Here is a 57,671-nt window from a genome sequence, read left to right as displayed (position 1 = left end):
AGACCCGCTGGCACCGTTTATTGGCGATGATGATTTGCTCTCGCACCTGATGCGTCTGTTTGCCAATGATCAGGGCGATGTGGAAATCCATGTGCTCAAGCCGATTGCCTGCGCCGGGCAGGAACGCGCGGCGCTGGCGTACCAGGCGCAGCAGGCGGTGCAGAAGGCCTTGTTTGGGCCGGTGCCGGAGGTTGAACACGTGGCTGCCAGACCCGCATTCGCCGCCTGATATGAGCTAAACACTGTGGCAAATGTGGGAGGGGGCTTGCTCCCGATAGCGGTGTGTCAGTCACGGCATGTGCTGACTGAAGTACTGCTATCGGGAGCAAGCCCCCTCCCACATTTACCTCTGCGAGCCCAGTTGGAATTGGGCAAATTTTTGTAGCTCTGGATAGAACCGCTGGAAGTCCTCACTCAACGGCTCATACAACACCCGCAACTCCTGCATCGCATGCCCCAGCTCTTCCGGCTGTGTCAGCCGCCGCGAAATCCCCCGCAACACCTGCTCCATCACTGCGAACTCACGGTAAGAACCCAACCAATCATCCGCCGCCATGTACGGCGCAATCTGCGCCAGCCGCCCCGGCAATTGCGGCTCGGCCGCCAGCACGCGGTACACCTGCGAGGTGAAGCGCTCCAACGGCTGGTCGGCATACAGCGCCCAGTCCCGCGCCAGGCAGTGGTCGAAAAACACATCGAGGACGATTCCGGCATAGCGCCGGCGAGTCAGGCTGAAGCGCGACAGTGCCTCCCCCACCAGCGGGTGGCTGTCGGTAAAACGATCAATCGAGCGGTGCAGTTGGATCGCCGCTTCGATTTGCGGGCTGAACTGGCCCTGCAGGCGCCCTTTGACGAAGTCGCCATAGAGACTGCCCAGCAGTTGCGCAGGAAGTTGGCCGCCCAGGTGCAGATGTGCGAGATAATTCATGGCGCGCAGTCTATCACTGCCGACAATGTATCGTTATAACCCGATATACCGATTTGGCCTGTCCTCAGAGCAAAATCATATTGGTATATCGGGATACAACGATTTAAGGTTCGCCTCATCGCGATATAACGCTGCACCACACCGAGCACCTGCCATGTCCATCGACCTCGACGAAATAATAAAAGCGCTGGCGCACCCAGTACGACGAGACATCCTCACCTGGCTCAAAGACCCGAAAGTGCAGTTCCCCGAGCAACTGCACAACCACGAGTACGGCATCTGCGCCGGGCAGATCGACCAGCGCTGCGGCTTGTCCCAGTCAACGGTGTCGGCTCACTTGGCGACGTTGCAACGGGCGGGATTGATCAGCAGCCAGAAGGCCGGGCAGTGGCACTTTTTCAAACGCAACGAGGAAACCATCCAGGCGTTCCTCGCCGCGCTCACCACTGAACTCAGCGCTGACGACAACGCAGCGCTGTAACAAGGAAACGATAATGCCCCTCTCGCTACTCATATTGGCCCTCAGCGCCTTCGCCATCGGCACCACCGAGTTCGTCATCATGGGCCTGCTGCCCGATGTGGCGGCGGACCTCGGCGTGTCGATTCCCGGCGCCGGCTGGCTGGTCACCGGCTACGCCCTGGGCGTGGCCATCGGTGCACCTTTCATGGCACTGGCCACCGCCAAGCTGCCACGCAAGGCTGCCCTGGTAGCGTTGATGGGCATCTTCATTATCGGCAACCTGCTCTGCGCCCTGGCCAGTGACTACAACGTGCTGATGTTTGCCCGTGTGGTCACCGCGCTATGCCACGGTGCGTTCTTTGGTATTGGATCGGTGGTCGCCGCCAACCTGGTACCGGCCAACAAGCGTGCCTCGGCCGTGGCCTTGATGTTCACCGGTTTAACCCTGGCCAACGTGCTCGGTGTACCGCTGGGCACCGCACTCGGCCAGGAAGCCGGCTGGCGCTCGACCTTCTGGGCGGTGACGGTGATTGGTGTGGTGGCGTTGATCGGCCTGATCCGCTTCCTGCCCGCCAAACGTGATGAAGAGAAACTCGACATGCGCGCCGAACTGGCAGCCCTCAAGGGCGCCGGTATCTGGCTGTCGCTGAGCATGACCGCGCTGTTTGCCGCGTCGATGTTCACCCTCTTCACTTACGTCGCGCCGCTGCTGGGCGACGTCACCGGCGTGTCGCCCAAAGGCGTGACCTGGACGCTGCTGTTGATCGGCCTGGGCCTCACCGTCGGCAACATCATCGGCGGCAAGCTGGCGGACAAGCGCCTGGCGGCCACCCTGATCGGCGTGTTCGTCAGCATGGCGGTGGTCTCGACAGCCCTGACCTGGACCAGCGTCGCGGTGATCCCGACCGAAATCACCCTGTTCCTCTGGGCAACCGCCTCGTTCGCCGCCGTACCCGCGCTGCAGATCAACGTGGTGACCTTCGGCAAAGCCGCACCGAACCTGGTGTCCACCCTTAACATCGGCGCCTTCAACATCGGCAATGCCCTCGGCGCCTGGGTCGGCGGCAGTGTGATCGCCCACGGTTTCGGCCTGACCAGCGTGCCGTTGGCCGCAGCGGCCCTGGCGATTCTCGCGCTGCTGGTGACCCTGATTACTTTCCGTCAGAGCGGCGATGCCGACCTGGCCCCTGCGACCCACTGATCAACCACTTAAAGAGAAGGGTGTTATCCCATGACGACTATTTTCGATCCGATCAAACTGGGCGACCTGGAACTGTCGAACCGCATCATCATGGCGCCGCTGACCCGCTGCCGTGCCGACGCCGGTCGCGTGCCCAACGCGCTGATGGCCGAGTACTACGTGCAGCGCGCTTCCGCCGGGCTGATCCTCAGCGAAGCCACCTCGGTGACGCCGCTGGGCGTGGGCTATCCGGACACCCCGGGCATCTGGTCCAACGACCAAGTGCGCGGCTGGGCCAACGTGACCAAGTCGGTGCATGGCGCGGGCGGCAAGATCTTCCTGCAACTGTGGCATGTGGGCCGTATTTCCCATGACTCCTACCTGAACGGCGAAACGCCGGTTGCCCCCAGCGCGATCCAGCCTAAAGGCCACGTCAGCCTAGTGCGCCCTCTGGCCGACTACCCGACCCCACGCGCCCTGGAGACCGCTGAAATCGCCGACATCGTCGACGCCTACCGCACCGGAGCCGAGAACGCCAAGGCCGCCGGCTTCGACGGCGTGGAAATCCACGGCGCCAACGGTTACCTGCTCGACCAGTTCCTGCAGAGCAGCACCAATAAGCGCACTGACCAGTACGGCGGCTCCCTGGAAAACCGTGCACGCCTGCTGCTGGAAGTGACCGATGCGGCCATCGAAGTCTGGGGCGCCGGCCGCGTTGGTGTGCACCTGGCACCCCGCGCCGACTCCCACGACATGGGCGACGACAACCTGGCGGAAACCTTCACCTACGTCGCCAGTGAACTGGGCAAACGTGGCATCGCCTTCATCTGCTCCCGTGAAAAAGAAGGCGCCGACAGCCTCGGCCCACAACTGAAAAAAGCCTTCGGCGGCGCGTACATCGCCAACGAACGTTTCACCAAGGACAGCGCCAACGCTTGGTTGGCCGAAGGTAAAGCCGATGCCGTGGCCTGGGGCGTGCCGTTCATTGCCAACCCGGATTTGCCAGCTCGCCTGAAGGCCGATGCGCCGCTCAACGAAGCACGTCCGGACAGCTTCTACAGCAAAGGCCCGGTCGGCTACATCGACTACCCGACCCTGGCGCTGTAATCGCCTTAGACGCAAAAAAAATGTGGGAGGGGGCTTGCCCCCTCCCACATGTTTGACACTCTGTTGCCCTTGGAAACACTCCTTCACAGCCCTGCAACAAAATCGCTACAAAATACTTAGGCGGCTACCTATCAACCCGCCGCCAGCCCGTATATAAAGTCACCCCACTAATCAGGCGTAAGGACGATTGACGGTCCTTGGGCTTTACTGTTGACACACCCTGATGCAATTACGCATTTTGTCTCAATTGCGCAGGCTGGGGCTCCAGCGCAGCATGTCCAGCCCTGCATCCACCCAGCGTTCCGCCTCCTGATGTAACTGGAAGCTGTCGGGGACCAGCAGCCATTGGCCGATCAGCCCATTGATGTAGGCGTGAATGCACACCGCGCCACGGGTGGTATCGAGGTTTTCCGGAAGTTGCCCGCGATGGACCGCGTTACGCAATGTCAGGCCGATGCGCAGGTTGCATTCCAGGCTGTGGGTCTGGCGTTGGCGGCGCATGTCGCACATTTCATCGGTGAATTCGCACTTATGAAACAAGATCTCATTGATGCGCCGGGTTTTCGGGTCCAGGGCCACTTGATGGAACAGATGAATCAACAGCTTGCGCATGCAGCCCAGCGGGTCGAGTTCATCCTCGCTTTCACTGGCGCGGGCCAGTTCGTCCAGCGGCTCATGCAAGGTATCGAGCAACGCCTGCAACAGATCGGATTTATTGCTGAAATGCCAATAGATGGCGCCCCGCGTCACACCGGCCAGCGCGGCAATGTCCGCCAGCGTGGTGCGCGCAACGCCGCGTTCATAGAAGGCTTGCTCGGCGGCGTCGAGAATTTGGCTGCGCGTTTCCTGAGCTTCCTCTTTGGTGCGACGAACCATGGCAGTAAAACCTCAATCAGGACACTGGGGGCTATCGTTAACGCAACGTTAATAGACGTAAACGATCATCCGAATATTTGTGGGACGACACCGTCATGGGTGCCGAACGTAATGGAATCGAGGCTTCGGGCGTTGCTTTGTCAACACTCCGCGAAGCCTGTCAAGAGTTTACAAACAACCATGAACGTAAGTATATTGCGTAGCAAGCTACTTATCCACTCACAGCTTGTTTTTTACCCTTCCACACTTCTTGTGCGCACCCTGCGCGCCTGACCCGAGGATCTTCATGCAACTTAAGCCAGCTGTTACCGCTCTGGTCACTGCCGTCGCCCTGGCATCGCTGCTCAGCGGATGTAAAAAGGAAGAAGCGGCTCCGCCCGCTCAAACCCCTCAGGTCGGCGTGGTCACTATTCAACCGCAAGCCTTTACCCTGACGTCCGAGTTGCCAGGCCGCACCACGGCCTATCGCATCGCGGAAGTTCGCCCGCAGGTCAACGGCATCATTCTCAAGCGTCTATTCAAGGAAGGCGCGGACGTGAAGGAAGGGCAACAGCTCTACCAGATCGACCCGTCGGTGTATGAAGCCACCCTGAAAAGCGCACAGGCCAGCCTGACCCAGACCAAGTCCATCTCCGACCGCTACAAGCAGTTGGTCGATGAGCAAGCCGTCAGCCGTCAGGAATACGACACCGCCGTCGCCAACCGCATGACCGCAGAAGCAAACGTTCAAACCGCCCAGATCAACGTGCGCTACACCAAAGTGTTCGCGCCGATCTCCGGGCGTATCGGCCGTTCTTCGGTGACCGAGGGCGCGCTGGTCAGCAACGGCCAGGCCGACTCCATGGCCGTCATCCAACAACTGGACCCGATCTACGTCGACGTCACGCAGTCTTCCGCTGAAATGCTGAAGCTGCGCCGCGACCTGGAAAGCGGCCAACTGGAAAAAGCCGGCGCCAATGCCGCCAAGGTCAAGCTGACCCTGGAAGACGGCAGCGACTACGGCCAGGACGGCAAGCTGGAGTTCTCCGAAGTGTCGGTCGACCAGACCACCGGTTCCGTGACCCTGCGCGCAGTGTTCCCCAACCCTGACCACACCCTGCTGCCGGGCATGTTCGTGCACGCCCAGTTGCAAGCCGGCGTGAACAGCAAGGCCATCCTGGCGCCACAGCAGGGCGTGACCCGCGACCTCAAGGGCACCCCGACGGCGCTGATCGTCAATGCCGACAACAAGGTCGAGCAGCGTGAACTGGTGGCCAACCGTACCGCCGGCGCCTACTGGCTGGTGGAAAAAGGCTTGAACGCCGGTGACCGTGTGATCACCGAAGGCTTGCAGTACGTCAAGCCGGGCGCCGAGGTCAAGGTCAAGGAGGCTGACAACGCCAAGCCTGCCGGTACTGCTGCTCCCGCTGCCGCTGCTGGCAAAGGGGAGTAATCCATGTCGAAATTTTTTATCGACCGTCCCATTTTCGCCTGGGTAATTGCCCTGGTGATCATGCTGGTCGGGGCACTGTCGATCCTGAAGTTGCCCATCAACCAGTACCCGGCCATCGCGCCAACCGCCATCGATATCCAGGTGACCTACCCAGGCGCGTCCGCACAAACCGTGCAGGACACCGTGGTGCAGGTGATCGAGCAACAACTCAACGGTATCGACAACCTGCGTTATGTCGCCTCGGACAGTAACTCCGACGGCAGCATGACCATCACCGCGACGTTCAACCAGGGTACCAACCCGGACATCGCCCAGGTTCAGGTGCAGAACAAGCTGAACCTGGCGACGCCGCTGTTGCCGCAAGAGGTGCAGCAGCAGGGTATCCGCGTCACCAAGTCGGTGAAGAACTTCCTGATGGTGATTGGTCTGGTGTCGGAAGACGGCAGCATGACCAAGGACGACCTGTCCAACTACATCGTGTCCAACATCCAGGACCCGATCTCGCGGACCGCGGGTGTGGGTGACTTCCAGGTCTTCGGCTCGCAGTACGCCATGCGTATCTGGCTGGATCCGGCCAAGCTGAACAACTTCCAGCTGACCCCGGTCGACGTCAGCACCGCCATCTCCGCGCAGAACGTCCAGGTCGCCACCGGTCAATTGGGCGGCCTGCCTGCCCTGCCCGGCAACCAGCTGAACGCAACCATCATCGGCAAGACCCGTCTGCAGACGGCCGAGCAATTCGGCAACATCCTGATGAAGGTCAATGCCGACGGTTCCCAGGTTCGCCTGCATGACGTCGCCCGTATCGAACTGGGCGGCCAGAACTACAGCATCAGTGCGCAGTTCAACGGCAAGCCGGCGTCCGGTATGGCGATCAAGCTGGCCTCAGGCGCCAACGCCCTGGACACCGGCAAGGCCATTCGTGCAACCGTTGCGTCGCTCGAACCGTTCTTCCCGCCAGGCATGAAGGCGGTAGTGCCGTATGACACCACACCGGTAGTGACGGAATCGATCTCCGGCGTAGTGGACACCCTGGTCGAAGCGATCGTACTGGTGTTCCTGGTGATGTTCCTGTTCCTGCAGAACTTCCGCGCCACCATCATCACCACCATGACCGTACCGGTGGTATTGCTGGGTACCTTCGGGATCCTGGCGGCGTTCGGTTTCACCATCAACACCTTGACCATGTTCGGCATGATCCTGGCCATCGGCTTGCTGGTGGACGATGCCATCGTCGTGGTGGAAAACGTCGAGCGGGTCATGGCCGAGGAACACCTGTCGCCCAAGGAGGCGACGGTCAAGTCCATGGGCCAGATCCAGGGCGCCCTGGTAGGTATTGCCCTGGTGCTGTCGGCGGTACTGCTGCCCATGGCGTTCTTCGGCGGCTCCACGGGTGTGATCTACAAGCAGTTCTCCATCACCATCGTTTCGGCCATGGCGTTGTCGGTACTGGTTGCACTGATCTTCACCCCGGCCCTGTGCGCCACCATGCTCAAGCCGATTGACCCGGAAAAACACGGCCAGCCCAAGCGTGGGTTCTTCGGCTGGTTCAACCGCACCTTCGACCGTGGCGTACTGAGCTACGAGCGCGGTGTGGGCAACATGATCAAGCACAAGATCCCGGCGTTCCTGGTGTACGCGCTGATCATCGTCGGCATGATCTGGCTGTTCATGCGCATTCCTGCCGCGTTCCTGCCGGACGAAGACCAGGGCGTGATCTTTGCCCAGGTACAGACACCGGTCGGCTCCTCGGCTGAGCGTACGCAAAAAGTCATCGACGACATGCGCGCCTACCTGCTCAATGACAAGGAAGGCGAGCCGGGCGAAGGCAAAGGCGTTAAATCGGTGTTTACCGTAAACGGCTTCAACTTCGCCGGTCGTGGCCAAAGTTCGGGCCTGGCCTTCGTGATGCTCAAGCCGTGGGATGAACGCGATGCGTCCAACTCGGTGTTTGAAATCGCCAAGCGCGCCCAGGGCTACTTCATGCAGACATTCCAGGACGCCATGGTATTTGCCATCGTTCCGCCGTCTGTACTGGAACTGGGCAACGCCACCGGTTTCGACGTGTTCCTGCAAGACCAGGGCGGCGTCGGCCATGAAAAATTGATGGCGGCGCGTAACCAGTTCCTGGGCATGGCGGCCCAGAGCAAGATCCTGGCCGGTGTGCGCCCCAACGGCGTAAACGATGAGCCGCAATACGAGCTCACTGTTGACGACGAGAAGGCCAGCGCCCAAGGCATCACGCTGTCGAACATCAACCAGACCCTGGCGATTGCCTTGGGTGGCAGCTACGTCAACGACTTCATCGACCGTGGTCGGGTGAAGAAGGTGTACGTGCAAGGTGAAGCCGCCAGCCGCATGTCGCCTGAAGACCTGAACAAATGGTACGTGCGCAGCGACTCCGGGAAGATGGTGCCGCTGTCGGCCATCGCCTCGGGCAAGTGGATCTTCGGTTCGCCGAAACTCTCACGCTACAACGGGGTAGCGGCGATGGAAATCCTCGGCACCCCGGCACCGGGCTACAGTACCGGTGACGCCATGGCCGAAGTCGAGCGTATCGCCAAGCAACTGCCTGCGGGTATTGGTTATGCGTGGACCGGCCTGTCGTACGAAGAACGTTTGTCCGGCTCCCAGGCACCTGCGTTGTACGCCTTGTCGCTGCTGGTGGTGTTCCTGTGCCTCGCAGCACTGTACGAAAGCTGGTCGATCCCGATTGCGGTGATTTTGGTAGTGCCGCTAGGGGTTGTCGGTGCGTTGATGGCGACCAGCATGCGCGGGTTGTCCAACGACGTGTTCTTCCAAGTGGGCTTGTTGGTGACGGTGGGTCTGGCGGCGAAAAACGCCATCCTGATCGTGGAGTTCGCCAAAGAACTCCACGAACAAGGCAAAGGCATCGTCGAGGCGGCCATCGAAGCATCCCGCATGCGTCTGCGCCCGATCATCATGACCTCCATGGCGTTCGTCCTCGGCGTACTGCCGCTGGCGATCTCCTCGGGTGCCGGTTCAGGCAGCCAGCACGCAATCGGTACTGGCGTAATTGGCGGTATGATCACGGCTACTGTGTTGGCGATCTTCTGGGTACCGTTGTTCTTCGCAACCGTGTCCGCCATCGGCGACCGTAAACCGAAAGAAACCAAGCAAACTCCTAAAGAGGCTGGCCAATGAGCAAGTCGCTACTTTCCCTAGCCGTCACGGCATTCGTGCTCAGTGGCTGCTCGCTGATACCTGACTACCAGCGCCCTGAAGCGCCGGTAGCGGCACAGTTCCCGCAGGGGCCGGCGTATTCGTCGGCCCAGGCGCCGAGCCAGGCCGCTGCCGAGCAGGGCTGGAAGCAGTTTTTCCATGACCCTGCCCTGCAACAGCTGATCCAGACCGCGCTGGTGAACAACCGTGACCTGCGCGTCGCGGCCCTGAACATCGACGCGTATGCCGCGCAGTACCGCATCCAGCGTGCCGACCTGTTCCCGGCCGTGTCGGCCAATGGCAGCGGCAGCCGCCAGCGTGTGCCGGCACGTGCCTCGCAGACCGGCGAAGCGAACATCACCAGCCAGTATTCGGCCACCCTCGGGATCAGCTCCTATGAGCTGGACCTGTTCGGCCGTGTGCGCAGCCTGAGTGAAGAAGCGCTGCAGAAGTACTTCGCCACTGAAGAAGCACGCCGCAGCACCCAGATCAGCCTGGTGGCCAGCGTGGCCAACGCCTACCTGACCTGGCAGGCCGACAAGGAATTGCTCAAGCTGACCCAGGACACCCTGGGCGCGTTCGAGCAGAGCTTCAAGCTCACCTCGCGCAGCAACGAAGTCGGCGTGGCCTCGGCCCTCGACCTGAGCCAGGCGCGTACCTCGGTAGAAAACGCCCGCGTGCAGCTTGCCCGGTATACCCGCCAGGTCGCCCAGGACGAAAACAGCCTGACCCTGCTGCTGGGCACCGGCCTGCCGGCGAATATCGCCAGCAAGCCGCTGTCGGATGACCTGCTCAGCGAAGTACCGGCTGGGTTGCCGTCGGACCTGCTGCAACGTCGTCCCGACATCCTGCAGGCCGAGTACAACCTCAAGGCCGCCAACGCCAATATCGGCGCGGCCCGTGCCGCGTTCTTCCCGAGCATCAGCTTGACGGCCAACGCCGGCACCCTGAGCCCGGACCTCGGCGGCTTGTTCAAAGGCGGCTCGGGCACCTGGTCGTTCGCCCCGCAGATCAACATCCCGATCTTCAACGCCGGCAGCCTGCGCGCCAGCCTGGACTACTCGAAGATCCAGAAAGAGATCAACGTGGCGAACTACGAGAAGGCGATCCAGACCGGCTTCCAGGAAGTCTCCGACGGCCTCGCCTCGCGTGAAACCTACAAGCAGCAGCTGGAGGCCCAGCGTGGCTTCGTCGCGGCCAACCAGGATTACTACCGCCTGGCCGAGCGTCGCTACCGCATTGGTGTCGACAGCAACCTGACGTTCCTCGATGCCCAGCGCCAACTGTTCAGTGCCCAGCAATCGCTGATCACCGACCGCCTGGCGCAGCTGACCAGCGAGGTCAACCTGTACAAGGCCCTCGGCGGTGGCTGGAACGAGCAGACCGCGAAGAACGAGCCGTTGAAAGAAGAAGCACCGGCACTGAAGTTGTTCTGATGCTGGCGTAAACAAAAAACCGCTTCCTTCACCGGAAGCGGTTTTTTTATGCCCGTTTTTGGCGCGAACGCAGGTTGCCTTGCTTTTCGCCCAACCTTTCAGGATAAAATTGGTTACAGATTCTTACAGACCACAGAGGGAGCTTGTCGTAATGATCGTAGGAATCGACCTGGGGACCACCAACAGTCTCGCGGCCGTCTGGCGCGGTGATGCCGCCGAATTAGTGCCCAATGCCCTTGGCCAGTTGCTGACCCCCAGCGTGGTCGGGCTGGATGATCAAGGCCGTGTCCTGGTAGGCCAGGCAGCCAAAGAGCGCCTGCACACCCACCCGCACCTGACCACTTCGCTGTTCAAGCGCTACATGGGCAGTGCCACCGAAGTGCGCCTGGGCGATCGCTCGTTTCGCCCGGAAGAACTCTCCGCGCTGGTGCTCAAAAGCCTCAAGGAAGACATCGAGCGCACCTACGGCCACACCGTCACCGACGCCGTGATCAGCGTGCCCGCCTATTTCAGCGACGGCCAACGCAAAGCCACACGCATTGCCGGTGAACTGGCGGGGCTCAACGTTGAAAAACTGATCAACGAACCCACCGCTGCCGCCCTCGCCTACGGCCTGCATCAGCGCGATAAAGAAACCTCGTTCCTGGTCTTCGACCTCGGCGGCGGCACCTTCGACGTGTCGATCATCGAGCTGTTCGATGGCGTGATGGAAGTGCGCGCCAGCGCCGGTGACAACTTCCTCGGCGGCGAAGACTTCGACACCCTGTTGCTGGAACACTTCGTCGACAGCCAACGCAATGCCCAAGGCTTCCCGCCCACCAGCAGCGTGCTGCAAGCCCTGCGCCGCGAAGCCGAACGCGTGCGCAAAGCCCTTGGCCAGGATGACAGCGCCGAGTTCGCCCTGCGTGTCGACGGCCAGCAGTGGGTAAAAACCATCACCCAGCAGGAGCTGGCCAAGCTCTACACGCCGCTGCTGGAGCGCCTGCGTGCGCCGATTGAGCGGGCCCTGCGGGATGCGCGGATTCGTGTCAGCGACCTGGATGAAATCCTGCTGGTGGGCGGCACCACGCGCATGCCGTTGGTGCGCAAGCTCGCCGCCGGTCTGTTCGGCCGCTTCCCGTCCATCAGCCTCGACCCGGACCAAGTGGTCGCCCACGGCGCCGCGATCCAAGCGGCACTCAAGGCGCGCTCCGCGGCACTGGAAGAGGTGGTGCTGACCGACGTCTGCCCCTATACCCTCGGCATCGAAACCTCGAACCAGTACGGTGGCCATATCGAAAGCGGCCACTACCTGCCGCTGATCGAACGCAACAGCAGCGTGCCGGTGAGCCGGGTCAAAAGCGTGGTCACCCTGTACGACGACCAGACCCGCGTCCTGCTGAAGATCTACCAGGGCGAAAGTCGCCTGGTCAAAGACAACATCGAGCTCGGCCAACTGGACATCCCAGTGCCCAAGCGCAAGGCCGGTGAAGTGTCGTTGGACGTGCGCTTCACCTACGACAACAACGGTCTGCTGGAAGCCCAGGTGAATATCCCGCTGACCGGCGAGCAGCACTCGCTGGTGATCGAGAACAACCCCGGCGTGCTCAGCCCCGACGAGATCCAGCAGCGCCTGCAAGCGCTGGCGCAGTTGAAGGTTCACCCGCGCGACCAGCAGGTCAACACCGTGCTGACGGCGCGCCTCGAGCGCCTCTACCAGGAAAATCTCGGCGAACTGCGCGAGCAGCTCGGGCACTGGGCCGCACAGTTCCAGCAAGTGCTCGACACCCAGGACGAACGCCGCATCCGCGAAGCCCGCAGCGAACTGACCCGACAACTTGAGCAGCTCGACAACGGGTTCTGGCGCTGAGGGAATACGACATGGAGTGTTGGACCGTACTGCAACTGCCGGAAGACGCCGACGAGCGCACCATCAAGCGCACCTATGCGCGGCTGTTGAAAAACTGCCGCCCGGATGACGATGCGGCCGGCTTCCAGCGACTGCGCGAAGCCTATGAACAAGCGCTGGCCTACGCACGCTGGCGGGCGGACTGTGAAGAAGAGCAAGAGAGCGTCCAGGCGCCCGTGGTTGAAGCAACCTACGGCAACCTGAATGACCTGGCCGAGCTGATGGACATCAGCCCCGTCAGCCCTGCGCCTTTCCAGACGCCTGCACCGGACCCGGCCCAGGCGTTGCTCGACGGCCTTAACGCGCACAACCTCGATGAACGCTGGGCCCAGGCCCGGCAACAAAATTGTGCCGATGCGTTCCAGGCCGGCCTGTTGCGCCATTGTTTCGAAGCGCCAGGCGAACGCAGCGCCATCGCCCGTTGGGCAGCGAACCATCTGGAATGGCTGACGCCCTGGCAACAGGTCGCCATGACGCCGTGGCAGCACGACGCGCTGAGCGGCGAACTGCTGCAGGACTACCGCCGCACCTTGCAGGAACTGCTGGAGCAAAAGGCCGAGCGCGAGTTCATCACCCAACTGACGCAGTACAACAACCAGCCCTGGCTGCGGGTGTTCGACCTGCAACAGCAGTGGCAACGCATCCTCCTGCAGCTGCTGCATGACACACAGTGGAGCGTGCCGCTGTTCGAACGCGTGTGCCAGGCGTTCAGCTGGGACGACCAGAAAGGTGTGTACCCGGAGCCGGCTTGGATGTGGCGCGAATTGGTGTCGCGCTGTGAGCAGGAAAGTTTCTACGTCAACCTGCAAGACACGGCAAACGACACCCGCCGCACCTCTGCCGATGCGTTGGCGGCGCGCTTGTTGCTTACGCCGATGAGCGTGAAGGAACAATACCGCTTGGTCGCAGGCTTTGATGAGAATGCGTGGAATGCCACTCGACACCTGTCTGAAGTGCTGACCTGGCGCTACCCGGACTTGCTCGAACGACTGCCGGATTCGCACGTTTTCTTCTGGCGAAAATTCCTGCCGCGTGGGGTGACCCTAGATAGCTGGATCAGAGTCTGGGCCGGATTAGCCCTGGCCAACGGCCTGGCCTTTCATCAAGTCCTCGACACCTCGCTGCCGGCCAAATTCTTTTTGTTTATCCTGCTGTCGGTCATTCCCGCGCTCTGCGCACTGCGCGGCGCCCAATTATGGGCCGACTTCACCTCACGCCTGATCGTCCAGGACCTGTGGCTCAGCGAGCGCCTGTTGCCCAAGCGGCTCAGCGTCTGCCAGTTCAGACTCGTGCTACGCCATGGTATTCCCCAATTGGTGATGCTACTGGTGTTTGGCTACATTCTCGGGGTCATGGGCATGCTGACCTACCTGGGCATGATCCTGATCAGCTTGTTTCACTCGCGGCGAATCGGCAAGGTCAACGAAAACTTCAATGCCAGGATTCCGTGGATCAAAGGGTTGCACTGGGCTTATTGGAGCCCGCTGCAAGTGGTGTTCTTGATGGCAATGGTGGCCGCAACCCTCGCCTGCCAGAAATTTCTGCCCGCCATCCCGTGGACCAGTTTGAACACCCTGCACTGAGCCCCGAAAACCGGGCCGGACCTCATGAGTCCGGCCCTGCAACTTGCGTTCGATCATCGCCCACAACCCGTCCTCCCCCGATTGAATCAGCCCCGCACCGCCCCGCACCATGGCCGCCACCTGCATAAACCCAATAACAACAGGTCCTTACGCCATGAGTACTTTCCACCCGCGCCGGCTGCTGCTGGCCACCGCTGTCGCCAGTCTTGCCCTGCCCGTCGTCGCCGAAGAACACGGCTTTCTCGAAGACGCCAGCGCCAACCTCAACCTGCGCAATTTCTTCTTCAACCGCAATTTCACCAACCCCACCAAGGCCCAGGGCGGCGCGCAGGAGTGGACGCAGAGTTTTATCCTCGACGCCAAGTCCGGCTTTACCCAAGGCACCGTGGGTTTCGGTGTGGATGTGCTCGGTCTGTACGCGTTGAAGCTGGATGGCGGGCGCGGCACCGGGGGTACCCAACTGTTGCCGCTGGACCGTGACGGCCGCCCCGCCGATGAGTTCGGGCGTCTGGGCGTAGCGTTCAAGGCGCGTATTTCCAAGACCGAAGTGAAGGTTGGCGAATGGATGCCGGTGCTGCCGATCCTGCGTTCGGACGATGGCCGCTCCCTGCCGCAAACCCTGCGCGGCGGCCAGATAACGTCCAAGGAAATAGACGGCCTGACCCTCTACGGCGGCCAGTTCCGCGCCAACAGCCCGCGTGACGACAGCAGCATGACGGACATGTCGATGGTCGGTAAAACCGCCTTCACCTCCGACCGTTTCAACTTCCAGGGCGGCGAATACGCGTTCAACGACAAGCGCACCCAGATCGGCCTATGGAACGCGCAACTCAAGGACATCTACAGCCAACAGTTCGTCAACTTGATCCACAGCCAGCCCATCGGCGACTGGACCCTGGGCGCCAACCTCGGCTTTTTCTACGGCAAGGAAGACGGCAGCGCCCGCGCCGGCGACCTGGACAACAAGACCTGGTCCGGCCTGTTCTCGGCCAAATACGGCGGCAACACCTTCTACGTCGGCCTGCAAAAACTCACCGGCAGCAGTGCCTGGATGCGCGTCAACGGCACCAGCGGCGGCACCCTGGCCAACGACAGCTACAACGCCAGCTACGACAACGCCCAGGAGAAATCCTGGCAAGTGCGCCACGACTACAACTTCGTCGCCCTTGGCGTGCCTGGCCTGACCTTGATGAACCGCTATATCAGCGGCAGCAACGTGCACACAGGTTCAATCACCGACGGTAAGGAGTGGGGCCGCGAAAGCGAACTGGGCTATACCGTGCAAAGCGGCAGCCTGAAAAACCTAAACGTGCGCTGGCGCAATTCCAGCATGCGTCGCGACTACAGCAACAACGAGTTCGATGAGAACCGGTTGATCGTCAGTTACCCGATCAGTCTGTTGTAAAGCCGACTGACAGCTTGGAGGGAACGTTTTGGCGCGGGCGGCCACTGTCCATGGGCATGAATAACACCGGTCTCTCAACGTAGGATCACCCATGGACGTTTCGAACGGCCTTACCCGCTCTCCCTCGCCCCTTGCGCACGGCAACGTGCGCGTATCGCAAGCCCCCGTAGCGACCTTTGACGACCGTCACTACGGGCTCGCCAAACCACCCCATCTAAAATTCCACACGGTCCCGCCGATCCAGGCCCATCAACATGTGTTTCTGAATGACGGCAATGTGAAAGCCAGTGGGCAATCGTTATGGGAACACGGTTATCCCTCCCCCCTCAACCAACGCCTGGTGCTTGAAACCGGCGATCAGGCGGACCACGTCCACATCAGCCAAACTCACTACGGTCAGTTGAATATTCGGGTCAACGACCAGTTGTACCACTTCGCCAGCCACGATAAAGAAGGCCAAGCGTTGAAGTTCCACCTGAAAACCCACGGCGGCAATGACAACGTGAGCATTGACGCCAACGTCATGCAGCCCATCACGATTGAAACCGGTGACGGCGATGACTGGGTCAGGGCCGGTGGCGGCTATACCCGCGTGTTCGGCGGCAACGGTAATGATGTCGTGCGCCTGGGCAGCGGCATGGGATATGCCGAAGGCAACGACGGTGACGACATCATCATGGGCGGCCCCGGCGATAATGTGGTCTATGGCAATAATGGCAATGACCGCCTCTATGCCGGTGCAGGCCCCCGCCACAAAAAGAGCTATATGGACGGTGGCAATGGCAACGACCAGCTCTACGCCGGCAACGGCCATACCGTCTTGCAGGGTGGCACCGGAAATGATCGGTTGATCGGCCACGACCAGACGACCTTCTACACCGGCATCGGCGCCGATACCGTCATCGCCAATCGCCCAGGCGACGCGATCTACGCCACACCCAGCGACACGATCAAGCACCTCAACGGGTCGGTGTTGAACGTCGTGTCTGCCCATGACGGCCCAATCCAGGGTTTTGTGATCAAAGGGTCTGCCGACTTCATCCAACGCGTCGAAGACGACTTGGCGTTACTTCGCACCTCCCCCCAAGGCCAGCAGATGCTCGCCGAGATGGAGGCCGTTGCGCTGCGCAATGGCGCCCCGGTGACGATCGTGGAAGACCCGAGCGACACGGAGTCCAGCTACGTCTATGGCAGCCAGGAACTCAAGGCGTTGCTGCAGGACGAACGCGCGCCCGTGTCCGACGAGGATCCAAAATGGGGATTCATGATCAACGGTGTGCCGGGGTCTCGTGCGGACCGCGCTCAGATTCACTACAACCGGTCTCACTTGAACGTATTGGCAGGCGTGACTCAGCTGCCCATCGTCGGGCTCTACCACGAAATGGTCCACGCCTATAACGCCGGCAATGGCACAACCTTCACAGGCACCACGCAGGAAGACGTTGAAGGCCAGCCCCACGACATCCACAACAGTGAACGCCAAGCGGTGGGGCTGCCCAATACCGCGCAACCGTTTGATTTCGACAATAACCCGGCCACCCCACCGACCGCGAGCAACCCCAAGGCCTTCACCGAAAACGCCTTGAACGAAGAAATGGGTAGGCCACTGCGCAAACAATACGCAGGATGAACCCGATGGCGTTTGTCAGCCCATCGGCGACTGGACCCCGGGCGCCAACCTCGGCTTTTTCTGCGGCAAGGAAGACCGCAGCGCCCGCGCCGGCGAACTGGGCTGCCCACGTACAGCCACGCCCTGACTGATCGCGGCTGCTTTTGTAGCAACTGGCCTCAATTGGAATAGGAACATTTACCTGTGCTCGCTCGACAGAAGGATAGGTGCGCCTGCGCGGTAAATGCTGGCGACAAAGATCACATAATCTGACAGAAAGGTGACCGTCCGTGAGCGCAATAAACCCACCTCAAAACCACTCTATGCCACCATCCCCCCACCCTTCTGCCAGCAATCACCCCTCTGACCCCCCCGACGCGCCCCGTACTCAAACCCAAAGAAAAATGCTGGTGGATGACGGCAACCTACGTGCCGGCCAGCTGTTGACCCAGGGTCTCAAGAACCCTGAACGGCCAGAAACGCTGGCTAACATTTTGTACCTCGAAACCGGCGAAAAATCCGACCAGATCCATATCAGCCAACGCCCTGACGGCCAGCTGTACGCGCAAGTGAACGGGCGCGACTACACCTTCAATACCGGTGACGGCCATTCAAACGCTCCGACCTTTCTCCACATCAAAACCGGGGCGGGTGACGACCGTATTACCATCGACCCCACTGTCACCGTGCCCGTGGAGATCGAAGCCGAAGACGGCGATGACGTTATCCAGGCAGGTGGCGGCAACACCAGCATCTATGGCGGGCGCGGCAATGACCATATCCGCCTTGGCAGCGGCATAGGCTATGCAGAAGGCAATGAGGGCGACGACACGATAATTGGAGGCCCTGGCCACGCGGTCATGTACGGCAACAATGGCAACGATCGCCTGTACGCAAGCCACGGACCGAACAGTAAACACAGCCACCTCGATGGCGGTACGGGCGACGACAAGCTCTACGCGGGCGATGGGTATTCGGTACTCAATGGCGGCCAGGGTGACGACACGTTGGTTGGCTACACCCACACCACCTTCTACACCGGTGAGGGACGCGACACAGTCGTGACCAACACCACTCAGGCACGTATCTATGCACAAGAGACGGATCGTCTGATCGGCACCCAAGGTTCAACTGTCACCTACGTGAAGCCTTCCGACGCGGGACGACTCGCCTTCGTTATCGACGGGGCACCCGATTTCATTCAGCGAGTCGAAGACGACCTGGCGCTGCTTCGCGCATCGCCCCAAGGGCAAAAAATGCTCGAGGCTTTGGACAAGGCCGCGGTGCAAAATGGTGCCCCCGTATACATTGTGCCATTCGCAGAGAGCAACGATTATTACGATTACTGGAACACTGATCTGCAAACATTGAAAGACGCTCATCAGCTTACCTATGAGCCAAATGCCCCAATGTACGGTTTCATCAAGGACGGGGTAGCCGGGGCGCGCGCGAATAGAGCCACGATTTCCTACAACCCAGCTCATATCTACGAGGGCGGCGACCTGCTCTTGCCACTGTTGCTCCTTTACCATGAGATGGCGCACGCCTGGAACGGCGCCAATGGCACATTCCTGCCAGGCCTGAGCGATCCGACCGCAGCGTATCCTGAGCTTCCCGGCCCACCCAACTCGGAACAGCAAGCCGTGGGCCTGGCAACCAATGCGCCGCCGTTCGACTTCGATAACGACCCCTCCACGCCCCCCACCTCGACCAACCCCGCGCCGTTTACTGAGAACTCGCTTAACCACGAAATGGGCACGCCATTGCGACAACGCTACTGACACCTGAAAGCGGGCTCACGCAGCGGCCCGCCCCGCCTTAAGACCAACGGCGGGATTTACCGATGATGACAGGCGCAATCATGCTGTATCGTGCACGCGCCCTTTACCCGGCACAGGGAACTTAGCGACACGGATGACCACCTTTTTACCCAGGCCGCCATGAAATACCTGATTGTCATTCTGTCGATTCTGCTCAGCGGTTGCATAAGCGCGCCCATCGCCCTTACCCCGCAGACCGCACAACGCCTGCAAAACCAGGCGCCGATCCGTTTCCTGCTGACCTTCGACGACGGCCCCAGTGCATCGGGCTATAACAACCCGAGCCGCTCAGTAGTGGCTGACCTGGCGCAAAACCCCGTGCTGCCGGGGATCAAGGCGGTGTTCTTTTTGCAGACCGAAGCCTCACGCTCCGGCGGCAGTTCACGGGGCCACAAGACCATGCAGCGCGAGTATGCGGCCGGCCACATCCTGGCTTTCCACACCGCCACCGCGTTTCATACCAACCACCGCTGGCTGAGCAACGCCGAGCTGGAACGCACCCTCACCCAGGGCGCCGCCGACATTGCCGCGATCACGGGCTCACCGCCCGTACTGGTCCGACCGCCGTTCTGGAATTACGACCGCCGTACCTTCGCCGCTTACCAGCGTCATGGCATGCAGGTGTTGCTGACGGACTTGAGCGCCAATGACGGCAAGATCTGGGGCTTCAACGGCAGCCCCCGCCGCCGGGCCAACTTGTACCGGCAACTCTCGGTGGTGCGCGAGCGCATCGCCCTGGGGGAGTTGCCCACGGTGGACGGGGTGATACCTGTGGTGGTGACCTTCCACGACATCAACCGCTACACCGCCAGGCATATGCAGGAATATTTGCAGATCCTGCTGGACAGCGCGCGGATCAACGGCATGAAGACCGCCATTGAACCGTTCTATACCCACACTGCCCAGCTTCAGCGCGCGGCGCTGGCGAGGACGGTAAAGGATGTCAGCGAGCCAGTGCATCTGCCGGGTGTGTGGAATTGGGTGTGGGACGCCGATTCTCACTGACGTCTGGAGCCCGCTCCCACATTTTTGACTGCACTTCAATTCAGTCTGGTTGGCGCGACTCGACGCCCAGCTCATCCCACACCGACTCCGCCAGGTGGAACGTCGCATTCGCCGCCGGAATCCCGCAGTAGATCGCGCTTTGCATCAACACTTCCTTGATCTCGGCGCGGGTCACACCGTTGCTCGCGGCGGCGCGCAGGTGCAGCTTGAGTTCTTCGCTGCGGTTCATGCCGATCAGCATGGCGATGGTGATCAGGCTGCGGGTGTGCCGCGGCAGGCCGGGGCGGGTCCAGATATCACCCCAGGCGTGGCGGGTGATCATTTCCTGGAACTCGCTGTTGAACTCGGTCAGGGCGTTGAGGCTGCGGTCGACATGGGCGTCGCCCAGCACTTCGCGGCGCACCTGCAGGCCTTCGGCATAACGTTGTTTTTCGTCCAAAAAAACTCTCCGTATTCAAATCGATTACTGGTGGCGAGCGCCCTCGCCACAGGTTTAGTTCGCCAGCAAAAATGCCAGCACACGGTCACTGAACGCCGCGCCGACCTGCACATTCGACAGGTGTGCCGCATAAAACTCGGCGTATTCGGCGCCCTGCACATGGTTCTGGATAAAGTGGCTGCCAGCGGGCGGGGTGACCGCATCTTCGGTGCCGGCGACCACCAGGGTCGGTACTTTGATCCGGGCCAATTGCTCACGGTAATCCGCATCGCGCACCGCTGCGCAATTGGCGGCATAACCTTCGGGCGACGTCGCCGCGAGCATGTCGGTAATCTGCTTGGCCTGGTGCGGGTTGGCCGCCGCGAAATCGGCGGTGAACCAGCGCGCAATCGATGCATCGCGCAGCGCGACCATCGCCGCCGCGCCATCACGCAACACCGTTTCGATGCGCGGGTTCCACACCTCCGGCGTACCAATCTTGGCGGCGGTGTTGCACACCACCAGGCGCTGCAGACGCTCGCCGGCGTTGATGCCCAGCCATTGGCCGATCAGGCCGCCCATGGAAAGGCCGCAGAAATGCGCGCGCTGAATAGCCAGCGCATCCAGCAGCGCGAGCACATCGTGCCCCAGTTGCTCGATGCTGTAGGGCCCCGCCGTGACCAGGGATTTGCCATGGCCACGGGTGTCAAAACGCAACACACGAAAATGCTTGATGAAGGCCGGGATCTGGATGTCCCACATATGCAGGTCGGTGCCCAACGAGTTGGACAGCACCAGCACTGGCGCATCCACGGGCCCATCCAATTGGTAATGCAGTTCGCCCTCGGCGAGTTGTACAAATGCCACAGCGGCCTCCTTAGGCGGTCAATGCAAAATGTTCGGTCACAGCGCGGGTCACCCAGGTGTGCGCCTGTCCCAAGTAGTGGGCCGGGTCGAGCAGGCGGTCCAGTTCGGCCGCCGACAGCTCGGCGGTGACCTGCGGTTCATCTGCCAGCACCGCGCGCAGATGGCGCCCATCGGCGACGGCGCGTTTGCAACATTGCTCCAGCAGATGGTGCGCCGTTTCGCGCCCCAGCCGTTGAGCGAGCACGATGCTGACGGCTTCGGCCAGCACCAGCCCTTGGGTCAGGTCGAGGTTTTGCGCCATGCGTTGCGGGTCGACTTCCAAGCCTTCGCTCACCAGCAAGGCCTGTTGCAACGCACCGGACACCAAGCGGCAAATCTCCGGCAGGGTTTCCCATTCGGCATGCCACAGGCCCAGGCTGCGCTCGTGCTCCTGGGGCATGGCACTGAACATCGTCGATACCAGGCCCGGCACACGGGTGGCGGTGCTGATCAGCACCGCCGCGCCCACCGGATTACGTTTGTGCGGCATGGTGGACGAGCCGCCCTTGCCCGGCGCCGAAGGTTCGAAGACTTCTGCCGCTTCGGTCTGCATCAACAGGCTGATATCGCGCCCCAACTTGCCCAGGCTGCCCGCGATCAAACCGAGCACGCTGGCGAACTCCACCAGGCGATCGCGCTGGGTGTGCCAGGGTTGCTCGGGCAGGTTCAGTTGCAACTCCGCTGCCAGCGCCTCAGCCACCGGCATGGCCTGCTCGCCCAGCGCTGCCAGGGTGCCGGAGGCACCGCCGAATTGCAGCACCAGCAGGCGCGGTTTCAGCTCTGCCAGACGCTGGCGACTGCGGGTTACCGCCCCCAGCCACCCGGCGATTTTCAGCCCCAGGGTGACCGGCGTCGCATGTTGCAGCCAGGTACGCCCAGCCAACGGCACACCCGCATAACGCTGGGCCTGGGCGGCAAGAATGTCGCCCAGCTGCGCCAGGTCCGCGTCGATCAGCGCCACCGCTCGCCGCAGTTGCAGTACCAGGCCGGTGTCCATCACATCCTGGCTGGTCGCGCCCAGGTGCACATAGCGTTCGGCCCCGGCATCTTCACTGGCAATCAACTTGCCCAGCGCCTTCACCAGTGGAATCGCCGAATTGCCCGCCGTGGCAATCGCCACGCCGAGGGCATCCACGTCATACAACGAGGCCAGGCACGCCTGGGCAATCGGTGCGACGGCGGCCTGGGGAATCAACCCGACCTGGGCCTGGGCCCGGGCCAACCCGGCTTCAAAATCCAGCATGCCCTGCAAGCGGCCCTGGTCGCAGAACACCTCGGCCATGCTGCCTGCCGTGAAGTAAGCGTCGAACAATTGATTGCTCGTGCGCAGTGTCATAGCTCATCCCTTACAGATCGTGGTGCAAGTACTCCGCCTGTTTCGGCAGACGCAAGCTGAACAGGAAGGCCACCGCCATCATGCCGGTGACGTACCAATAAAAGGTGTTTTCCATGCCCATGGACTTGAGGCCCAAGGCCACGTATTCCGCCGAACCGCCGAAGATCGCGTTGGCCACCGCGTACGCCAGGCCCACGCCCAGGGCGCGTACATGAGGCGGGAACATTTCCGCTTTCACCAGGCCGCTGATCGAGGTGTAGAAACTCACGATGGCCAGGGCCAGGGAGATCAACACAAAGGCCAGGAACGGGCTGGTCACGGTTTTCAGGGTGAGCAGGATCGGTACGGTGCACAGGGTGCCGAGAGCGCCGAACCAGAGCATCGAGTTACGGCGGCCGATCTTGTCCGAGAGCATGCCGAACAACGGCTGCATGCACATGTACACAAACAGCGCGCCGGTCATGATGTAGCTGGCGGTCTTGGCGTGCATCCCGGCGGTGTTCACCAGGTACTTCTGCATGTAAGTGGTGAAGGTGTAGAAAATCAGCGAGCCGCCGGCGGTGTAGCCGAGCACGGTGATGAACGCGGCCTTATGGTTGCGGAACAGCGCGGCAATGCTGCCAGCATCCTTGTCCTGGCGCATTTCCTTGCTGGTGGTTTCCTTCAAGGTGCGACGCAGCAGCAGGGAGATCACCGCCGCAATCGCGCCGATCACGAACGGGATCCGCCAGCCCCAGGCGCGCAATTCTTCTTCGGTGAGGATCTGTTGCAGGATCACCACCACCAGCACCGCCAGCAGTTGCCCGCCGATCAGCGTCACGTACTGGAACGACGCGAAGAAACCACGCTGGCCCTTGAGCGCAACTTCGCTCATGTAGGTCGCGGTGGTGCCGTATTCGCCCCCTACCGACAAACCCTGGAACAACCGCGCCACCAGCAGCAATGCCGGGGCCCAGGCGCCAATGTCTTTGTAGGTGGGCAGGAAGGCGATGACCAGGGAACCGGCGCACATCATCAGCACCGAGATCATCATCGAGTTCTTTCGCCCGTGCTTGTCGGCCACACGACCAAACAGCCAGCCGCCGATGGGGCGCATCAGGAATCCGGCGGCGAACACCCCGGCGGTGTTGAGCAGTTGCACCGTAGGGTCATCCGACGGGAAGAACGCCGGGGCAAAGTAAATGGCGCAGAAGGCGTAGACGTAGAAGTCGAACCATTCGACGAGGTTGCCGGAAGAAGCCCCGACAATCGCAAAAATCCGTTTGCTGCGTTCTTCTCCGGTGTAGTGACTGGTCGTTGTTGTCATGTGTTTTCACTCAGTGGGAACGGTTATAGCCTAGACATACTTTGCAATAACCTCGTTCCGCAAGCAGACTTTTGGGTAGGTAGTGCCTGAACCGGCCCCATCGGGGGCAAGCCCCTCCCACACCGCCTATCAAATGTGGGAGGGGGCTTGCCCCCGATGGGGCCCTGACAAACGACTCAGTAATCGAAGAACACCGTCTCCTTGTCTGTCCCTTGCAAAATCACATTCCACTGATACACACCGTCCGCATCCGTCTTGGCAATCAAAGTACCCCGCCGCTCTGCAGGCACACACGCCAGCAACGGGTCATCGCCATTCAAGGCCTCGCCCTCGAAATAAATCCGCGTCAGCAGGTGCTTCACCAACCCACGGGCGAACACCAACACCACCAAGTGCGGCGCCTGGGTGGTGCCCTTCAGGCCCGGCACGGCACCCGGCTTGATGGTGGTAAAGCGAAACCGCCCTTCAGCGTCCACCGGCACCCGTCCGAAACCTTCGAAATTGGGGTCCAGCGCTTTGTCCTGGTCGTCTTCCGGATGGTCGTACTTGCCGGCGGCGTTGGCCTGCCAGACTTCGAGCATGGCGTCGTTGACGACATCGCCGTTGCCATCCACCACTTGCCCGCTGATCGCCACGCGTTCGCCGAGGGTGGCGGCGACGGTCAGGTCTTCACGGTTCAGCCAAGTCAGGCCGATGTGGTAATACGGCCCGACGGTATGGGACGTGGTCGCGTTGAGTGTCATCTCATTTCTCCATCGGCGTGGCGTCGCGGCCGCGCAGGACGATGTCCCAGCGGTAGCCGAGCGCATAGGAAGGAATGGTTTTTTCCAAGTCGAAACGGGCGATCAAGCGTTCCTTGGCGCGGGTATCGGGTACGCAGTTGTAGATCGGGTCGTATTCCAGCAGCGGGTCGCCGGGGAAGTACATCTGCGTCACCAACCGCGTCAGCACGCTCGGGCCGAACAGCGAAAAGTGGATATGCGCCGGGCGCCACGCATTGTGGTGGTTGCCCCACGGGTAGGCGCCGGGCTTGATGGTATGGAACTGGTACCAGCCCTCGGCGTCGGTGACGGTGCGGCCGGTGCCGGTGAAGTTCGGGTCCAGTGGCGCGTCGTGCAGGTCGCGCTTGTGGTTGTAGCGGCCGGCGGCGTTGGCCTGCCAGATTTCCACGAGGATGCCAGGCACCGGCAGGCCGTTTTCATCGAGCACACGGCCATGAATGATGATGCGCTCGCCCTGGGGCTCGCCTTCATGCTGGGCGGTGAGGTCGTTGTCCTTCGGGTCGACACGCTCGGCGCCGATGGTCGGGCCGGTGATTTCCGACAAGGAATGGGGCAGGAACACCAACGGTTTGGACGGCGAACGCAGGTTCGTCGACTGGTAGGCCGGGTGCAGGTAATCCGGTTGAGTGCCCGCTTGCGGGCGCCGGTATCCGGGCTTGTCACTCATGGAGCAATCCTCTCTTATTAGATGCGTTCAATCGCCAGGGCCAGGCCTTGGCCTACCCCCACGCACATGGTCGCCAGGCCTTTACGGCCGCCGGTTTTCTCAAGTTGATGCAGGGCGGTCAGCACCAGCCGCGCGCCGCTCATGCCCAGCGGGTGGCCGAGGGCGATGGCGCCGCCGTTCGGGTTGACCTGGGGAGCGTCGTCGGCGATGCCCAGTTCGCGCAGTACCGCCAGGCCTTGGCTGGCGAAGGCTTCGTTCAGTTCGATGACGTCAAAATCAGTGACCGCCAGGCCGAGACGCTCCACCAGTTTGCGCACCGCGGGCACCGGACCGATGCCCATCACACGCGGTGCAACACCGGCGCTGGCCATGCCCAATACGCGGGCGCGTGCGGTCAGCCCGTGTTTCTTGACGGCCTCGGCGGAGGCCAGGATCAGCGCTGCCGCACCGTCATTCACACCCGAAGCGTTGCCGGCGGTGACGGTCTTGTCCGGGCCATTGACCGGTTTGAGTTTGGCCAAGGCTTCCAGGGTGGTGTCCCGTGGGTGCTCATCGTGTTCCACCACGGTTTCGCCTTTTTTATGGGCGACCCGCACCGGTACGATTTCTTCGGCGAAAAAGCCGGCGGCCTGGGCCGCAGCGGTGCGTTGCTGGCTGCGCAGGGCAAAAGCGTCCTGGTCGGCGCGAGACACCTTGTAATCGTCGGCGACATTGTCAGCGGTCTGCGGCATCGCATCCACGCCGTACTGCTCTTTCATCAAGGGGTTGATAAAACGCCAGCCGATGGTGGTGTCTTCCAGCTTCATGTTGCGCGAGAACGCCGCATCGGCCTTGCCCATGACGAAGGGCGCACGGGACATCGACTCGACGCCACCGGCAATCGCCAGTTCCATTTCGCCGCTGGCAATCGCCCGGAAAGCCGTGCCGATCGCGTCCATGCCCGAGGCGCACAAGCGGTTGAGGGTCACGCCCGGAACGCTGTCCGGCAAGCCCGCCAGCAACAGCGCCATGCGCGCCACGTTGCGGTTGTCTTCACCGGCCTGGTTGGCGCAGCCGAGGAACACTTCATCGACCGCATTCCAGTCCACCGACGGGTTGCGTTCGATCAGCGCCTTGATCGGCAGCGCGGCCAAGTCATCGGCACGCACGCTGGACAGGCCACCCCCGAAACGGCCGATGGGGGTACGAATGGCATCACAGATAAAGACATCGCGCATCAGGCTTCTCCCGGTGCTTGGCCATGGGCGGCCGCGGTGCGTGCTTCAAGGTCACGCAGCGCAGTCAGCTCAACATCCGTCGGTTCGGCGGTGGTGTCGACCTGATCGGCAAAACGAATGGCCCAACCGGTGGCAGCCACCACTTGCTCACGGGTGACCCCAGGGTGCAGCGCGGTGACCACGAACTCATGGGTGCCCGCTTCCGGCTCCATGATGCACAGATCGGTAATAATCCCTACAGGCCCGGCGCCCGGCAGACCCAGGCGTTTACGCGAGTCGCCGCCTTCGCCGTGACCAACCGAGGTGATGAAGTCCAGCTTGTCGACAAACGAACGCGACGACTGCTTGAGGATGATCAGCACGCTCTTGGCCGAACCGGCGATCTCCGGCGCACCGCCAGCACCCGGCAGGCGCACTTTGGGTTGGTGATAGTCACCGACCACTGTGGTGTTGATGTTGCCGAAACGATCGACCTGGGCCGCGCCGAGAAAGCCGACGTCAATGCGTCCACCTTGCAGCCAGTAGCGAAAGATCTCACCGGTGGGCACTACGGTGTCCGCGGTTTCCGCCAGCTCGCCATCGCCGATGGACAGCGGCAGCACCGAGGGCTTGGCGCCAATCGGGCCGGACTCATAGATCAGTACCACATCCGGCGACGAGGTCAGGCGCGCCAAGTTGGCCGCCTTGGACGGCAGGCCGATGCCGACGAAGCAGACGGAGCCGTTCTTCAGGCGGCGCGCGGCGGCGACGGTCATCATTTCATTGGTCGAGTAAGCCATCACTTGGCCTCCTGCGCGGTGGCCAGCTTGGCCTGGAATTCGGTGAAGTCGGCAGTGCCGTGGATGTATTCATTGATCCACGCAGTAAAGGTCCCACGGTCGCGGGCGATTGGGTCCCACGCCTGATAGAAGCGGTTGTCGCGTTCGTTGTAGCCGTGGGCGTAGGACGGATGCGCGCCACCCGGTACATGGCACACCGCAGTCAGGGCCCAGGTCGGCAGCACGCAGCTGTTCATCGGTGCATTGAGGTCATCGACGATTTCTTCGACCGTGACGATGCAGCGCTTGGCCGCCAGGGCCGCCTCCTTCTGTACGCCGAGGATGCCCCAGAGCAACACGTTGCCTTTGCGGTCGGCCTTTTGTGCGTGGATCACGGTGACGTCCGGACGCACCGACGGCACCGCCGCCAGCACTTCACCGGTGAACGGGCAGGTCACGGTCTTGATCAGCGGGTTGACCTTGGGCAGGTCGGAACCGGCGTAGGCGCGCAGTACCGCGAACGGCAGGCCCGAGGCACCCGCGACATAGGCATTGGCCAGGTCGGCATGGCTGTGCTCTTCAATTTCCAACGGTTGCGGCCATTGCTTCTCGACCGCGTCGCGCAGGCGATGCAGGGAGCCCACACCCGGGTTGCCGCCCCAGGAGAAAATCAGCTTGCGGGCGCAGCCGGCTCCGATCAACTGGTCGTAGATCAGGTCAGGCGTCATACGCACCAGCGTCAGGTCTTTCTTGCCCTGACGAATGATTTCATGACCCGCTGCCGTAGGGATCAGATGGGTAAAGCCTTCCAGAGCGACGGTATCGCCGTCGTTCACAAATTGCTTCACCGCGTCACGCAGCGCGAGGATTTCAGCCATGGGGTTCGGGCTCCCGGTGTGGATCGAAAAAGGCGCTGAGGTGGCGCCGAAGTGCTTGAAGATTAAGCCGGGGAAACGGGCCAAACAATCCGATAATCGACTCAGCGTTCGATTATCGAACAAATTGTTATCTCGCTAATCATTCAGACAACGCTCAATCAATGTGGGAGGGGGCTTGCCCCCGATAGCGGTGTATCAGCCACGAGATGTGTTGGCTTACCCACTGCTATCGGGGGCAAGCCCCCCTCCCACAGGCCTCAGGTGGCGTCAGCGTGGCTGACCATGCCTTTGATCACGACAGCGGCCGTGGCCAACGCGGCCGGAATCACCAACGCCGTCAGCACCTGCTCGAAGTTCCAGCCCAGCCCCAGCAAGGTCGCGCCCATCCATGCCCCCAGGATCGCGCCGAAGCGACCGATGCCGAGCATCCACGACACGCCGGTGGCGCGGCCTTGGGTCGGGTAGAAGCGTGCGGCCAGGGACGGCATCGCCGATTGCGCACCGTTGACACACATGCCGGCGATCAGCACCAGGGTGGCAAGCAAGGTGATATTGCCCAGGCTCTGCCCCACCGCATAGGCAAACACCCCGGCCAACAGGTAGAACGTGCCGATGACCTTGTGCGGGTTGAATCGGTCCATCGCCCACCCCACACCCACTGCACTCAACACACCACCGAACTGGAACAATGCGCCGATAAATGCCGCCTGCTCCATGCTGGCGCCGCTGTCGCGCATCAGGGTCGGCAGCCAGCTGGTGAGCAGGTAAACGATCACCAGGCCCATGAAGTAGGTCAGCCACAACAGCAAGGTGCCGGCACTGTAGGTACCGGAAAAGATCACCGCGAATACGTTACGGGCCTTGACGGTTTTCTGCTCGGGCACGCTGAAATGGGTGGCCTGGGCGACGATGGAGGGCTCGATGGGTGACAGGGTTTTGCGCACCTTGTCGGTCCCCCGATTGCGCACCACCAGGTAACGCGCCGATTCGGGCAGCCACACCAGCAACACCAACGCCAGGATCAATGGCAGGACGCCGCCGATCAGCAGCAGGCTGTGCCAGCCGAACGCCGGGATCAGCTTGGCCGAGATAAACCCGCCGCCGGCCATGCCCAGGTTGAAGCCGCAGAACATGCTGGTCACCAGCAACGACTTGTGACGTTCCGGGGTGTATTCGGACAGCAGGGTCGTGGCATTCGGCATGCCGGCGCCCAGGCCCAGCCCGGTGAGAAAGCGCAGCACCAGCAACTGATCGACGTTACTGCTGTAGGCCGACGCCAGGCTGAACGCGCCAAACACCAGCACCGCCCCCACCAGCACCACTTTGCGCCCGAAACGATCCGCCAGCGGGCCGGAGCCCAGCGCGCCGAACACCATGCCGATCAATGCGGCGCTCATCACCGGGCCGAGGCTGGCGCGGTCGATGCCCCAGTCCTGGGACAATGCAGGCGCGATAAAGCCCATGGCGGCGGTGTCGAGGCCATCAAGGAAAACAATCAGGAAACACAGGATCACCACGCGCCACTGATAACGTGACAGAGGCTGGGTATTGATGAAGGACTGGACGTCCAACGGAGTACCGACAGAGGGCTGATTCATTATTTTTATTTCCACACCGATGGCGGGCTGACGACCTGGGGCCGTCGTTATTATTCGGCGCCCCTTCGAGCGCTGCCGCACATTAATAAGCCAGGGGAAATACCGTCAATTCATCAACCCGGGTTCTGTGCGGTCACCGAACAGCTTAGGCAAACAGCTGCGCACTCAACTCGCGGCTGGCACTGAGCATGCTCGGCAGGAAGCGCTGTTCCAGCTCACTGCGGCTGACACGCCCGGCATGGGTGCTGACGTTCAGCGCGGCCAACACCTGGCCCGACGCGTCGTAGACCGGCACCGCAATGGAACGCAGGCCCTGCTCCAGTTCCTGGTCGACGATGCACCAGCCCTGTTGACGCACTTGTTGCAGGCATTCGAACAGCGCCTCGGGCGTGGTGAGGGTGCGGCTGGTCTTGGTTTGCAGGTCGGCGTGGTCGAGGTAGTCCTGCAACGAGGCATCGTCCAACGCCGCGAGCAAAATGCGGCCCATGGAGGTGCAGTAGGCCGGCAGCCGCCCTCCCACCGACAGGTCCACGGAAATCAGGCGCTGGGTGGTGGCCGAACGGGCGATATAGAGGATGTCGTCACCCTCGAGTGTCGCCATGTTGCAGGCTTCGTGGAGCTGCTCGCTCATGCGATCCAGGTAGGGCTGGGCCGACACCGCCAGCGGTGTGGACGACAGGTAGGCATGGCCCAGGGTCAGGACTTTGGGCAATAGCGAATAGGTCCGCCCGTCGGTGGTGGCGTAACCGAGCTTGATCAAGGTGTGCAGGCAACGGCGCACGGCGGCGCGGGGGATTTCCGTTCGGTGGCTGATCTGGGCGATGGTGAGGTGGCGCTTGCGCTCCTGGAACGCCTGCACCACGGCCAGGCCACGGGCCAGGGAGGTCATGAAGTCCGGATCACCGGTAAACGCTTGGATACGCTTGGCCGGAGAGGCAACGATCGGCGGCGCCGCTGACGCGAAAGAGTTGCGCAATTGATCGTTCATGTCGGGATCCTTTCTCTTATTGTCGACCGCTGGGGAGGTTAGATGGCTATTACAAGCCGCGTCAGCCGGCCTGCACAAGACAGTGCCGATAACATTGTGCGATTATCGGACGATCATTCGATTATCGCAATTTTCTGGCACCCAGCCATGCCAGGCTGCACGACTGCAGTGACATTAAAAGAGCGGCTAACATAATGCCTGAAGTTAGGTGGAATTTATGACGCCAGAATTTGCGCAATTACCGGCGCATCCGTGTAACAAAACGCTCACACAAAGTTGACGGTTTTTAACTTTATGCCGATAGTGTTATTCAAATGCATCGCTATAATGCACTCTATGCGCAGGTTCGCCCGGTTTGCAGTATCGGAACCGGCGCCCACTCGATGATGCGCAGGCCGTGCATTATTGGTCGCAACTATCTGTCTCGAATGTCTGCACTAAACAAGTGCCGCCCCTGCAGGGTCCAAAGTTGAACGTTTCCACGGGTCAACTTGAAACACCCCGAGGGCGCATTCCGGCATAACGCTGCAACGTATTTACACTCAACTCAATTAGGTAACAATGTGACGAAAGATGAACTGCGCGCGGAACTTGAGCGCCAGGAGCAACGTTACAAGGACGTTTACGGCGGGGAAGTCACCACCTACGCCGCCCAGCCTGAACCTGAACGCAAACCATGGCGCAAACGAGCCAGCCTGCTCGACCAGGCATTTGCCCAGGAAATCCAAAAGATTGAACAGGAACTCAAAACCGAAGAGCCATAAGCGATTCGGTTTGACCCTCAAGGTTCTGGCCTTGACTGCTGGCACATAGCTAGCAGTCAGCAAGCCTGCATCCCACTACTAACAGTAAAATTTCATACAAATGTTTCTGGCGTGACGATTTTGTGACAATCACCCGCCCTGCGGCCCCTCTGCTTTATAAATCAAAGACTTGCCAAAGCCCCGAAAACCCTGGGATGCACCCCTTTACCGAGGTTTTTTTCAGGGAAGATGCTTACCGATGAGCAGCTAGTGCATCGATTACTGAGGTTTTCTGGCATAATCGCGCCCCCTTACGACCGGGTCAGAAAACCTTCATGATCGATTTATTCAGCGGACTGGATGCTTGGGTTCTCGTGAGCCTGCTGCTCGCCCTGGCCTTTGTCCTCGCCTTCGAGTTCATCAATGGCTTTCATGACACCGCTAACGCGGTGGCCACAGTCATCTATACCAAAGCCATGCCGCCGCACCTGGCCGTGTTCTTCTCCGGGGTGTTCAACTTCCTCGGCGTATTGCTCGGTGGTGTCGGTGTCGCCTACGCCATCGTGCATTTGCTGCCGGTGGAGCTGCTGATCAATGTGAACACCGGCCATGGCTTGGCGATGGTCTTCTCTTTATTGGCTGCAGCGATCACCTGGAACCTGGGCACCTGGTACTTCGGCATCCCAGCCTCCAGTTCCCACACCCTGATCGGCTCGATCCTCGGTGTCGGCCTGGCCAATGCCCTGATCAACGACATCCCCCTGGCTGACGGTGTGAACTGGCAGAAAGCGGTGGATATCGGCGCATCGCTGGTGTTCTCGCCGATGGCCGGCTTCCTGGTCGCAGCCCTGGTGCTGCTCGGCCTGAAGTGGTGGCGTCCGCTGTCCAAGATGCACAAGACCCCGGACCAGCGCCGCAAGCTTGATGACAAGAAGCATCCACCGTTCTGGAACCGCCTGGTCCTGGTGATTTCCGCCATGGCCGTGAGTTTCGTGCACGGCTCCAACGACGGTCAGAAAGGCATCGGCCTGATCATGCTGGTGCTGATCGGTATCGTGCCGGCGCAGTTCGTACTCGACCTGGGCAGCACCACCTACCAGATCGAGCGTACCCGCGACGCCACCTTGCACCTGAACCAGTTCTACCAGCGCAACCATGAGACCCTGGGTGAATTCCTGGCCTTGGGCAAAAGCGTGAAGGACGACCTGCCGGGCAAATTCCGTTGCAACCCGCAACAGACCGAGCCGACCATCAATGCGTTGCTGGGTACGTTGAAAGGTGTCTCCGACTACCATTCGCTGACGGCCGATCACCGTATCGAAGTACGTCGCTACCTGCTCTGCCTGGACGACACCGCGAAGAAAGTCGGCAAATTGCCAGGCCTGCCGGCACGTGAGAAGTCCGACCTCGACAAGTTGCGCAAAGACCTGACCGCCACAACCGAATACGCACCGTTCTGGGTAATCCTCGCCGTCGCACTGGCCTTGGGCCTGGGCACCATGGTGGGCTGGAAGCGTGTGGTACTGACCATCGGCGAGAAGATCGGCAAGCAGGGCATGACCTATGCCCAAGGCATGTCGGCGCAGATCACCACCGCGACCATGATTGGCTTTGCTAATATCTTCGCACTGCCGGTGTCCACCACCCACGTGCTGTCGTCGGGTGTGGCCGGTACCATGGTCGCCAATAAAAGCGGCCTGCAAGGCGGCACCGTTAAAACCATCCTGATGGCCTGGGTGCTGACCCTGCCAGCCACCGTGGCCCTATCGGCCGGGTTGTTCTGGTTGGCGTCCAAGGCACTCGGCAGCTGATAGCCGCTTGCACTAAAAAAGGTGCGATCCGCGAGGCTCGCACCTTTTTTATTGCCCAATTCCAAACCCACCTATTGTCCCTGTGTTGATTATCAAATCGCAGGCAAAAAAAAGGGCGACCGAAGTCGCCCAAAATGCCTTGCGTGCTCATGTAACCCGGAAAAACCTATGGTTTTTTACGCTTGTTCGCGTCTTTCCAGATAAAAATTCCAAACCCTACAAAAAACATCACCATGAGGCTCACAGTCAGCACTCCGGCAAACACCACATTATCGATAAACATGACCGGCCTCCTGCACTTGCCCTGTTGCGATAGGGCTAAGTTAATGCAGAAGGCGGATTGGAAAATTGACGGGGATCAATGTCGCCCACGACGGAGCGTAAAGAAGGGCAATAACTGACCTGCATCAATGGATGCAGGCTGTTTCAACGCTTTTTCGGTTTGTTCTTCGGTTTTTTCTTCACTTTACCCAGCGGCATTGCCTGTTCGAAGGCCTGGCGCACTTCATTCAGGCGCTTGTCATTGAGGTCATGCACGCGCTTGGCGCGTTCGGCATTCAGGTCGATCAGCTTGTCGTCTTCACTCATGGCTTGGCTTACGTCGTGGAGGGAATGGCCCAATAATGCGGCCTCCCCCGCCCAACGGCAAATCAGCCAGCGACAAAAGGCAGGCCATCGCCCAAAATCGCTACTTTTCCAGACCCGGAGACGCACCCAGGTGGCACTGCACAAGGACCTTCCGCCGTTGCTGGCCCTGCGCGCCTTCGAAGCCGTGGCGCGGCATTTGAGTTTTATCAAGGCCGCGAACGAGTTGTCGGTGACCCAAAGTGCCCTGAGTCACCAGGTGCAAAAACTTGAGCAGTACTTGGATAAACCGCTGTTTATCCGACGCACACGCGCGATCGACCTGACCGCCGACGGCCAACAGTACTACGACGAAATCCGCCCGGCGCTCGACGCCATCGCCGCGGCCACCCGCGCCCAACGGGCCACCCCCAGCGCCAGCGTGTTACGCATCGGCTTGCTGGCGTCCTTCGCCACCTTGTGGCTGGCGCCGCGTCTGGCTGGGTTCCTCAATCGCTATCCCCCTATCCAGGTGGAGCTATTGCCGGCCATTCAACTCGCGAACGTCGCTGGCGCCGAGGTCGACCTGGCCATCCGCTACGGCAAGGGTGATTGGCCCGACGTGCAGGCCACGCGACTGATGCCGGAAGTCATCTCCCCGGTGTGCAGCCCTGCGTTCAAGGTACGGCAGGACAGCCCGCTGCTGATGGCGACGTCACACCGCCCCTTTGAATGGACCGATTGGTCCGAGCACTATCAGGTCGACCTCGCCCACCATCCCCGCGTGATGCTGCACGACTACAACATCGTGGTCGAAGCCGCCGTGGCCGGCCAAGGCATCGCCATGGGCCGTCATCGCCTGATCGAACGCAGGCTGCAGGACGGCAGCCTGGTAGAAGCGTTCGATTGGCCGCCCTACCACAGTGACATCGGTTACTGGCTCATCGCCCCTCAAGGTCCCGCCAGTGAAGCTGCCGCGTGTTTCAGCCAGTGGTTGCAGGAAGCCTGCGCCGACGCGTGAGTTATTTCGATAGGTCGCGTGAGATCTATCCGTTTGTCGCCCTTCGATACAGCCAACATGCTGAAACCTCCTGACCCCAGAGGATTGATCATGAGCGACTCCCTCCACCAACGCGTGCACGCCCTCGGCCTCGCACTGCCTACGCCCAGCCAGCCGATTGCCAATTACATCAACCACGTCGTCAGCCAGAACCACCTGTTTGTCTCCGGTCAGATTCCGCTGGTGGACGGCAAACCGGCCTACGTCGGCCGGTTGGGCGAGTCCATCAGCGATGAGGAAGGCGCACACGCGGCAGAACTCGCGGCCCTGGGCCTGCTGGGGCAGTTGAGCGATGCCCTCGGTGATGACCTCTCACGACTGGTACGCACCGTGCGCCTGGGGGTGTTTATCGCCAGCGGCGCTGACTTCAAACAACAGAGCGTGGTCGCCAACGGCGCCTCCAACTTGCTGGTCAACGCCCTTGGCGAAAAGGGCCGGCATGTGCGCACCGCCGTGGGCGTTTCCAGCCTGCCGGCCGGCGTGGCGGTGGAGGTCGATGCCATTTTCGAGCTGCGCCCATGAGCCCGCTCGACGTTCAGCACCTGCGGGACAACACGCCTGGTTGCCAGTCCGGCATCGTGCACTTCAACCACGCCGGTGCCTCGCTGCCGAGCCAGGCGACCCTCGATGCAATCATCGAACACCTGCAACGGGAAGCCCGCGAGGGCCCAATGGAAGCCGGCGAGCATGGCGCCGTCTTGGTGGAAAAAGCCCGCCGTGCCGCCGCGCAACTGCTTAACGCCCCGGTCTCATCCATCGCGTTTGCCGGCAGTGGCTCGACCGCCTGGAGCATGGCGTTCCAAGCCTTGGGGCCCTGGCAGCCGGGCGATCGCATTCTGGTCGGCCGCCACGAATGGGGCGGTAACCTGGCCAGCATGGAAGGGGCGGTGCAAGCAGGCGCTCGGGTGGAGGTCATCCCCTGCGACGACAGCGGCGCAGTCTGCCCAGTGGCGCTGGAGTCGATGATCGACGCTCGCGTGAAGTTGATCGACCTCACCTGGCTCCCGGCCAACGGCGGCCTGATCAACCCCGCCCAGGCCATCGGCGAAGTGGCCAGGCGTCACGCCATCCCCTACTTCATCGACGCCGGCCAAGCCGTCGGCCAACTGCCGGTGGATGTGCAAGCGCTGCACTGTGACGTGCTCAAGTCAGCCGGACGCAAACACCTGCGTGGGCCACGAGGCACCGCGCTGTTGTATGTGCGACCGGCTTTTCTTGAGCGCTTGAACCCTGTTCAGCGTGACGTGTTTTCAGCGCCCTGGACCGCCCAGGGGTTCGACCTGCGCCATGACGCACGGCGCTTTGAAACCAGCGAAACATCCTTCGCCTTGCTGGCGGGGCTGGGCAATGCGTTGCAAGAGATGAACAGGCTCGGAATCGAGCGCCTATGGGAAAGGGTTTCGCAGACCAGCGAGCGAATCCGCGAAGCGTTGCGTGGGGTTCCGGGCATTACCCTGCATAACCTGGGCACTCGCCAGTCAGGCTTGATCGCCTTCAACCTGGCGGGTTGGGACGCCTTTGAACTCAAGCGGCGCCTGGGGTTGAAGCGCATCAACATCGGGGCCAACGGTGTCGCCTATACGCCGCTGGATATGCAGGCGCGGGGCCTTGAAAGCGTGGCGCGGATTTCTGTCAGCCCGCTCAATACCGAACACGAGATCGAGGTGCTGATAACGGCCCTGCGGGCACTGCATGACTAAACCTCGACGTCCACCCACAGGCCTTGGCGTGGCGCATCTTCGATCAGCGGTATCACCGGCACCGTATTGTCGGCGTTGAGCACATCCCCCGGAATGGCCAGGTGCTGCTCCGGGTCGTCCTCGGCTTCACGCCGGCGTTTCTGTTGTTCCTGCTGGCGACGTTGTTCTTCGCGCAGCAAAAACGTCGACGTCTCGGCATCGCCCTTTTTCAGATCGATGGTGCTTTCGTTGGAGCCCGGTTGCACTGGCACCACGGGCGGGATATCCGGCTTCTGACGTACCGGATCGAGTTGTGACGTGACCGGCACAACGCTGACGGGCAGCATGGGTGGCAGCATAGTGATTATTCTCCTGATCAACAGGCTGTCGGCGGGTTGCAGGGTGACTTGAGCGCAAGCTCGCCAACCTGTGACCCAGTCGACACTCGCAAGTGCCCGCCACCCGTCGATTCAGCTTCCGATGTGCCCCCCCCAAGGAGTAGTTTTTGTCAGAGTCCTTGGGCGTGGGGGCTTGTTCCGTTAAGATAGTCGGCTTTTTCACGGCGGGAGTCAGGCAGCATGGCGCAGCAGTATCAACCGGGGCAACGCTGGATTAGTGACAGCGAAGCAGAGCTGGGGTTAGGCACCGTTCTGGCACAGGACGGCCGCTTGTTGACCGTGCTCTATCCGGCCACTGGCGACACCCGCCAGTATGCGCTACGGAATGCGCCCCTCACCCGCGTGAGGTTCTCGCCGGGTGACTCCATCACCCATTTCGAAGGCTGGAAAATGACCGTGCAGGAAGTCGACGATGTCGACGGCCTGCTGGTGTACCACGGCCTCAATGGGCAGCACGAGCAGGTCACCCTGCCGGAAACCCAACTGTCCAACTTCATTCAGTTCCGCCTGGCCAGCGACCGCCTGTTCGCCGGGCAGATCGACCCGCTGGCCTGGTTCTCGCTGCGTTACCACACGCTGGAACACACCAGCCGCCAATTGCAGTCTTCGTTGTGGGGCCTGGGTGGCGTGCGTGCGCAACCTATCGCTCACCAATTGCACATCGCCCGTGAAGTCGCTGACCGTATCGCGCCACGGGTATTGCTGGCTGACGAAGTCGGCTTGGGCAAGACCATCGAAGCCGGCCTGGTGATCCATCGCCAACTGCTGTCAGGCCGCGCCAGCCGCGTGTTGATCCTGGTACCGGAAAACCTGCAGCACCAGTGGCTGGTGGAAATGCGCCGCCGCTTCAACCTGCAGGTCGCGCTGTTCGATGAAGAGCGCTTTATCGAAAGCGATGCGACCAACCCGTTCGAAGACACCCAGTTGGCCCTGGTGGCCCTGGAATGGCTGGTCGACGACGAAAAGGCCCAGGACGCGCTATTCGCGGCCGGTTGGGACCTGTTGGTGGTCGACGAAGCCCACCACTTGGTGTGGCATGAAGACAAAGCCAGCGCCGAATATTCGCTGGTCGAACAACTCGCCGAAGTGATTCCCGGCGTGCTGCTGCTCACCGCTACCCCCGAGCAACTCGGCCAGGACAGCCACTTCGCGCGCCTGCGCCTGCTCGACCCGAACCGTTTCCACGACCTGCACGCCTTCCGCGCCGAGAGCGAGAACTATCGCCCGGTGGCCGAAGCCGTGCAGGAGTTGCTCGACAAGGGCCGCTTGTCCCCCAAGGCCCACGAGACTATCCAGGGTTTCCTCGGCAATGAAGGCGAAGCACTGCTGACCGCCGTCAACGATGGCGACACCGAAGCCAGCGCACGCCTGGTGCGTGAGCTGCTCGACCGCCACGGCACCGGCCGCGTGCTGTTCCGCAACACCCGCGCCGCCGTGCAAGGCTTCCCGGAGCGCAAGCTGCACGCCTACCCGTTGCCGAACCCGGACGAGTACATGGAGTTGCCGCTGGGCGAACACGCCGAGCTGTACCCGGAAGTCAGCTTCCAGTCGCAGCCTGACGTCGAAGAAGAACACCGCTGGTGGCGCTTCGACCCACGGGTCGAGTGGCTGATCGACCAGCTGAAAATGCTCAAGCGCACCAAGGTCCTGGTGATCTGCGCCCACGCCGAAACCGCCATGGACCTGGAAGACGCCCTGCGCGTGCGCTCCGGCATCCCGGCCACGGTGTTCCACGAGGGCATGAACATCCTCGAGCGTGACCGCGCCGCCGCCTACTTCGCCGATGAAGAGTTCGGCGCCCAGGTGCTGATCTGCTCGGAAATCGGCAGTGAAGGCCGTAACTTCCAGTTCTCCCACCACTTGGTGCTGTTCGACCTGCCGTCCCACCCCGACCTGCTGGAACAGCGGATCGGCCGTCTGGACCGGATCGGCCAGAAACACGTGATCGAACTGCACGTGCCGTACCTGGAAACCAGCCCGCAAGAGCGCCTGTTCCAGTGGTACCACGAAGCGCTGAACGCGTTCCTCAACACCTGCCCGACCGGCAACGCCTTGCAGCATCAGTTCGGCCCACGCCTGCTGCCGCTGCTGGAAAACGCCGACGACGGCGAGTGGCAAGCCCTGATCGACGAGGCCCGTGCCGAGCGCGAGCGTCTGGAACAGGAGCTGCACACCGGCCGCGACCGTCTGCTGGAGCTCAACTCCGGCGGCGCAGGCGAAGGTGATGCGCTGGTGGAAGACATCCTCGAGCAAGACGATCAGTTCGCCCTGCCGATCTACATGGAAACCCTGTTCGACGCATTCGGTATCGACAGCGAAGACCATTCCGAAAACGCGCTGATCCTCAAGCCCAGCGAAAAAATGCTCGACGCCAGCTTCCCTCTGGGCGACGACGAAGGCGTGACCATCACCTACGACCGTAACCAGGCACTGTCGCGCGAAGACATGCAGTTCATCACCTGGGAACACCCGATGGTGCAGGGCGGCATGGACCTGGTGCTGTCCGGTTCAATGGGCAACACCGCCGTGGCGTTGATCAAGAACAAGGCGCTCAAGCCGGGCACCGTGTTGCTGGAACTGCTCTACGTCAGCGAAGTGGTTGCCCCGCGCTCGCTGCAACTGGGCCGCTACCTGCCACCGGCCGCCCTGCGCTGCCTGCTGGATACCAATGGCAACGACCTGTCCGGCCGTGTGACCTTCGAAACCCTCAACGACCAGTTGGAAAGCGTGCCACGTGCCAGCGCCAACAAGTTCATCCAGGCCCAGCGCGACCAGCTGACGCCGCGGATCAACGCCGGTGAAGAGAAGATCACCCCACGCCATGCCGAGCGCGTAGCCGAGGCCAAACGCCGCCTGGCGGCAGACACCGACGAAGAACTGGCGCGCCTGACCGCGCTGCAAGCAGTCAACCCGACCGTACGCGACAGCGAGCTGGTTGCCCTGCGCACCCAACGCGAGCAAGGCCTGGCCATGCTGGATAAGGCGGCGCTGCGACTGGAAGCGATTCGGGTTCTGGTCGCCGGTTAATAGCTACCTTCTTTCTTTGTCTTGAGGGCCTCATCGGGGGCAAGCCCCCTCCCACACGTTGATTTGTGAACGCAGTCAAATGTGGGAGGGGGCTTGCCCCCGATGGCGTCACTGCGGTCTCAAACAGCAACCGCCGCAGCAGGTACCTCCACCCCGCTCAACCCCTCTTTCATCTTCTTGGCATCCCGCACAAAGCTGCGCGACGCCTGGAACAGAAACAGCATGGTCAGGAACAACGCCACCGGAATCAGGTACATGGCGTCATGCAACCCCACCGCCTTGTAAGCCTCGGTCATCTGCTCCGCCCCCGCCGCATACATCGCCGAATGAGCAAAATGGTCGGACAAGCCCCCTACAACGATCGGCCCCATGCCGCCACCCAACAAATACAGCCCGGCAAAAAACAGCGCCATCGCCGTGGCCCGCAGGCGCGGTTCCACCACATCCTGGATCGCCGTGTACACGCAGGTGTAGAAGTTATAGGCGAACAGCCAGCCCACACTGAACAGCGCCACAAACACACCAATCTCAATGCGCCCGGCGTGCAACGCCCAGGCCGTGGTCACGGTGGAGATGATCAGGCTGAACGCGGCGAACAGCAGCCGGCCGTTGGCGACACGCTGATGGATCTTGTCGGCGATCCAGCCACCCAGGGTCAGGCCCACCAGGCCGGTCAGGCCGACGATCACCCCGGTTGCCACGGCGGCATCCTGCAACGGCATCAGGAAATAACGCTGCAACATCGGCACCAGGAATGAGTTGCAGGCATAGGTCGCGAAGTTGAAGCACAACCCGGCCAGCACCAGCCACAGGAAGGTCGGCACCGCCAGCACGCGACGGATCGGGCGGTCGACGCGTTCCTGGGAGACCTGCACGGTTTCCGCCGCGCCGCGCTTGGGCTCCTTGATATAGAACATGAACACAGCAAGGATCATCCCCGGCACCGCCGCGATAAAGAACGGTGCTCGCCAGCTGTCGAACGCCTTGACCATCCAACCGATGGTAAAGAACGCCAGCAACAGCCCCAAGGGCAGCCCCAGCATGAAAATCCCCATGGCCCGCGCGCGGCGGTGCGCCGGGAACAGGTCGCCAATCAATGAGTTGGCGGCTGGCGCATAGCTGGCTTCGCCAATGCCAATGCCCATGCGCACCAGCAAAAACGTCCAAAAACTGCCGACCAGACCGTTCACCGCCGTCAGCCCGCTCCAGGCGAACAGGCCCCACCCCATCAGTTTGCTGCGCGAGCCGGTATCGGCCAGTCGCCCGAGCGGCAGGCCAGCAATGGCGTAGACGATGGTGAAAGCGGTGCCGATGATGCCGAGCTGGAAGTCACTCAGGTGCCATTCCATACGGATTGGCTCGATGATGATCGCGGGAATGGTGCGATCGAAGAAGTTGAACAGGTTGGCGAGGAACAGCAGGAACAGAATGCGCCAGGCATTCGCCGCTTGGGTCGAGTTCTGCATGGGTCCGTCTCTTTTATTGTTATGAGAGCTGCGATGCCCGATGCATCCTGCCCGGTACCTGCAACATAGTCAGGCGGGCGAGGCTTGTCTGTAATGATTCGTAAAGCTGATAGGGCATGATTTCACCCAGCATCCTGGGACTTTCCCTACGGAAAATATAAGTTCTGCCCCCTCTTCCCAATGGCCATGGCACGGATAGAATGGCGAGCCTTCCTGTAACACCCCATTCTACTTTTCTTATCGATGACGCCCATGTCCGAAGCCAGTCCGTGTCTGAATTGCGGTGCCTGTTGTTCACACTTTCGTGTGTCTTTCTTCTGGGGTGAATGCGCCTCGTCGGGAGGCACGGTGCCCGATGACTTGGTGGTGCAGATCAACCCGACCCGCGTGGCAATGATCGGCACCGACCAGAAACCTGCGCGCTGCTGCAGCCTTGAGGGTGAAGTGGGCCAGGCCACCCGTTGCACGATCTACGAGCAGCGTTCGAGCGTATGCCGCGAATTCGAGTCCTCGTGGTACCAAGGCGTACAAAACGTCGATTGCGATGCCGCACGCGCAGCGTTTGGCCTGGCCCCCCTGGAAGCCCCCTTCGAGTTGACACTGCCCATCAGCGCTTAGCATCAAACGCTATGGGAGGCATGCCAAAATGGTTCACAGCAAAATGCCATTATTCGTGGCAAATTCCGCGAGGCTTCTATACTGGACCTCATAGGTCATCGCCGTAGGCAGTGACGTGACTCTATGACGGGACATGCTATGGAATGGCTAGGTCTGCATTTTTTTACCGCACTTCCAGAGAGCGGGCACTTATTACTCAATTGCAGTCATAACCCCTTCCTGGTACTGCTGGCCTACCTGGTCGCTTGCGCGGCGGGTTTCGGCACGCTGGACATGGCCGAGCGCGTCGGCCACGTCGAGGACCCTACCGCAAGACGCCACTGGCGCTGGCTCGGCGCTGGCTGCCTGGCCGGCGGGATCTGGTCCACTCACTTCATCAGCATGCTGGCCTTCCAGGCGCCAATCGCGATTCACTACGACCTGTTGATGACGTTCGCGTCCTTGATGATCGCCCTGATCGCGTCGCTGTTTGCCATGCAAACGCTCAGTCATTCCAGCCTACGCTTTCACCAGTATGTGCTGGCGTCTATATGGATGGGGATCGGCATCGCCTTGATGCACTACGTGGGCATGTCGGCCATGCGTTCCCAGGCCCAACTGTATTTCGACTCGGGATTGTTCCTGGCCTCGGTGGGCATCGCCATGGGGGCGAGCCTGGCCGCGTTGTTGCTGTCCAGTTACTTGCGCACGGGCACCGGCGTGTTTCATCAACTGCTCAAATACGCCGCCAGCCTGGTCCTGGGCGCGGGAATCCTGAGCATGCATTTTACGGGCATGGCGGCCCTGCAGTTGATCGTCCCCGCCGGCGCTGACCTCTCACTGCCTTCGGATAACAACCCCATTCAACTGGGCTTGTCGGTGGCGGTCATCACCCTGCTGGTCATTGGCAGCAGCATCAGCGCCGCCCTGGCCGACAAGAAGCTGCAACACAAAGAACGCGACCTGCGCCGGGTCAATGCCCTGCTCAGCGAACTGGACCAGGCCCGCGCCTCGCTGCAACAGGTAGCCCATTACGATGCCTTGACCAGCCTGCTCAATCGGCGGGGTTTCAATCAGATCTTCGCGGAAAAACTCGCCGAAAAAGCCGCGTCAAACGGGATGATGGCGGTGATCTTCCTCGATATCGACCACTTCAAGCGCATCAATGACAGCCTCGGGCATGACGCCGGTGACCAATTACTCACCGTGCTGGCCGGGCATATCAAGGGCTCGGTGCGCAGCCATGCGGATGTGGTGGCGCGGTTTGGCGGTGATGAATTCTGCATTCTGATCAGCATTCATCACCGCGACGAAGCCCGGCACCTGGCCCAGCGCATCATGCAACAGATGAAGGAGCCCATCGAACTGGCCGGCCGCCGTATGGTGATGACCACCAGCATCGGCATCAGCCTGTATCCCGATGACGGCCTGACCTGCGAAGAGTTGCTCAAAACCGCCGACCTGGCGCTCTACCAGTCCAAGGACGCCGGGCGCAACAGCCTGAACTTCTTCAGTTCCAACCTGAAAACCCGAGCCTTCCTCGAACTGCAACTGGAAGAAGAACTGCGCGGCGCCCTGCGCACCCGTAACCAACTGGTGCTGTTCTACCAACCGATCTTTGACATGAAACTGGGCAAGGTCACACGGCTGGAAGCCCTGGTGCGCTGGCAACACCCACAGCATGGGCTGCTGGCGCCGGACCGGTTTATCGGTATCGCCGAAAGCAACGGGCTGATTGCCGAATTGGACCACTGGGTGCTGCGCCAAGCCTGTCATGACCTGAGCCTGCTGTCTGACCGGGGCTATACCGAATTGACCATGGCGGTGAACTGCTCGGCCCTTAACCTGGCCCGGGATGAACTGGCGGACGAAATCGAGGATGCGCTGCGTTTCAGTGCAATTGCCGCCAACCGCCTGGAACTGGAAGTCACCGAAAATGCGCTGATGGGCAACATCAGCAGCACCCTGGCGCTGCTGCGGCAAATCCGCGCGCTAGGCGTGTCGCTGGCCATCGACGACTTTGGTACCGGTTACTCGTCCCTGGCCTACCTCAAGCGCCTTCCCCTCAACACCTTGAAGATCGACCGCTCGTTTATCCAGGACATTCCCAAGTCCACCGCCGATATCGAGATTGTCCAGGCGATTATTGGCATGGCCCATACCCTGCACCTGGAGGTCGTCACCGAAGGCGTGGAAACCCAGGCGCAGTTCGAGCTGTTGCTCAAGCATGGCTGTGATTTCGTCCAAGGCTACCTCTTGAGCCCGGCAGTGCCCGCCAGCGACATCATCGGTGTCATGCAGGGTATCAACCTGCGCAACCCACTCTATCCGCACAGCCTGGTGGGCGCCAAAGACAGCAGCACACCGAAAGAGCCTGCTCCCACGCGCAAAGGCAACACGTCCATCGTCAGGCCAATTCGCTGACGCCTAAACTTTGGCATTTCGCCATCATTTGCCTAAAGAACGCCGACGAACGGCCGATTCATCAGAGTCCGGCCAGGTTTTCCCTGAGCACAACAGGGTCAAGCCCGATCGTCCCGGACAAGGACGCACTGCAAAGTCGCGAACTCCCATTCCGTGATGGCCATTTGATACTTTCCAGCCATCCGCCCAGGCACATGGCGCACAATGACTTCTAAAAATAACTCTGCCACCGTGGTATCCGACGTGTTGCTCCCAGCTCCTGCGGAAAAACCCTCAGGTTCAAAGTCATTGAGCACCGCCCGCCCGCTGGCCACTCAGCAATACCTGTATTTCACCGAAACCAATACCGACCGCATCCTCGACAACCTCGATGGCCTGCGCGACATGGTGTTCCCTCGCCCGCCCCACCTGGAAGGCGACAGCGATCCGCGCACCGAGCAGGAATTCCCGTCGGTGTGCCTGATCGGCCTGGGCCGTTGCGGTTCGAACATCGCGCTGGATGTAGCGGAGCTGGTGTACAACGCCCGCAAGTTCTACTTGAACGAGTTCAGCAACGAAGATAAATCACAGGACAAGGGTTACAGCCCGGCCCAGTGGATCCGCAACAACCTGCGCCTGGGCAGCGGCAAGGCCAGCAAACCGGTGTTCCTGGTAGAACCGCTGGTGATGCTCGGCGACCTGGACAAGGACATCGCCGGGCGCATCCGTTTTTCGCGCAAGGGCGAGAAAAGCGGCTTCCTGCGTGACTACAGCAAGATGAAAATCATGGACCTGTCGGAGGTCCACGCCGGTGGCGCCGGTAACGCGCCGATCCTCGGCCAGTACCTGGCCAAGATCATCCTCAACAAAGACACCCAGCGTTTTTCCAGCCCCGACTGGAAGATGATCCACTCGTATTTGATCGACTCCTGCGGCATCAAGGCCAACCAGTCGCGCCTGTACTTCTCGATCTTCAGCGCCGGCGGCGGTACCGGCTCGGGCATGGCCTCGGAGTTCGGCCTGGCCCAGCAGCACTCGTACATGAACAAGACGTTCGACACCAAGCCCGCCGATGAGCACGACAGCAAGAGCGGCCACGCCTTTGTGTTCGAGCCGATCTTCACCAGCGGCATTTGTGTGCTACCGAATATCTCCGACCACCGCAGCGAAATGTCCGAGGCGCTGCACATCAACGCCGGACGGCTGCTGTGCAAATACCTGTCGGAAGAATGGGATTTCTCGTACAACTTCGCCAATGAAGACAGCAGCGAAGCCAGTGTGAAGGGCCGTATCCGGCCGTGGAACGCGATGATGCTGATCTCCAACGACATCATGCGTTATGCCGAAGAAAGCGATGACGGCAATATCCAGAACATTGACGTCAATGCCATGGAAAAACACGCCAACCAGTACATTTCCCAGCAGATCTTCAACATCCTCACGGCCCAGGCCGTGACCACCGACTACGACCAGAACTACTTCCGCCGCGCCGGTATCGACATCGGCGAAACCATTCGCCTGGATGCCAATGACCTGTTCATGAGCCTGGCCGGCCCGGTGGCGATTGCCTACGCCGAGTCCGTAGTCCCGGAAACGCCGGCACCGTCGAATGACAAATTCAAGGTCTTCGAGAAAGAGCCCCAGCGCCTGAACATCGACGACCTGTTCTTCCGCTCCATCGACCTGCCGCACTTCAACAAGGTCACCCAGGCCATCGAAGGCATCAGCTTGCTGCCGATTGAATCCAAGCGCTACAAGGCCTCCCTGGAGCAGTACAAGAACTCCGGCTACGACGCGGCCGCGCTGCATGACCTGCACTTCTTCAAGAACTGCTCGTCGGTGGTGTCCATCGTGTCGCTGCCCAAGGACTACAAGCTGTCCTACATGGACCTGAACCGGCTCAAGACCCACCTCAACAGCCTGTTCCCCAACACCACCCTCAAGCGCTACGCGCTGGTGATCGGTGCCTCGGCCAACCTGTCGTTGACCACCCTGATCGCGAAAAGCCCGTGCCTGTCGGATGACTTCCTCACGTTGATCGTGGCCTTTATCAAGCGCTGCTTTGCACGTAACCCGTACCGTTTCGATGACACGCTGGACAACTCGATCCTGGACTTCATCATCCACGAAGACTTCGATGAAGACCGCATCGACGAGTTGCTCAACGAGTTCGAAAACCCGGCAAAGATCCTCGATACCAACTGGTACGCGATCAAGCCGATGTATGAGAAGAAGTACCGCGAGCTGATCAACGACAAAGACAAGTTCGTGTCGATCAATGACATTCGCCTGTCACGGGACTGCGTGAAGAAAGCGATCAAGTACCTGCGCGAGATTTATCGTCACCGCATTGGCAAGACCAAGGTTATTTCGTTGAATAACCACACCGGTAAAACCGCCTAGGCCGCGTTGCCCTCTTCGCGAGCAAGCCCGCTCCTACAGTCGAGCGCATTTCTGCAGGATGCGCACGGTCAACGGTGCGGGCTTGCTGGCGAGTGCGGCAGTCCAGACAACAGACATCTACGGTCCCGGCACACTTGGAAACAATTGCGCAGCGATTCCGCCAGCGCCCTAACTGTTCCCATGCCGTGCACGTCACCCTCACCTGTGACCTTTCTTCACGGCAACATGCCATCACGGCGTCACCAGTTACTCCGCTACACACTTGCCACAGCAAAAAACACGCACTTTTTTCGTGCAGCCCTTTCTTACACTGCCCTTTCCTGGATCAGAATCCACGGCGATACCACCACCGCCCATAGGCTCGGATCACGTTCAACCAGGTCCAATGCCCGCGTCGCAGACACCTCGCCAAGGCTCCCTGCGGCCAGCCAGGCAGCGACTTTGTCGCGGTTGTCCTCAGCCATTCCCTCGGCAGCCTCGATCAAATCCAGGCCGGCGTCGACCCACAATAGGGCACCCTTGGCAAAGAACGGCTCAAGCTCCTTCCAGGAAATTTCGGCGGTTTCTCCGAGCAGCTTGGCATAGAGGGTGCTAGGTTCTTGCGTCATGGGTGTTCACCTTGGGGAAAAATCGGCGCAATCATAGCGTCACGCCTCAAGCAGAAAAACCCAGTTGCAAATGAGTCATCGAGAGAAAGTGTCAGGAACGCCAAGGATTGCCCGAAACTCTGGCATCACCCCGCCGCAATTCTGTCTTTTTCTTTCATTTAAGCGACACACCCGGCTTTTGCCCCCAGCAGCCAGCTTTTCAACCGATCAACCGGCGCTCTACACTGTACCGGTACAGTTGCCAGGGCACTGCCGGGGGGATATCCGAGATATCTGATCCGGTTCTGCAGCTCACAAGGCCGCTAGAACTATAAAAAAGACAACAGCAAGAGTGGAGCACTATGAATAAGGCTACTAAGCAGATTTCCAAACTGTTTGCCGCTATGGTCCTGGCTGGGGTTGCCGGCCATTCGTTCGCAGCCGACACCATCAAGATCGGCATCGCCGGGCCTAAGACCGGCCCAGTGACGCAATACGGCGACATGCAATTCATGGGTGCCAAGCAAGCCATCGCCGACATCAACGCCAAGGGCGGCGTCGACGGCAAAATGCTTGAAGCCAAGGAATACGACGACGCTTGCGATCCAAAACAAGCCGTGGCCGTCGCCAACAAAGTGGTCAACGACGGCGTCAAGTTCGTGGTCGGTCACCTGTGCTCCAGCTCCACTCAGCCAGCCTCAGACATCTATGAAGATGAAGGCGTGATCATGATTACCCCGGCGGCTACCAGCCCGGAAATCACCGCCCGTGGCTACAAGCTGATCTTCCGCACCATCGGCCTGGACAGTGCGCAAGGCCCAGCGGCCGGCAACTACATCGCCGACCACGTGAAGCCGAAAATCGTTGCCGTCCTGCACGACAAACAGCAATACGGTGAAGGCATCGCCACTGCCGTCAAACAGACTCTAGAGAAAAAAGGCACCAAGGTTGCCGTCTTCGAAGGCCTGAACGCCGGCGACAAAGACTTCTCCTCGATCATCCAGAAACTCAAGCAAGCCAACGTCGACTTCGTCTACTACGGCGGCTACCACCCTGAGCTGGGCCTGATCCTGCGCCAAGCCAAGGAAAAAGGCCTGAACGCCAAGTTCATGGGCCCAGAAGGTGTCGGTAACGACTCCATCTCGCAAATCGCCCAGGGCGCTTCCGAAGGCCTGCTGGTGACCCTGCCGAAATCCTTCGACACCGACCCGGCCAACAAGGCCATCGTTGAAGAGTTCGCCAAGAACAAGCAGGACCCAACCGGTCCATTCGTGTTCCCAGCCTACTCGGCTGTTGAAGTGATCGCTGCAGGCATCACCGCCGCGAAAAGCGAAGACACCGCCAAAGTGGCCGAAGCCATCCACGCGGGCACCTTCAAGACCCCTACCGGCGACCTGAGCTTCGACGCCAAGGGCGACCTGAAGGACTTCAAATTCGTGGTCTACGAATGGCACTTCGGTAAACCAAAAACCGAAGTTTCCCCTCAGTAAGCCAGGCGTTACTGGTCCAACAAGCCCACTGTGAGAGCAGTGGGCTTTGTTTTACGAGGTTTATGGGCCTGACACCCGCGATCCGGGCGCTGGCTCACCTGAAAATCTTAAAACCGTCACCAGCGGTTCGCTGGCAAACGCTTTGTGCAAATGTGCTCACAGAACACAGCACGGGGCCGGAACATGACTCCACCAGTGAAATGCGTATCGGGTTTTTAGGAGCGCTGTAATGCCTGAGATCTATCATTTTTTCCAACAGCTGGTTAATGGCCTGACCATTGGCAGCACCTATGCCTTGATAGCCATTGGCTACACAATGGTTTACGGCATCATTGGAATGATCAACTTCGCCCATGGCGAGGTGTACATGATTGGTTCCTACGTGACCTTCATCGCCCTTGCCGGGCTGGCCATGATGGGTATCCACTCCCTGCCGCTGTTGATGACCGCTGCGTTCCTTGCGTCGATCGTCGTAACCAGTGCCTATGGCTACAGTATCGAGCGCGTTGCCTACCGCCCCTTGCGTGGCAGCAACCGTTTGATCCCGCTGATTTCCGCCATCGGCATGTCGATTTTCCTGCAGAACACCGTATTGCTGTCCCAGGACTCCAAGGATAAATCCATCCCCAACCTGATTCCGGGGAGCTTCTCCTTCGGCCCGGGCGGTGCGGAAGAAGTCCTGATTTCCTACATGCAGATCCTGGTCTTCGTCGTCACCCTGGTGGCCATGCTGGGCCTGACCCTGTTCATCTCCCGCTCCCGTCTGGGGCGCGCCTGCCGGGCCTGTGCCGAAGACATCAAGATGGCCAACCTGCTGGGCATCAACACCAACAACATCATCGCCCTGACCTTCGTGATCGGCGCTGCGCTGGCAGCCGTTGCGGCGGTGCTGCTGAGCATGCAGTACGGCGTGATCAACCCCAACGCCGGTTTCCTGGTGGGCCTCAAGGCCTTTACCGCAGCGGTATTGGGCGGCATCGGCAGCATTCCGGGCGCCATGCTCGGTGGCCTGGTGCTGGGTGTGGCCGAAGCCTTTGGTGCCGATATCTTCGGCGACCAGTACAAGGACGTCGTGGCGTTCGGCCTGTTGGTTCTGGTGCTGTTGTTCCGTCCGACCGGCATCCTGGGCCGTCCGGAGGTTGAGAAAGTATGAGCAGATATCTTAAATCGGCGTTTTTCAGCGCCTTGCTGGTTTGGGCCGTGGCGTTCCCGGTGCTGGGCCTCAAGCTGAGCATTGTCGGCATCAACCTGGAAGTGCATGGCACCGGGCCGCTCACACTGAGCATTATTGCCCTGTGCTCGGTGCTGATGTTCCTGCGCGTGCTGTTCACCCAGCAGGTCGGGGCCGTGTTCAAGCGCAACCGTGGCCCGTTGGTGTCGCCCAAGGTCAGCCAATTCCTGACCCTGCCGCGCACCCAGCGCTACATAATCATTGCCTTGATTGCTGCCGCGTTGGTATGGCCATTTTTCAGCTCTAGGGCCGCTGTCGATATTGGCACGCTGATCCTGATCTACGTGATGCTCGGCTTGGGCCTGAACATCGTGGTGGGCCTGGCCGGCCTTCTCGACCTGGGCTATGTCGGGTTCTATGCAGTCGGTGCCTACACCTACGCGCTGCTCTCGCATTACCTCGGTTGGGGCTTCTGGATCTGCCTGCCAATCGCCGGAATGATGGCTGCGACCTTTGGTTTTCTCCTGGGGTTCCCGGTGCTACGCCTGCGCGGCGACTACCTGGCCATCGTGACGCTGGGCTTCGGAGAAATCATCCGCTTGTTCCTGCGTAACCTGACCGACATCACCGGTGGCCCCAACGGCATCAGTAGTATTCCCAAACCAACGTTTTTCGGGCTGACATTCGATAAGACTGCGGCAAACGGTGCGCAAACGTTCCACGAGTACTTCGGCCTGGCCTACAGCAGTTCGGACAAGATCATTTTCCTTTACCTCATCGCGCTACTGCTGGTGCTGGCCACGTTATTCGTGATCAACCGGCTGTTGCGCATGCCGATCGGGCGAGCATGGGAAGCGCTGCGCGAAGATGAAATCGCGTGCCGCGCACTGGGTCTGAATCCGACCTTCATCAAGCTCTCGGCCTTCACACTCGGGGCGACCTTTGCGGGCTTCGCGGGGAGTTTCTTCGCTGCGCGACAAGCCTTGGTAACGCCTGAGTCATTCACGTTCCTGGAGTCAGCAATCATCCTGGCAATTGTAGTGTTGGGTGGCATGGGATCTCAGCTTGGGGTCATCCTCGCGGCTGTGGTAATGACACTGCTGCCTGAGTTGATGCGTGACTTCAGCGAGTACCGCATGTTGATGTTCGGCGCACTCATGGTGCTGATGATGATCTGGCGTCCTCAAGGCCTGCTGCCCATGCAACGTCCACACATGGAGCTGCGCAAATGAGCCGCGAGATCCTGAAAGTCGAAAACTTGAGTATGCGCTTCGGCGGCTTGCTGGCGGTCAATGGCGTGGCCCTGACCGTGAAAGAGAAACAAGTGGTCGCGTTGATCGGCCCGAACGGCGCCGGCAAGACCACGGTGTTCAACTGCCTCACCGGTTTCTACAAGCCGAGCGGTGGCAGCATCCTGCTCGACGGCCAGCCGATCCAGGGCCTGGCCGGTCACGAGATCGCCCGCAAGGGCGTGGTGCGGACCTTCCAGAACGTGCGCTTGTTCAAGGACATGACGGCGGTCGAGAACCTGCTGATCGCCCAGCACCGTCACTTGAACACCAACTTCTTCGCCGGCCTGTTCAAGACCCCCGCGTTCCGCAAAAGCGAGCGCGAGGCCATGGAGTACGCCGAGTACTGGCTGGACAAGGTCAACCTGACCGAGTTTGCCAACCGCCCGGCCGGCACCCTGGCCTACGGTCAGCAACGCCGCTTGGAAATCGCCCGTTGCATGATGACCCGTCCGCGGATCCTCATGCTCGACGAACCGGCCGCCGGTCTGAACCCCAAGGAAACCGAAGACCTCAAGGCGCTGATCGGCGTGTTGCGTGAGGAAAACAACGCCACGGTGTTGTTGATCGAACACGACATGAAACTGGTCATGAGCATTTCCGACCACATCGTGGTGATCAACCAGGGCACGCCGCTGGCCGACGGGACGCCGGAGCAGATCCGCGACAATCCTGAAGTGATCAAAGCCTATTTGGGGGAAGCGTAAAATGCTGCAATTCGAAAACGTTTCCACTTTCTACGGCAAGATCCAGGCCCTGCACAGCGTCAACGTGGAAGTGCGCCAAGGCGAGATCGTTACGCTGATCGGCGCCAACGGCGCCGGCAAGTCGACCTTGCTGATGACCCTGTGCGGTTCGCCCCAGGCCCACAGCGGCAGCATCCGCTACATGGGTGAAGAGCTGGTGGGCCAGCAGTCGTCGCAGATCATGCGCAAGAGCATTGCGGTGGTGCCGGAAGGCCGTCGGGTGTTCTCGCGCCTGACCGTGGAAGAGAACCTGGCCATGGGCGGGTTCTTTACCGACAAGGGCGACTACCAGGAGCAGATGGACAAGGTGCTGCACCTGTTCCCACGCCTCAAGGAACGCTTCAGCCAGCGCGGTGGCACCATGTCCGGCGGCGAGCAGCAAATGCTCGCCATCGGCCGTGCGCTGATGAGCAAGCCCAAGCTGCTGCTGCTGGACGAGCCTTCACTGGGCCTGGCGCCGATCATCATCCAGCAGATCTTCGACATCATCGAACAACTGCGCAAGGACGGTGTGACGGTGTTCCTGGTAGAGCAGAACGCCAACCAGGCGCTGAAAATCGCTGACCGTGCCTATGTGCTGGAAAACGGCCGGGTGGTGATGCAGGGTACGGGCGAGCAGTTGCTGACGGATCCGAAAGTGCGTGAGGCGTACCTGGGCGGCTGATAAAGCCGATCGGAAAAAGCCATGAGAGGAGCCGGGAAACCCGCTCCTCTTTTTTTTTGCGGAAAAACAAAAGATTTTCCCTACAGGCTTGTAACGATTTTCTCCGTACCGTCTCTAGAGGTGTACGCAGGCACCCATGCCTGCCACCTCAACCCACTGCTGGAGATACACCATGACTACCAAACTGTCCGCCGCTACCCTGGTACTGGCACTCGGTTCGGCCTTGAGCCTGTCCGCCCTGACCACCACCGCCCACGCAGCCGACGACATGCAGAAATGCTTCGGTGTCGCCGAAGCGGGCAAAAACGATTGCGCCGCAGGCGCCGGCACTTCCTGCGCCGGCACCTCGAAAACCAAAGACCAGGCCAACGCCTGGAAACTGGTCCCAGCCGGCACCTGCCTCAAGACCCCAAGCTCCACCTCGCCGACCGGCTTCGGCCAGGACGCAGCCTTTACCGCCAAGTCCTGATCCCTCGCGAAACCTGAGTACTGATGATGACTCTTTCATCCCTGCAAGCCGTCTCCCAGGCTCAGGCGCCCGGCCTCCCACGCAGGGCCGGGCTAGGGCTCAAGCACGAGCACTTCGTTGAAGTGCTCGAAACCGCACCCGATATCGGTTTTTTTGAAGTGCATGCCGAAAACTACATGGTGGCCGGCGGCCCGTTTCATCACTACCTGGGGTTGATCCGCGAGCAGTACCCGCTGTCATTGCACGGTGTGGGCCTGTCCATCGGTGGCGAAGGCCCGCTGAACCGTGAGCACTTGGCGCGGTTGGCCACGCTGATCGAGCGCTATCAACCCCACTCCTTTTCCGAACACCTCGCGTGGTCCAGCCACGGCCCGGTGTTCCTCAATGACCTGTTGCCCCTGGCCTACGACAGCGCCACCCTGCAACGGGTGTGCGAACACGTGGACCAGGTACAGAGCACCCTCAAGCGGCCGATGCTGCTGGAGAACCCGTCGACCTACCTGCAGTTCCAACGCTCAACCCTGGACGAGACCGATTTCATAAGCGAGATCATTCGCCGTACCGGGTGCGGCCTGTTGCTGGATGTGAACAACGTCTACGTGTCGTGCATCAACCACCAGCTCAACCCACTCACCTACATCGATGCCCTGCCGTTGCACGCCGTGGGTGAAATTCATCTGGCCGGTTTCGCCGAAGACGCTGACAGCCTGGGCGACCGCCTGTTGATCGATGACCACGGTTCGCCCATCGATAACGCCGTGTGGCAGCTCTACGAACAAGTACTGGCACGCATCGGCCCGATGGCGACGCTGATCGAACGGGACAATCAGTTGCCGGCGTTCGGCGTGCTGCTGACGGAAGCTGAACAGGCCGACTGGCATCTTTCGCAGGTGATCCCATGAGCCTTCATGACGACTTCACCGCGGCCTTGCTGGCGCCGGAACAGGCGTGTCCGGATGGGTTGTTCAGCAGTAACGGTGCCGATCCAGCCAGTCGCTTCGCGGTGTATCGCAACAATGTGCACAGCGCGCTGATCAACGCATTGGTGGTGGCATACCCGGTGACGCTGCAACTGGTGGGCGATGAATTCTTTCGCGCAATGGCGAGCGTCTACGTGCAGGGGCACGCGCCGACCAGCCCATTGATCAGTGAGTACGGCAGCACGCTCGCCGATTTCATCCAGGGCTTCGAACCGGCGGCCAGCGTGCCCTACCTGGCAGATATTGCCCGTCTGGAGCGCTTGCGGGTTTGCGCGTATCACGCGAGCGACAGCCACCCCTTGGATCAACAGGCCGTGCTGCTGGCATTGCAAGATCAAGCAGACCTGGGAGCGCTGCGCCTGCAACTGCACCCGTCCGTGGGCACCCTGGACTCCGCGTATGCGGTCGTGACGGTGTGGGCGGCGCACCAGACCGAGGGCGGCCTGGCGACCCTGGACCCGTGGAACGCCCAGAGTGCGCTGGTATTGCGCCACGGGCTGGAGGTCAAGGTTTTCGCCATCAATCGAAGTTCAGTGGCGTTTATCAACAGCCTTGCCCAAGGCCTGACCTTAGAAAAAGCCGTGGAACACGCGCTCGATGCGTCACCCGACTTCGATCTGCACCGATGCCTCACGCTGCTGATCAGCCACAGCGCCATCACTCATTTGCATCTAAAACACAAGGTATCGCCATGAACACTCACCCTTCATACCTGATCAAACGGGTCATACAACTCTTCGAGCAAATTCCCTACAGCCTGATTGCCTTTGTCGCGCGCTTTTCCATTGCCGCGGTGTTCTGGAAATCCGGGCAAACCAAAGTCGAAGGCTTTGCCATTGATTTGATCAGCGGTACTTTCCAGCTCGGCACACCGAAACTGGCGGCTTCGACACTGCCGCTGTTTCGCAGTGAATACCATGTGCCACTGCTTTCGCCTGAAGTGGCGGCGCCTATGGCTGCGTTTGCCGAGCACTTTTTCCCGGTGCTGATCCTCGTCGGGTTCGCCACGCGCTTTTCGGCCTTGGCCCTGATCGGCATGACCCTGGTGATTCAGCTGTTTGTCTACCCGGACGCCTACCCGACTCATGGCACCTGGATTGCGCTGCTGTTACTGCTGGTGGCCAAAGGGCCGGGACGTGTGTCCATCGATCACCTGATCGCCCGTTGCTACACTTAAAGCCGATCCAGCGCCTCGCCGCTGCGCTTGAACCAATCCACCAGGTAGTCGGCCAACACCTGGGTGCGACGCGGCAGGCCGCCCTGATAGGGGTGCACCAGGTACATCGGCATGCTCCGCGTTTGATAATCGCGCAGGAGCCAACGCAATCGGCCGTCAGCCAATTCCGCCGGCAGTACATAGGATGGCAGGCGCGCGATACCCGCGCCCACCAGCGCGGCCTTTTTCAACAGGTTGTAGTGATTGGAGGCAAAGGTGCCACTGACCCGCACCCGCAACAATTCGTGCTGCTGGTGGTACAACCATTCCTCGCGACCGCTGTAGTGACTGTTGAGCAGGCAGATATGCGCGGCCAGGTCAGCCGGCGTCTCGGGTTCACCATATTGCTCAAGGTAGGCCGGGCTGGCGCAGGTCATCTCATGCCAGGCCAGCAGCGGCTTGGCCACCAGGCGCTCGTTTTCAATCGCGCCTGAGCGTACGCCCAGGTCAAAGCCGTCCCGGGCCAGATCACGGTAGCGGTTGTTGAGCTCCAGCTCGATCTGCACCTGCGGATACTGTTTGGAAAACTCCAGTAACAAGCCATCGAAAAAGGTTTCGCCCAGCGACACCGGAACCGTCATACGCACAGGCCCGGCCAGGTCATCCTTAAGCCGAGCCAGTGCCTGGCGGGCGCGATCCACTTGCACCACCAATGCCTGGGCCTGGGGCAGCAACGCCGCACCCGCGGCAGTCAGGCTGAGTTTGCGCGTGGTGCGGTGCAGCAATACCACGGAAAACTGCGCCTCCAACTGGCTGATCCGCTTGGACAGCTGCCCTTTGCTGCAGCCCAGTTGCTCGGCGGCCAGGGTGAAACTACCGGCTTCTATCAGTACGGCAAAGGCCGCCAGGTCATCCATCTCGCTCATGGATTGTTTCCATTTGAAAACCAAAGGTTGCCTATTAGCGCGTTTATCCACCCAAAAAGCCACTCTAGACTGACCCTTCACTTACCCCCTGGAGGAACAGCACCATGAAAATCCTATTGATTGGCGCCAGCGGCACGATTGGCTCGGCGGTCAAGACCGAACTGTCTCAGCGTCACGAAGTGATCAGCATCGGCCGCAGCGGCGGCGACTTCCGGGTGGATATCAGCGACAGCGCCTCGATCCGCACACTGTTCGAACAGACCGGCAAGTTCGATGCCCTGATCTGCGCAGCCGGCAGCGTGAACTTCGTGCCGCTGGGCGACATGCGCGAAAGCGACTTCGAGCTGGGCCTGCGTGACAAGCTGATGGGCCAAGTCAACCTGCTGCTGATCGGGCGTGAATATGCCAACGACGGCGCCTCGTTTACCTTCACCAGCGGCATTCTCAACCGCGACCCCATCCGCACCGGCGCTTCGGCTTCGTTGGTCAATGGCGCCATTGACGCCTTCGTAAAAGCCGCCGCAATCGAATTGCCGCGCGGCCTGCGCGTCAACTCCGTCAGCCCGACCGTACTGTTGGAAGCCATGGGCAGCTATGCGCCGTACTTTCGTGGCTACAAACCGGCGCCCGGCGCCGAGGTGGCATTGGCCTACGCGAAAAGTGTCGAAGGCTTGCAGACGGGTCAGACCTTTATCGTTGGTTAAATCGGATGCCTGTCGGAATTGACTGAAGCTGGCGACCGGGGTTGTGATGCAACGCAGGTCTGCGTAACGTGGCGGCACTTGTCTGGAGACCCGATAATGCGTGCCGCCCATAGCCTTGCCCTGTTTGCCTTGCTTCCCCTGTTCGCCGCCTGCCAGATGTTCGACAGCGAGCCGGCAAAGCCCTCTCTCGCGGGACTGACCCGTATGCAGGGCGAACTCACGGCGGTCGGCGGCAAACTGTTGTTCCAGCCGTGCAACGACAAACGCAACTATGTGGTCAACGACACCAGCGGCACCAGCATCCTGCAGGAGGCGGCCTCCCTGGCCGGCCAGCAAGGTGCGCTGTTCGCTGACCTGCGTGGCCAGTTCTCCGGCGTTGCCAGCGGCACCCAGGGCAGCGTGGACCTGCAACAGCTCTACCGCATGGAGCGCTCGACCTCGGCCTGCAACGACCCGGACTTCAAACGCACGATCCTGCGCGCCAATGGCCACAACCCGGCCTGGTCGATGAACGTCACCGCCAAGGGCATGGTGCTGCAGCGCGAAGGCCAGCCGCCACTGGCGGTGCCTTA

At 60.9% G+C, this 57,671-nt stretch carries 52 protein-coding genes (2 of these 52 cut by a window edge); 33 read left to right on the top strand and 19 right to left on the bottom strand.

Features of this window, described 5'->3' with window-relative positions:
* Positions 1-229 carry the 3' end of a lysophospholipid acyltransferase family protein gene (locus tag AO064_RS25635; protein ID WP_064055014.1) on the top strand. Its footprint begins 563 nt before the window's first position, so the window shows 229 of its 792 coding nt (coding positions 564-792); the start codon falls outside the window, past its left edge; the stop codon is at positions 227-229.
* A gap of 114 nt (positions 230-343) precedes the next feature.
* On the opposite strand, the gene AO064_RS25630 is transcribed toward AO064_RS25635, so the two are convergent.
* Positions 344-928, bottom strand: coding sequence for an acyl carrier protein phosphodiesterase (locus AO064_RS25630; RefSeq protein WP_064055013.1), 585 nt, complete (start codon positions 926-928; stop codon positions 344-346).
* A 154-nt stretch (positions 929-1,082) separates the two neighbouring features.
* On the opposite strand from AO064_RS25630, the gene AO064_RS25625 reads away from it, so the two are divergent.
* Genes AO064_RS25625 through AO064_RS25615 form a run of 3 tightly spaced genes read left to right on the top strand, consistent with a single transcriptional unit; the run spans position 1,083 to position 3,675 of the window.
* Positions 1,083-1,409 (top strand): ArsR/SmtB family transcription factor, encoded by a 327-nt coding sequence (locus AO064_RS25625; protein WP_012722694.1) that lies wholly within the window; start codon positions 1,083-1,085, stop codon positions 1,407-1,409.
* 13 nt (positions 1,410-1,422) lie between these two features.
* A complete protein-coding gene (locus tag AO064_RS25620; protein WP_012722693.1) occupies positions 1,423-2,589 on the top strand; it encodes an MFS transporter in 1,167 nt (388 codons plus the stop codon).
* 30 nt (positions 2,590-2,619) lie between these two features.
* A complete protein-coding gene (locus AO064_RS25615; RefSeq protein WP_064055012.1) occupies positions 2,620-3,675 on the top strand; it encodes an alkene reductase in 1,056 nt (351 codons plus the stop codon).
* A 243-nt stretch (positions 3,676-3,918) separates the two neighbouring features.
* Here AO064_RS25615 and AO064_RS25610 read toward each other — a convergent pair whose 3' ends face one another.
* Positions 3,919-4,551: a TetR family transcriptional regulator gene (locus tag AO064_RS25610; RefSeq protein WP_012722686.1), complete on the bottom strand. Its 633-nt coding sequence runs from the start codon at positions 4,549-4,551 to the stop codon at positions 3,919-3,921.
* A gap of 286 nt (positions 4,552-4,837) precedes the next feature.
* On the opposite strand from AO064_RS25610, the gene AO064_RS25605 reads away from it, so the two are divergent.
* From AO064_RS25605 to AO064_RS25565, 9 genes are all read left to right on the top strand, one after another.
* A complete protein-coding gene (locus AO064_RS25605; RefSeq protein ID WP_012722685.1) occupies positions 4,838-5,983 on the top strand; it encodes an efflux RND transporter periplasmic adaptor subunit in 1,146 nt (381 codons plus the stop codon).
* 3 nt (positions 5,984-5,986) lie between these two features.
* Complete coding sequence (locus AO064_RS25600) at positions 5,987-9,148, top strand: efflux RND transporter permease subunit (protein WP_064055011.1); 3,162 nt, start codon at positions 5,987-5,989, stop codon at positions 9,146-9,148.
* On the top strand, positions 9,145-10,602 hold the full coding sequence (adeC, locus tag AO064_RS25595) for an AdeC/AdeK/OprM family multidrug efflux complex outer membrane factor (RefSeq protein WP_012722683.1): 1,458 nt from the start codon (positions 9,145-9,147) through the stop codon (positions 10,600-10,602). Before AO064_RS25600 ends, adeC begins: the two co-directional genes overlap by 4 nt.
* A 151-nt stretch (positions 10,603-10,753) precedes the next feature.
* Positions 10,754-12,451 carry a molecular chaperone HscC gene (locus tag AO064_RS25590; protein ID WP_064055010.1) on the top strand — a complete coding sequence of 566 codons (1,698 nt, stop codon included), beginning with the start codon at positions 10,754-10,756 and terminating at the stop codon, positions 12,449-12,451.
* Between the two features lie 11 nt (positions 12,452-12,462).
* A complete protein-coding gene (locus tag AO064_RS25585) occupies positions 12,463-14,073 on the top strand; it encodes a J domain-containing protein (RefSeq protein WP_064055009.1) in 1,611 nt (536 codons plus the stop codon).
* Between the two features lie 154 nt (positions 14,074-14,227).
* The gene (locus tag AO064_RS25580) at positions 14,228-15,478 is read left to right on the top strand and encodes an OprD family porin (protein WP_064055008.1); all 1,251 of its coding nucleotides are present in this window, start codon (positions 14,228-14,230) and stop codon (positions 15,476-15,478) included.
* A gap of 91 nt (positions 15,479-15,569) precedes the next feature.
* Entirely contained in the window at positions 15,570-17,108 is a 1,539-nt protein-coding gene (locus tag AO064_RS25575; protein ID WP_082893985.1) for a M91 family zinc metallopeptidase, read from the top strand.
* A gap of 383 nt (positions 17,109-17,491) precedes the next feature.
* Positions 17,492-18,868, top strand: a complete 1,377-nt coding sequence (locus AO064_RS25570) for a M91 family zinc metallopeptidase (protein ID WP_167355343.1) — start codon at positions 17,492-17,494, stop codon at positions 18,866-18,868.
* Positions 18,869-19,027: 159 nt separating this feature from the next.
* Positions 19,028-19,912, top strand: coding sequence for a polysaccharide deacetylase family protein (locus AO064_RS25565; protein WP_064055006.1), 885 nt, complete (start codon positions 19,028-19,030; stop codon positions 19,910-19,912).
* Positions 19,913-19,952: 40 nt separating this feature from the next.
* On the opposite strand, the gene pcaC is transcribed toward AO064_RS25565, so the two are convergent.
* The 11 genes from pcaC to pcaR form a co-directional block, all read right to left on the bottom strand.
* Positions 19,953-20,351 carry a 4-carboxymuconolactone decarboxylase gene (gene pcaC, locus AO064_RS25560; protein WP_012722676.1) on the bottom strand — a complete coding sequence of 133 codons (399 nt, stop codon included), beginning with the start codon at positions 20,349-20,351 and terminating at the stop codon, positions 19,953-19,955.
* Positions 20,352-20,405: 54 nt separating this feature from the next.
* Positions 20,406-21,197: a 3-oxoadipate enol-lactonase gene (pcaD, locus tag AO064_RS25555; protein ID WP_064055005.1), complete on the bottom strand. Its 792-nt coding sequence runs from the start codon at positions 21,195-21,197 to the stop codon at positions 20,406-20,408.
* 10 nt (positions 21,198-21,207) lie between these two features.
* Positions 21,208-22,572: a 3-carboxy-cis,cis-muconate cycloisomerase gene (locus AO064_RS25550; RefSeq protein ID WP_064055004.1), complete on the bottom strand. Its 1,365-nt coding sequence runs from the start codon at positions 22,570-22,572 to the stop codon at positions 21,208-21,210.
* Between the two features lie 10 nt (positions 22,573-22,582).
* Complete coding sequence (locus tag AO064_RS25545; RefSeq protein WP_012722673.1) at positions 22,583-23,878, bottom strand: MFS family transporter; 1,296 nt, start codon at positions 23,876-23,878, stop codon at positions 22,583-22,585.
* A gap of 176 nt (positions 23,879-24,054) precedes the next feature.
* Positions 24,055-24,621 carry a protocatechuate 3,4-dioxygenase subunit alpha gene (gene pcaG / locus AO064_RS25540; RefSeq protein ID WP_064055003.1) on the bottom strand — a complete coding sequence of 189 codons (567 nt, stop codon included), beginning with the start codon at positions 24,619-24,621 and terminating at the stop codon, positions 24,055-24,057.
* A gap of 1 nt (position 24,622) precedes the next feature.
* Positions 24,623-25,327, bottom strand: a complete 705-nt coding sequence (pcaH, locus tag AO064_RS25535; protein WP_064055002.1) for a protocatechuate 3,4-dioxygenase subunit beta — start codon at positions 25,325-25,327, stop codon at positions 24,623-24,625.
* A 17-nt stretch (positions 25,328-25,344) separates the two neighbouring features.
* Entirely contained in the window at positions 25,345-26,547 is a 1,203-nt protein-coding gene (gene pcaF, locus AO064_RS25530) for a 3-oxoadipyl-CoA thiolase (RefSeq protein WP_173390398.1), read from the bottom strand.
* On the bottom strand, positions 26,544-27,326 hold the full coding sequence (locus AO064_RS25525; RefSeq protein ID WP_012722669.1) for a CoA-transferase subunit beta: 783 nt from the start codon (positions 27,324-27,326) through the stop codon (positions 26,544-26,546). Before AO064_RS25525 ends, pcaF begins: the two co-directional genes overlap by 4 nt.
* On the bottom strand, positions 27,323-28,180 hold the full coding sequence (locus AO064_RS25520) for a CoA transferase subunit A (RefSeq protein WP_010212331.1): 858 nt from the start codon (positions 28,178-28,180) through the stop codon (positions 27,323-27,325). Before AO064_RS25520 ends, AO064_RS25525 begins: the two co-directional genes overlap by 4 nt.
* 257 nt (positions 28,181-28,437) lie before the next feature.
* The gene (gene pcaK / locus AO064_RS25515) at positions 28,438-29,778 is read right to left on the bottom strand and encodes a 4-hydroxybenzoate transporter PcaK (protein ID WP_012722668.1); all 1,341 of its coding nucleotides are present in this window, start codon (positions 29,776-29,778) and stop codon (positions 28,438-28,440) included.
* 145 nt (positions 29,779-29,923) lie between these two features.
* Positions 29,924-30,766, bottom strand: a complete 843-nt coding sequence (gene pcaR, locus AO064_RS25510) for a pca regulon transcriptional regulator PcaR (RefSeq protein WP_012722667.1) — start codon at positions 30,764-30,766, stop codon at positions 29,924-29,926.
* Positions 30,767-31,329: 563 nt separating this feature from the next.
* On the opposite strand from pcaR, the gene AO064_RS25505 reads away from it, so the two are divergent.
* Both AO064_RS25505 and AO064_RS25500 read left to right on the top strand, forming a co-directional pair.
* The gene (locus AO064_RS25505; protein ID WP_003189295.1) at positions 31,330-31,530 is read left to right on the top strand and encodes a hypothetical protein; all 201 of its coding nucleotides are present in this window, start codon (positions 31,330-31,332) and stop codon (positions 31,528-31,530) included.
* Between the two features lie 314 nt (positions 31,531-31,844).
* Positions 31,845-33,320, top strand: a complete 1,476-nt coding sequence (locus AO064_RS25500; protein ID WP_012722665.1) for an inorganic phosphate transporter — start codon at positions 31,845-31,847, stop codon at positions 33,318-33,320.
* 166 nt (positions 33,321-33,486) lie between these two features.
* On the opposite strand, the gene ccoM is transcribed toward AO064_RS25500, so the two are convergent.
* Complete coding sequence (ccoM, locus tag AO064_RS31540; protein WP_010212341.1) at positions 33,487-33,603, bottom strand: cytochrome c oxidase subunit CcoM; 117 nt, start codon at positions 33,601-33,603, stop codon at positions 33,487-33,489.
* Between the two features lie 143 nt (positions 33,604-33,746).
* Positions 33,747-33,908: a hypothetical protein gene (locus tag AO064_RS31000; protein WP_017137225.1), complete on the bottom strand. Its 162-nt coding sequence runs from the start codon at positions 33,906-33,908 to the stop codon at positions 33,747-33,749.
* 130 nt (positions 33,909-34,038) lie between these two features.
* Between AO064_RS31000 and AO064_RS25495 the strand changes: the two genes are divergently transcribed.
* The 3 genes from AO064_RS25495 to AO064_RS25485 all read left to right on the top strand — a co-directional run bounded on the left by AO064_RS25495 (position 34,039) and on the right by AO064_RS25485 (position 36,644).
* Entirely contained in the window at positions 34,039-34,905 is an 867-nt protein-coding gene (locus AO064_RS25495; RefSeq protein WP_064055001.1) for a LysR substrate-binding domain-containing protein, read from the top strand.
* A gap of 90 nt (positions 34,906-34,995) precedes the next feature.
* The gene (locus tag AO064_RS25490) at positions 34,996-35,466 is read left to right on the top strand and encodes a RidA family protein (RefSeq protein WP_064055000.1); all 471 of its coding nucleotides are present in this window, start codon (positions 34,996-34,998) and stop codon (positions 35,464-35,466) included.
* Complete coding sequence (locus AO064_RS25485; RefSeq protein WP_064054999.1) at positions 35,463-36,644, top strand: aminotransferase class V-fold PLP-dependent enzyme; 1,182 nt, start codon at positions 35,463-35,465, stop codon at positions 36,642-36,644. Before AO064_RS25490 ends, AO064_RS25485 begins: the two co-directional genes overlap by 4 nt.
* Here AO064_RS25485 and AO064_RS25480 read toward each other — a convergent pair.
* On the bottom strand, positions 36,641-36,982 hold the full coding sequence (locus AO064_RS25480; protein WP_043204931.1) for a hypothetical protein: 342 nt from the start codon (positions 36,980-36,982) through the stop codon (positions 36,641-36,643). The genes AO064_RS25485 and AO064_RS25480 overlap by 4 nt on opposite strands.
* Positions 36,983-37,201: 219 nt before the next feature.
* Between AO064_RS25480 and rapA the strand changes: the two genes are divergently transcribed.
* Positions 37,202-40,048 carry an RNA polymerase-associated protein RapA gene (gene rapA / locus AO064_RS25475; protein ID WP_064054998.1) on the top strand — a complete coding sequence of 949 codons (2,847 nt, stop codon included), beginning with the start codon at positions 37,202-37,204 and terminating at the stop codon, positions 40,046-40,048.
* Between the two features lie 119 nt (positions 40,049-40,167).
* On the opposite strand, the gene AO064_RS25470 is transcribed toward rapA, so the two are convergent.
* Positions 40,168-41,514: a spinster family MFS transporter gene (locus tag AO064_RS25470; protein WP_064054997.1), complete on the bottom strand. Its 1,347-nt coding sequence runs from the start codon at positions 41,512-41,514 to the stop codon at positions 40,168-40,170.
* A gap of 252 nt (positions 41,515-41,766) precedes the next feature.
* Between AO064_RS25470 and AO064_RS25465 the strand changes: the two genes are divergently transcribed.
* The 3 genes from AO064_RS25465 to AO064_RS25455 all read left to right on the top strand — a co-directional run bounded on the left by AO064_RS25465 (position 41,767) and on the right by AO064_RS25455 (position 46,917).
* Positions 41,767-42,132 carry a YkgJ family cysteine cluster protein gene (locus AO064_RS25465; protein WP_012722657.1) on the top strand — a complete coding sequence of 122 codons (366 nt, stop codon included), beginning with the start codon at positions 41,767-41,769 and terminating at the stop codon, positions 42,130-42,132.
* A gap of 138 nt (positions 42,133-42,270) precedes the next feature.
* On the top strand, positions 42,271-44,535 hold the full coding sequence (locus AO064_RS25460) for a putative bifunctional diguanylate cyclase/phosphodiesterase (protein WP_064054996.1): 2,265 nt from the start codon (positions 42,271-42,273) through the stop codon (positions 44,533-44,535).
* 204 nt (positions 44,536-44,739) lie between these two features.
* A complete protein-coding gene (locus AO064_RS25455; protein WP_012722655.1) occupies positions 44,740-46,917 on the top strand; it encodes a hypothetical protein in 2,178 nt (725 codons plus the stop codon).
* A 305-nt stretch (positions 46,918-47,222) separates the two neighbouring features.
* Here the strand turns inward: AO064_RS25455 and AO064_RS25450 are convergent, their stop codons facing one another.
* Positions 47,223-47,525 carry a DUF2288 domain-containing protein gene (locus AO064_RS25450; RefSeq protein WP_010212359.1) on the bottom strand — a complete coding sequence of 101 codons (303 nt, stop codon included), beginning with the start codon at positions 47,523-47,525 and terminating at the stop codon, positions 47,223-47,225.
* A gap of 341 nt (positions 47,526-47,866) precedes the next feature.
* Here AO064_RS25450 and AO064_RS25445 point away from each other — a divergent pair, with 341 nt between their 5' ends.
* From AO064_RS25445 to AO064_RS25405, 9 genes are all read left to right on the top strand, one after another.
* Entirely contained in the window at positions 47,867-48,994 is a 1,128-nt protein-coding gene (locus AO064_RS25445) for a branched-chain amino acid ABC transporter substrate-binding protein (protein ID WP_064054995.1), read from the top strand.
* 229 nt (positions 48,995-49,223) lie between these two features.
* On the top strand, positions 49,224-50,147 hold the full coding sequence (gene livH, locus AO064_RS25440; protein WP_064054994.1) for a high-affinity branched-chain amino acid ABC transporter permease LivH: 924 nt from the start codon (positions 49,224-49,226) through the stop codon (positions 50,145-50,147).
* The gene (locus AO064_RS25435; protein ID WP_064054993.1) at positions 50,144-51,397 is read left to right on the top strand and encodes a high-affinity branched-chain amino acid ABC transporter permease LivM; all 1,254 of its coding nucleotides are present in this window, start codon (positions 50,144-50,146) and stop codon (positions 51,395-51,397) included. Before livH ends, AO064_RS25435 begins: the two co-directional genes overlap by 4 nt.
* Positions 51,394-52,161 carry a high-affinity branched-chain amino acid ABC transporter ATP-binding protein LivG gene (gene livG / locus AO064_RS25430; RefSeq protein WP_012722652.1) on the top strand — a complete coding sequence of 256 codons (768 nt, stop codon included), beginning with the start codon at positions 51,394-51,396 and terminating at the stop codon, positions 52,159-52,161. Before AO064_RS25435 ends, livG begins: the two co-directional genes overlap by 4 nt.
* A gap of 1 nt (position 52,162) precedes the next feature.
* Positions 52,163-52,864: an ABC transporter ATP-binding protein gene (locus AO064_RS25425; protein ID WP_010212366.1), complete on the top strand. Its 702-nt coding sequence runs from the start codon at positions 52,163-52,165 to the stop codon at positions 52,862-52,864.
* A 172-nt stretch (positions 52,865-53,036) separates the two neighbouring features.
* Positions 53,037-53,333, top strand: coding sequence for a BufA1 family periplasmic bufferin-type metallophore (locus AO064_RS25420; protein ID WP_064054992.1), 297 nt, complete (start codon positions 53,037-53,039; stop codon positions 53,331-53,333).
* A gap of 23 nt (positions 53,334-53,356) precedes the next feature.
* Complete coding sequence (gene bufB / locus AO064_RS25415; RefSeq protein WP_064054991.1) at positions 53,357-54,235, top strand: MNIO family bufferin maturase; 879 nt, start codon at positions 53,357-53,359, stop codon at positions 54,233-54,235.
* Entirely contained in the window at positions 54,232-55,008 is a 777-nt protein-coding gene (locus AO064_RS25410) for an HvfC/BufC N-terminal domain-containing protein (RefSeq protein WP_064054990.1), read from the top strand. The genes bufB and AO064_RS25410 overlap by 4 nt, the downstream gene beginning before the upstream one ends.
* Entirely contained in the window at positions 55,005-55,490 is a 486-nt protein-coding gene (locus tag AO064_RS25405; protein ID WP_064054989.1) for a DoxX family protein, read from the top strand. The genes AO064_RS25410 and AO064_RS25405 overlap by 4 nt, the downstream gene beginning before the upstream one ends.
* On the opposite strand, the gene AO064_RS25400 is transcribed toward AO064_RS25405, so the two are convergent.
* A complete protein-coding gene (locus tag AO064_RS25400) occupies positions 55,487-56,395 on the bottom strand; it encodes a LysR family transcriptional regulator (protein ID WP_064054988.1) in 909 nt (302 codons plus the stop codon). The genes AO064_RS25405 and AO064_RS25400 overlap by 4 nt on opposite strands.
* Positions 56,396-56,499: 104 nt before the next feature.
* Between AO064_RS25400 and AO064_RS25395 the strand changes: the two genes are divergently transcribed.
* The gene (locus AO064_RS25395; protein ID WP_012722646.1) at positions 56,500-57,099 is read left to right on the top strand and encodes a short chain dehydrogenase; all 600 of its coding nucleotides are present in this window, start codon (positions 56,500-56,502) and stop codon (positions 57,097-57,099) included.
* A gap of 96 nt (positions 57,100-57,195) precedes the next feature.
* Positions 57,196-57,671, top strand: partial view of a COG3650 family protein gene (locus AO064_RS25390; RefSeq protein ID WP_046036654.1) — the 5' portion only. It continues 196 nt past the right edge of the window; the window shows 476 of its 672 coding nt (coding positions 1-476); it begins with the start codon at positions 57,196-57,198; the stop codon falls past the right edge of the window.

Origin of the sequence: Pseudomonas marginalis (assembly GCF_001645105.1) — a bacterium.
GTDB lineage: Bacteria > Pseudomonadota > Gammaproteobacteria > Pseudomonadales > Pseudomonadaceae > Aquipseudomonas > Aquipseudomonas petroselini.
Note: the sequence above shows the minus strand (reverse complement) of the source record. Positions and strands in the feature narration are given on the sequence as shown.

Coding starts and splice junctions, on each gene's coding strand:
- AO064_RS25395 (WP_012722646.1), top strand. CDS start 56,500: ATGAAAATCCTATTGATTGGCGCCAGCGGCACGATTGGCTCGGCGGTC.
- AO064_RS25620 (WP_012722693.1), top strand. CDS start 1,423: ATGCCCCTCTCGCTACTCATATTGGCCCTCAGCGCCTTCGCCATCGGC.
- AO064_RS25455 (WP_012722655.1), top strand. CDS start 44,740: ATGACTTCTAAAAATAACTCTGCCACCGTGGTATCCGACGTGTTGCTC.
- AO064_RS25465 (WP_012722657.1), top strand. CDS start 41,767: ATGTCCGAAGCCAGTCCGTGTCTGAATTGCGGTGCCTGTTGTTCACAC.
- AO064_RS25610 (WP_012722686.1), bottom strand. CDS start 4,551: ATGGTTCGTCGCACCAAAGAGGAAGCTCAGGAAACGCGCAGCCAAATT.
- rapA (WP_064054998.1), top strand. CDS start 37,202: ATGGCGCAGCAGTATCAACCGGGGCAACGCTGGATTAGTGACAGCGAA.
- pcaH (WP_064055002.1), bottom strand. CDS start 25,327: ATGAGTGACAAGCCCGGATACCGGCGCCCGCAAGCGGGCACTCAACCG.
- AO064_RS31000 (WP_017137225.1), bottom strand. CDS start 33,908: ATGAGTGAAGACGACAAGCTGATCGACCTGAATGCCGAACGCGCCAAG.
- AO064_RS25520 (WP_010212331.1), bottom strand. CDS start 28,180: ATGGCTGAAATCCTCGCGCTGCGTGACGCGGTGAAGCAATTTGTGAAC.
- AO064_RS25550 (WP_064055004.1), bottom strand. CDS start 22,572: ATGACACTGCGCACGAGCAATCAATTGTTCGACGCTTACTTCACGGCA.
- AO064_RS25625 (WP_012722694.1), top strand. CDS start 1,083: ATGTCCATCGACCTCGACGAAATAATAAAAGCGCTGGCGCACCCAGTA.
- AO064_RS25445 (WP_064054995.1), top strand. CDS start 47,867: ATGAATAAGGCTACTAAGCAGATTTCCAAACTGTTTGCCGCTATGGTC.
- AO064_RS25405 (WP_064054989.1), top strand. CDS start 55,005: ATGAACACTCACCCTTCATACCTGATCAAACGGGTCATACAACTCTTC.
- pcaK (WP_012722668.1), bottom strand. CDS start 29,778: ATGAATCAGCCCTCTGTCGGTACTCCGTTGGACGTCCAGTCCTTCATC.
- AO064_RS25615 (WP_064055012.1), top strand. CDS start 2,620: ATGACGACTATTTTCGATCCGATCAAACTGGGCGACCTGGAACTGTCG.
- AO064_RS25500 (WP_012722665.1), top strand. CDS start 31,845: ATGATCGATTTATTCAGCGGACTGGATGCTTGGGTTCTCGTGAGCCTG.
- pcaG (WP_064055003.1), bottom strand. CDS start 24,621: ATGACACTCAACGCGACCACGTCCCATACCGTCGGGCCGTATTACCAC.
- AO064_RS25600 (WP_064055011.1), top strand. CDS start 5,987: ATGTCGAAATTTTTTATCGACCGTCCCATTTTCGCCTGGGTAATTGCC.
- AO064_RS25605 (WP_012722685.1), top strand. CDS start 4,838: ATGCAACTTAAGCCAGCTGTTACCGCTCTGGTCACTGCCGTCGCCCTG.
- pcaR (WP_012722667.1), bottom strand. CDS start 30,766: ATGAACGATCAATTGCGCAACTCTTTCGCGTCAGCGGCGCCGCCGATC.
- AO064_RS25590 (WP_064055010.1), top strand. CDS start 10,754: ATGATCGTAGGAATCGACCTGGGGACCACCAACAGTCTCGCGGCCGTC.
- AO064_RS25490 (WP_064055000.1), top strand. CDS start 34,996: ATGAGCGACTCCCTCCACCAACGCGTGCACGCCCTCGGCCTCGCACTG.
- AO064_RS25410 (WP_064054990.1), top strand. CDS start 54,232: ATGAGCCTTCATGACGACTTCACCGCGGCCTTGCTGGCGCCGGAACAG.
- AO064_RS25480 (WP_043204931.1), bottom strand. CDS start 36,982: ATGCTGCCACCCATGCTGCCCGTCAGCGTTGTGCCGGTCACGTCACAA.
- adeC (WP_012722683.1), top strand. CDS start 9,145: ATGAGCAAGTCGCTACTTTCCCTAGCCGTCACGGCATTCGTGCTCAGT.
- AO064_RS25570 (WP_167355343.1), top strand. CDS start 17,492: ATGCTGGTGGATGACGGCAACCTACGTGCCGGCCAGCTGTTGACCCAG.
- AO064_RS25460 (WP_064054996.1), top strand. CDS start 42,271: ATGGAATGGCTAGGTCTGCATTTTTTTACCGCACTTCCAGAGAGCGGG.
- AO064_RS25585 (WP_064055009.1), top strand. CDS start 12,463: ATGGAGTGTTGGACCGTACTGCAACTGCCGGAAGACGCCGACGAGCGC.
- AO064_RS25450 (WP_010212359.1), bottom strand. CDS start 47,525: ATGACGCAAGAACCTAGCACCCTCTATGCCAAGCTGCTCGGAGAAACC.
- AO064_RS25485 (WP_064054999.1), top strand. CDS start 35,463: ATGAGCCCGCTCGACGTTCAGCACCTGCGGGACAACACGCCTGGTTGC.
- AO064_RS25580 (WP_064055008.1), top strand. CDS start 14,228: ATGAGTACTTTCCACCCGCGCCGGCTGCTGCTGGCCACCGCTGTCGCC.
- bufB (WP_064054991.1), top strand. CDS start 53,357: ATGATGACTCTTTCATCCCTGCAAGCCGTCTCCCAGGCTCAGGCGCCC.
- AO064_RS25575 (WP_082893985.1), top strand. CDS start 15,570: ATGGACGTTTCGAACGGCCTTACCCGCTCTCCCTCGCCCCTTGCGCAC.
- ccoM (WP_010212341.1), bottom strand. CDS start 33,603: ATGTTTATCGATAATGTGGTGTTTGCCGGAGTGCTGACTGTGAGCCTC.
- AO064_RS25565 (WP_064055006.1), top strand. CDS start 19,028: ATGAAATACCTGATTGTCATTCTGTCGATTCTGCTCAGCGGTTGCATA.
- AO064_RS25425 (WP_010212366.1), top strand. CDS start 52,163: ATGCTGCAATTCGAAAACGTTTCCACTTTCTACGGCAAGATCCAGGCC.
- AO064_RS25470 (WP_064054997.1), bottom strand. CDS start 41,514: ATGCAGAACTCGACCCAAGCGGCGAATGCCTGGCGCATTCTGTTCCTG.
- AO064_RS25400 (WP_064054988.1), bottom strand. CDS start 56,395: ATGAGCGAGATGGATGACCTGGCGGCCTTTGCCGTACTGATAGAAGCC.
- AO064_RS25545 (WP_012722673.1), bottom strand. CDS start 23,878: ATGACAACAACGACCAGTCACTACACCGGAGAAGAACGCAGCAAACGG.
- AO064_RS25435 (WP_064054993.1), top strand. CDS start 50,144: ATGAGCAGATATCTTAAATCGGCGTTTTTCAGCGCCTTGCTGGTTTGG.
- AO064_RS25420 (WP_064054992.1), top strand. CDS start 53,037: ATGACTACCAAACTGTCCGCCGCTACCCTGGTACTGGCACTCGGTTCG.
- livH (WP_064054994.1), top strand. CDS start 49,224: ATGCCTGAGATCTATCATTTTTTCCAACAGCTGGTTAATGGCCTGACC.
- livG (WP_012722652.1), top strand. CDS start 51,394: ATGAGCCGCGAGATCCTGAAAGTCGAAAACTTGAGTATGCGCTTCGGC.
- AO064_RS25630 (WP_064055013.1), bottom strand. CDS start 928: ATGAATTATCTCGCACATCTGCACCTGGGCGGCCAACTTCCTGCGCAA.